Source organism: Saccharothrix isguenensis, assembly GCF_052936305.1.
On the sequence record NZ_CP193626.1, the window covers coordinates 6,804,631 to 6,861,083 of the forward strand.

The window sequence follows — 56,453 nt, forward strand, 5'->3', positions numbered from 1 at the left end:
GCGCCACCGAAGATGGACTGCGTGGCGACGCCCTCGCCGTCCAGGTCGACGGCGTCGTAGAGGAGACCGGAGCCGAGGCGCACGGCCAACCGGCCGGCGACCTCCTTGCCCTCCAGCGTCGCCGCCACCAGCACGGCCGCAGGCGACGCGGTGGCCGCGACCGCGGCGAGCGCGTCGACCTTCGGCGTGACCAGGTGGTTGGCCGCGTCCTCGGACTCCACCGCGTACACCTTCGCCGCGCCGTAACGGCCCAGCGACTCCCTCACCTTGCCCGCGGTGCCGGGCGACCCCACGACCACCGCGGCCGGCTCGCCGAGACGGCGCGCGGCGGATAGAAGCTCAAAGGTGACCTTCTTGACCTCGCCGTCGACGTGGTCGACGAGGACCAGGACTTCAGACATTCGATTCCTCGCCTTCAGATGAGCTTCTGGTCGACCAGGTAGGCGGCGATCTTCGAACCGCCGTCACCCGAGTCCTCGACACGCTGACCGGCGCTGCGCGGCGGCTTCGGGGCCGCCTCCAGCACCTGCGACCAGGCGGCGCCGAGACCGACCTCGCCCGCGTCCAGCCCCAGGTCGGCGACCGTGAGCGTGGTGACCGGCTTCTTCTTGGCCGCCATGATGCCCTTGAACGACGGGTACCGGGGCTCGTTGATCTTCTCGGTCACGCTGACCACGACGGGCAGGCTCGCTTCGAGGTGCGAGACGCCTTCGTCGGTCTCCCGCTCGGCCTTGATGGTGGAGCCCTCGACGGTGACCTTGCGGACCTGCGTCACCTGCGGCACGCCCAGCAGCTCGGCCAGGATCGCCGGGATCGCGCCCGCGCGGCCGTCGGTGGCCTCGTTGCCCGCGATGACGAGGTCGAAGCCGTCGAGCGTGCCGATGGCCTTGGCGAGCACCTTGGCGGTGCTGAGCACGTCGGAGCCGTGAAGGGCCTCGTCGGAGACGTGGACCGCCTTGTTCGCCCCCATCGAGAGCGCCTTGCGGATCGCGTCGGTCGCGCGATCGGGACCCATCGCGACGACGGTCACCTCGCCGCCGTGCGCCTCCTGGAGCAGCAGCGCCTCTTCCACGGCGCGCTCGTTGATCTCGTCGAGCACGGCGTCCGCGGAGTCGCGGTCGAGGGTGTGGTCGGCGTCGGCGAGCTTGCGCTCGGACCAGGTGTCGGGCACCTGCTTGACCAGGACGACAATGTTCATGGGTCCTCTTCGACCTCCTGCGGACGGGCGGCGACGCGGGTTGGCGACGGTAGTTGCCTGCGGTCGCCGGATTGTTCGTGACCCTGCCATGTCATCACCGCGTTGGCATGGTGGTGTCGGCCACCCCGATGTTACCCACGAGTAGCAGGGGTGCAAACAGATGCAAGCACCCACGGCGCGTGATGATGCTCACTGAGGCGCAAGAGGCAATTCGGACGACGTCGCCCATCTCGACGGCGGCGTCATCGGCCCTCCTCCTGCTCGGCTAGGTTCGAACGCATGTTCCGGCGAGTAGCGATTGTCACGGACTCCTCCGCGTGCCTGCCGCAGCAGTTGGCGGAGGAACTCGCGGTGACGGTCGCGCAACTCCAGGTGCGCATCGGGGACCTCTTCGACGACGAGGTCCGCGTGCCCGTGCCCAAGCTCGTGGAAGCCCTGCGCGGGCAGGTGGACGTCGCCACCGCGCCGCCCGACCCGGGCGCGTTCTTCTGGGCGTACTCCGACGCCGCCGCTTCGGGCGTGGACGCGATCGTGTCCCTGCACATCTCGACCGGCCTGTCCCAGACCGTCGAGGCCGCGCGCCAGGCCACCGCGCAGGTGCGCGTGCCGGTGCACGTGGTGGACACCCAGACGTGCGGCATGAGCCTCGGGTACGCCGTGGTCGCCGCCGCCACCGCGGCCGCCGCGGGCGCCGACGTGAACCGGGTGCTGACCGCCGCCCAGCACACCCTCCGCACCAGCAGCGAGCTGCTCTACGTGGAGACGCTCGACTACCTGCGGCGCAGCGGGCGGATCGGCCGGGCGTCCTCCGTGCTCGGCTCGGCGCTGTCGATGAAGCCGCTGCTGACCGTGGTCGACGGGCAGATCACGCCGCTGGACAAGGTGGTCGGCGGCGAACGGGCGATGCGCAAGCTGATCGAGATCGCGGTCGAGCGCGCGGGCCGGGAGGCGGTGGACATCGCGGTCGAGCACTTCGACGCGGCCGAACGCGCCGGGAAGGTGCTCGACCAGCTGCGCGCGAAGCTGCCCAACGTGCGGCGGTTCCTGCTCACGCAAGTCAGCTCGGCGATCGGCGCGCACGTCGGCCCGGGGGCGCTCGGCGTCACCGTGTCACCCGTTTAGCCAGCTCAGGAACTCCGAAACGGGTTTGGGCGTTGCCCTGGCGGGGAAGGAGGTGCACATGGCTTCTCTGTTCAGCAAGATCGCCGCGTTCGCCCGCAGTCCGAAGGGCCGCCGCATCACCGACCAGGTGAGGCACGCGGCCAGCGACCCGCGCAACAGGGCCAAGGCCCAGCAGCTGCTGCGCAAGTTCCGCAAGCGCTGAGGCCCGACTGACACCCCCGGGTCCGGGCGCTGGAGGGTGCAGCGCCGGAGGCTCCGGGCGCTAGAGGTTCGACTCGCGGCGGGCGGGTTCGTCGCCTCCCGCGGGCTCCGGCACGTCCGCCGCCGGTCGCGGCAGGTCCCGGACCACGTGCATGTGGCGCACCTCGCCCTGCCGCACGGGTTCCTCCGGCTCCGGGTCGGGTTCCGGGTCCGGCACGAGGGACAGCGTCGGGCGTGCCGGCTCCGAGGGCGGCAGCGCCGTCGGGATGCCCATCACCGGGTTGCGGTGGATCGGCTTGGTCGCGTAGTCCTCCGGCAGCCGCCGCACGTCCACCATCGGCCGGTACGGGTCGGCCGGCGGCGGTGCGGGCGCGGGTCGGGGCGGCTGCCCACGGCCGCGGTCGCGCTTGAGCGCGACCGCCGTCAGCAGGCAGCCCACCACGAACGCCAAGGCGCACAACCCGATCACGAACACCACGCCGGCCATCACCGCACTCCCATCAAGCACCGACGCGTCAGGCACCGACGCGCTGCCCGTCGTTGCCCGTCTGCTCCGAATCCGGACCCACCCGCACAGAACCCGCCTGCTCAAGACCCGCCTGCTCCGGACCCGCTGGGGCCGCGCTCACCCGCGCGGCGTCCGCCTGCGCCGAACTCGTCCGGACCGGACCCCGCGGCGCCGCGCTCACCTGGGCCGCGTCCGCTCGCGCCCCACTCACCTGAGCCGGAGCCACCTGCCCCGCACCCCTCTCCCCGGCACTCACCTCTGCCACGGTCGTCTGCTCGGGGATCAGGTTCGGCACCCGGTCCGCCGCCTCGTCCAGCGCGATCCGGGCCGCGGCGACCTGCGCGGCCACCGCCTGGCGCAGCTCGCGGAGCTCGTCCTCCTGCCGCTGGATCTCGGCCGTGCGCCGCGCCGCCTCACGCGCGGCCAGCTTGATCAGGAACGCGGCCCGCGCCTTGGCCAGCTGCTCCTGCTCCGCGAAGTGCCGCTCCGCCTCGTGCCGCCGCCTGGCCATGGTCAGCTCGAAGAAGTTCTGCGCCTTGGTCCGCTTGTCGTTGGACGCGGCCTCCAGCTCGGCGCACCGCTCGGCGGCCTCACGCGCCAGTCGCTCGCCGTCCTCCTCGGCCTTCGCCACGACGGCGGCGCACTCGGCTTCCACCTGCTCGGCGCGGGCTTTCAGGTGCGCCTCGACCTCCGACTGACGGCGTTCCAGGTCGACCTCGCGCTGATCCAGCTCGGCGGCCCGGTGGTTGGCGGCTTCGCGCTGCTCGCGGGCGTGGGCGTCGGCCTCGGCGCACCGCTCGGCCAGCTCGTCCTCCACGCCGCGCCGGTACTCGGCCATCTCCGCCTCGGTGCGCTCGCGCAGGGCCGCGACGTCGCGTTCGGCGCGCAGGCGCAGCTCGTTCGACTCCTCCTCGGCCATCACGAGCATCCGGTGCATGCGCTCGCCGGCGCCCGTGGTCGTGCTGGGCGACATCTCCAGCCGCTCGATCCGGACCCGGGCCTCCTCCAGGTCGCGCCTGGTCATCTCCAGCAGCTTGCGCAGGTCCGCCGCCTGGGCCAGCGCCTCGGCGCGGTCGAGGCCGGTGTACTTGAGCTGTTCTTCCAGGTGCTCCAGGTGTTCGATCACCTGACCCCGGTGGAAACCTCGGTAGACCACGTCGAAACCCGTGTGCAGCGGAACAATCTCCGGCTCTTTCGCACCCATGGCGGCCCCACTCGTCTGAAGATTGGCCGAGGTGCCGAGCGTAAGGCACCCGAGCGGCCCATGACCACCCTCGACTACCCACGCACAATGCCGTCCACGCGTGCCGTTGGCAGGGAAAACACGTATGGGGAAGATCGACTCACGACCGCCCGACGTCACCCGATAGTGTTATTTCCGACAATGCGACCAGCCGAAAAAGAATGCGTACCGCGATAACTTCCCGTGATCAGGAATCGATAAGTTCACACGAAACAGTGACGCCTCAGGTGGCGGGCGATGCCTACCCGCGAGTAACGGGGAACTAGGCTGGACGGGTGACCGTCGAGCCGCTGCCCCTCACCGGTGAGCGCACCGTCCCCGGTATCGCCGCCGAGAACTACTGGTTCCGCCGGCACGAAGCGGCGTACCTGGACCTGGTCCGGCACTGCACCGGCGCGGTCGTGCTGGAGGCCGGCTGCGGTGAGGGCTACGGCGCCGCGTTGATCGCGCAGCACGCCGAGCGGGTCATCGCCCTCGACTACGACGAGACCACCGCCGCGCACGTCGGCCGCGCGTACCCGGAGCTGACCGTGCTGCGCGGGAACCTGGCGTCGCTGCCGCTGCGGGACGCGAGCGTGGACGTGGTGGCGAACCTCCAGGTCATCGAGCACCTGTGGGACCAGGAGGGCTTCCTGGCCGAGTGCGCGCGGGTGCTGCGGCCCGGCGGGCGGCTGCTGGTCACCACGCCGAACCGGATCACGTTCTCCCCCGGCCGCGACACCCCGCTCAACCCGTTCCACACCCGTGAGCTGGCGCCCGCCGAGCTGGCCGGGCTGCTGGTCGACGCCGGGCTGCGGGTGGAGGTGCTGGCAGGGCTGCGGCACGGCCCGGCCCTGCGCCGGCTGGACGAGCGGTTCGGCGGGTCGATCATCGACGCGCAGGTGGCCGTGGTGGTGGGCGGCGGCGAGTGGCCCGCCGACCTGCTGGGCGCGGTGGCGTCGGTGCGCAGCGACGACTTCGAGATCGTCACCGACGACTTGGACGCCAGCCTTGACCTGGTCGCCGTGGCGGTGCGCCCGTGACGCACGAGGGGACGCACGAGGGGACGTTCTGCCTGGTGCTGCACAGCCACCTGCCGTGGCTGGCGCACCACGGCGCCTGGCCGGTCGGCGAGGAGTGGCTCTACCAGGCGTGGGCGCACTCGTACCTGCCGGTGGTGGACCTGCTGGAGCGGTTCGCCGCCGAGGGCCGCGAGGACGTGCTCACGCTGGGCGTCACGCCGATCCTCGCCGCGCAGCTGGACGACCCGTACACGTTGCGGGGCGTGCACGACTGGCTCGGGAACTGGCAGCTGCGGGCGCACAGCGCGTCGTCCCGGCTGCCGGACCTCGCCGCGCGCGAGCACCGTTCGTCGGCGTGGGCCCTGGAGCGGTTCGAGACGCGGTGGCGGCACGGCTTCTCGCCGCTGCTGCGCCGCCTGGTGGACTCGCGGGTGGTCGAGCTGCTGGGCGGACCGGCCGCGCACCCGTTCCAGCCGCTGCTCGACCCCCGGCTGCGGGAGTTCTCGTTGCGGACCGGGCTCGCGGACACGGCGCACCGGATCGGGTCGACGCCCGAGGGCATCTGGGCGCCGGAATGCGCTTACGCGCCAGGTCTCGAGGACGACTACGCGGGGGCCGGTGTGCGGCGGTTCCTCGTGGACGGCCCGGCGCTGCACGGGGACACGGCCGCCGGACGGCCGGTCGGCACGTCGGACGTGGTGTGCTTCGGCCGTGACCTGGAGGTGTCGTACCGGGTGTGGTCGCCGAAGGTCGGCTACCCAGGCGACCCGTCGTACCGGGACTTCCACACCTACGACCACCCCAGCGGGCTCAAGCCCTCCCGGGTGACGGGGAAGAACGTGGCGCCGGAGGACAAGCGGCCGTACGACCCGGACCTGGCGGCGGACGCCGTCCAGCGGCACGCGGCGGACTTCGTGGACACGGTGGTGCGGCGGCTGCGGGCGTTGAAGGAGCGGCACGGCAAGCCGTCCCTGGTCGTCGCCGCCTACGACACCGAGCTGTACGGGCACTGGTGGCACGAAGGGCCGGCGTGGCTGGAAGCGGTGCTGCGGCTGCTGCCCTCGGCCGGTGTCCGGGTGACGACGCTGCGCGGCGCGGTCGAGGCCGGGCACGTGGGCGCGCCGGTCGAGCTGCCGCCGTCGTCCTGGGGCACGGGCAAGGACTGGCACGTGTGGAACGGGCCGCAGGTCGGCGACATCGTGGACGGCAACGCTGCCGTGCAGCGGGACCTGCTCGGGCTGGACCTCTCGGGTGTGGTCCGCGACCCGGTCGCCGACCAGGCGGTGCGCGAGGCGCTGCTGGCGCTGTCGAGCGACTGGGCGTTCATGGTCACCAAGGACTCGGCCGCCGACTACGCCCGGTACCGGGCCAAGCTGCACGCGGACCGGTTCGGCGAACTGGTCGCCCTGCGCCGCGTCGGGCGCGGGCACCGCCGGGCGGCCGAACTGCGCCGGGTCGACGGCCCGTTCGGGCACCTCGACGCGCGGGGGTTGGCTTAGTTGACGCCGCCGGGACTGTCACCGTGCATCCGGTGCGTGACGCCGGTCGCACCCGGGTTGTCGACCCGGGCCCGCACCAGCGGGTCCGCCCGCGACCGACCCGTGGTGTCGGCCGGCCGTTCGAGGCCGGCGCGCTTCCCGCGGGCCCTCCGGTCCACCACCAACCCGGTCGTCAGCAACGCGGCGCAGAACAGGACCGCCCAGAGCCAAGGATGCACGGCCGCACCTCCGTTCCTGTCGGTCGTTCCCAGCCTGGTGGTTCGGAGATGCGAGGATGGCCCATGCGCGTGTTGATGTTGTCCTGGGAGTACCCGCCGGTCGTCGTGGGCGGGTTGGGCCGGCACGTGCACGCGCTGGCCGTGCACCTGGCCGCGCAGGGCCACGACGTGGTCGTGCTGTGCCGGCAGCCGACGGGGACGGACGCGGTCACGCACCCGACGTCGGACTCCGCGGTCGACGGGGTGCGGCTGATCCGGGTCGCCGAGGACCCGACGCACCTGGTGTTCGAGCGGGACCTGGTGGCGTGGACGCTGGCCATGGGCCACGCGATGACGCGTGCCGGGCTCGCGTTGCTGCGCGGCTGGCGGCCGGACGTGGTGCACGCGCACGACTGGCTCGTCACGCATCCCGCCATCGCGCTGGCCGACGCGTGCGGCGCGCCGCTGGTGGCGACCGTGCACGCGACCGAGGCCGGCCGGCACAGCGGGTGGCTGTCGCAGACGTTGAACCAGCAGGTGCACTCGGTCGAGTGGTGGCTGGCGAACCGGGCGGACGCGCTGATCACGTGCTCGTCGGCGATGCGGGCCGAGGTGGCGCACCTGTTCGAGGTGGAGCAGTCGTCGGTCACGGTGCTGCACAACGGCATCGAGCCCCGGCGGTGGCGGGTGCGGTCGTCCGACGTGGCCGCCGCCCGTGCCGCGCACAGCCCGGGTGGCGCGCCGCTGCTGCTGTTCTTCGGGCGGCTGGAGTGGGAGAAGGGCCTGCAGGACCTGCTCGCCGCGCTGCCCAGGATCCGGCGGGCGTGGCCGGGCACCAGGTTGGTCGTGGCCGGGTCGGGGACGAACCGGGACTGGCTGGTGGACCAGGCGCGCAAGCACAAGGTGCGGCGGGCGGTGGACTTCGTCGGCCACCTGTCGGACCGCGCGCTGGCGGCCACGCTGGCAGCGGCGGATTCCGTCGTGCTGCCGAGCAAGTACGAGCCGTTCGGCATCGTGGCGCTGGAAGCCGCCGCCGCCGGCACACCCCTCGTCGCCTCCACCGCCGGAGGTCTGGGCGAGGTCGTCCTGGACGGCGTCACCGGTCTGTCGTTCACCCCCGGTGACGTCGACGGCCTGGCGACGGCGGTCCGCTCCGTCCTGGACGACCGCCCGGCGGCCCAACGCCGGGCCCGCGCCGCGAAAGCCCGCCTGGCGACCGACTTCGACTGGTCGAAGATCGCCGCCGACACCGCCGCCGTCTACCGGGCCGCCCGGGTCCGCGACCACCCGCCGTTCGGCCGGCCCAAGATCCCCACCGGCAACGTGTTCCTCTGAGCGGACCCGCCCAGGTCTCAGAGCGTGAGCACGATCTTGCCGGTGGTCCGGTTGGCTTCGCCGACCTCGTGCGCCTTCACGACGTCCGAGAGCGGGAACGTCTCGGCGACGAGGACCTTCACCTCACCGCGCTCCACCAACCCGGCCACGTGCTCCAGCACGGCGTGGTCCGGGGCGACGAAGGTCGTCGTGGCGCGGACGCCCAGCTCCTCCGCCGCCGCCCGGAGCTCGGGCAGCAGACCGGGGTTCGTCAGCCCGACGTACACGCCGCCCGGCTTGAGCACCCGCATCGACCGGCCCACGTAGTCGTCACCGCCGACCAGGTCGATCACCACGTCGACGTCCGCCAGCTCGCCGAAGTCCCGCGCCGTGTAGTCGACCGACTCGTCCGCGCCCAAGTCGCGCAGCAGGTCGTGCTTCGCGGCACGCGCGGTGCCGATCACGTGGGCGCCGAGGGTCTTGGCGAACTGCACGGCGAGGTGCCCGACACCACCGGCGGCGGCGTGCACGAGCACGCGGTCACCCGGCTCGACCTTCGCGGCCTCGGTGAGGGCCTGCCACGCGGTCAGCGCGGCCAGCGGCAGGGCCGCCGCGTGGACGTGGTCGACGGTGGCGGGCTTGCGGGCGAAGTGCCTCGCGGGCGCGGCGACGTACTCGGCGTACGCGCCGGCCGGGCGCGGGAAGTGTGGCATCCCGAACACCTCGTCGCCCACCGCGAACCGGTTCTCCCCCGGCGGCACCGACACCACCACGCCGGAGACGTCCCAGCCCGGCACCCACGGCGCGGTCAGCCAGTAGCCGTCCCGCCGCACCTTCCAGTCGACCGCGTTCACGCCCGCCGCGCGCACCTCGACCAGGATCTCGTCCGGTCCCGGCACCGGCCGCGCGACGTCCCCGACCCTCATGACCTCGGGCTCGCCGAAGGCCTCGACCGTCACCGCTCGCATCTCGTTCGTCATGGTCAAGAGCTTCACAGCAGTGGTACCCATTGTGAAGAAGGCACCAAAATGGTATTTAGGTACCTTGTGTATACCGTCCCTGACCTGCGCGCCCACGGCGGCGCGGACGCGTTCCTCCGCAACTGCGCGTCACGAGCAGTCCTCGACCTGCTGACCAACAAGTGGGTGTGCCTGGTGATCGGCGCCCTGCGGCCCGGAACTCTGCGCTTCGGCGAACTCCGCCGCCGCCTCGACGGCATCACGCAGAAGATGCTCACCCAGACCCTGCGGGATCTGGAGCGGGCGGGGCTCGTGCACCGCGCCGTCTACCCGAGCGTCCCGCCGCGGGTCGAGTACAGCCTCACCCCGTTGGGCGCCGACGTGGGCGGTCTGATGGACGCGGTCCGGCTGTGGTCGGAGACCCATATCCACGACATCCGCCGGGCGCAGGAGGAGTACGACCGGAAGGCGGGCGAGGAGCTGCGGCCGGTCTAGGTAATTGATTCCAGGGGCTGGTGGTCGTAGCGGGACCGGGCTCGAAGTCGCTGGTCAGGCCGCGATGGGCAGGGGTGGTCGGTGGAGCAGGTTCTGTCGAGGCCTCTGGGCCGGGTCGACGTGTCGCGGCGGAATGAACGTCGGAATACCGCCGGTCATGGTGATCCGCCATCGTGAGTGGTGCACCAGCGTGTGATGCGTACGGCACAGCAGAACGAGGTTCCCGAGGTCGGTGTCCCCACCGTCCGACCAATGCCGCACATGGTGCGCGTCGCACCACTTCGGTGGCCGTGAACACCCCGGAAAAGCGCATCCCCGGTCGCGGGCGTGCAGTGCTTTGCGCTGCGCGACACTCACCGTCCGCTTCGTCCGCCCCAGGTCCAGCACTTCCGAATCGCCGCCCAGCACCACAGGGATGACTTTCGCGTCGCACGCGATCCGCCGCGCCTGAGCGGCACTGAGGTAGTGGTCGCCGTCGAGCACCGCGTGCCCCACCCGACGCCGCAACACCTCGACATCCACCGTCACGCTGATGTGCGGACGCTCCCCGGCCTCCGACGGCAGGTCACCCGACCGCGACGCCAACGAGACCACATCCGCGAACGCCTCACCCAGCCGGTGCGCCCGATCCTTCGGCCCCTCCGGACGCGGCGTGGCCAGTGGCTCCAGCATCGCGGTGAACCGCGCCCCGGACTCCGCCGACAGCTCACCCCAGAACTCCACCCGCCCACCCGGCAGACCCCGCACGTACAGCACATCCGCCGGCTCCGCCGCCGGTTCGTCCAGCTCGTCCACGGCGTCCTGCTCGACGCGGTCGCGGATGCGGTCGGCGAGCTGCCGGACCACCTTCGGCTCCACCGATCGCGCCGCCTCGACCAGGACCTCCTCCGACCAGTCGGGCAGCTTCAGCGTCCCGACCGCCCGCGCCAACTCCCGCAGATGCCCCTCCGACAACACACCTTCCGCCAACGCCGCACCCGCCACCCGGCACGGCGGCGGCAACGACTGCCCGGTCGGCGCGACCGACGACAGGAACAACCCCACCTGCGCCACCCACTGCTTCACCTCCGCCGGATTCGCCCGCACCAAGGCCCGGTACGAATCCAGGTCATAGCCGCAGCGCACCACCTCGGCGAGCAATTCCAACCGCCGCCGGTGCAATGCCCGAATGGACGCTTCAACCTCCGCGATGGCGGCGAACACGTCGTCCTCGGTCAACAACACCGGCGAAAAAACCATACCCGGAACAATAGTCGAACAGGCATTCGCATAACATCACCCGACCAGGTACCTGATATCGCCGATAATGCCACGATCCGTTACCGTCCCGCACGGACGCGTGAATTCGACCGCACCAACACTCGACTGGATTGTTGAAGGTCTGGTTGATCGAATCGATGGTCTGGCGCAGTGGCTCGAACAGTCGGCGATCAGGATCCGGCCGGGACGCTCGGCCGCCAACGCGGGGTCGGTGTCGAGGATGTCGAGCAGGGTGGTGCGTTCGTCGGCTTTGGCGCCGGTCAACCCGACGTTGCGCAGGCGGTTGTTGTAGCCGGGTCGACGGGGCATGTAGCGGAACACGTGGCCCGGGTCGCGTGGGCGTGCCACGACCAGCGGGCGGCCTCGGAGGTGAAGCCGAGCAGGGCGTCGACACCTCGCTCCACGTCCCCAGACGTCCACCCCTTGGATCAACCATCTAGAAACGCCCCCGACGCCTCCACGAGCGTCACCCCGGCCGCCGTCCGCACGTACAGCACCGACCGGCCGGCCCGCCGCCGCTCCACCAGCCCCGCGTCCAGCAGCACCCGCAGGTGCCGCCCCACCGACCCCAGCCGCTGCCCGGTCACGGCGACCAGCTGCGTCGTGCTCAGGGGAGTCCCGAGCAGCATCAGCAACGCCGCCCGCGCGGTCCCGATGAGCGCGCCGAGGCCGGCGGGGACGGGCCGTCGTCCGTGTCCCTCGGCGAGCACCCCGCGACACGGGTAGACGACGGCATACCGCTCCCGCCCCTCCCACGACACCCAGCTGGTCCTCGGCGTCACCGGCATGAACAGCAGATCGGCCCCGGCGGCGACCTCGCGCGGCGGGTAGGCCGTCCGGTTCACCTGGAACCGGCTCTCCCCGAGCCACCGCGTCCCCGGCTTCAGCGAGTTCAGCACGGCCACCCAGCCACCCTGGCTCATGTGGGCCGTCCGCGCGACCACGTCGGCCTGCAGCACGCGCTGCCGGCGTTCCCAGTACGGCCGCACGGTCGCCTGCCAGACGTACGTCAGCAGCGCGGTCGCCCGCTCGGACAGGTCGTCCCGCTCCAAGGCGGCGGGGAGCGGGCCGCGGAGGGACACGCGGAGGTTGTCCCGCGCCTGCTCCGCCCCGGTCGCACGCACCCTGTCCACGGTCTGCTCGAAGCTCTCGCCCTCGCACGAGGTCGGGCAGAAGAAGTCGGCGATCCAGGACGGGCCGATCGCCGCCTCCACGAGCGGCCCGGCCACCGGGTCGGCCGCGAGGTGCGCGCGGTAGCCGGGCAGGTGCGCGCGCAGCCAGGCCTCCTCGCCCGGATGGGCGCCGGTCCCGGCGTGGAGCAGTCTCAGGCTCGCGAAGGTCTCGGCGAACGGCGAGAGCACGAACCGGCTGCGGGCGAGGGTGTCGGTGCCGATCTGCCATGAGCCCATGCGCACGACCTTTCGCGTGTCGGCGAAACAATAAACAGGGGGCCGGGCCGCTCGGAGAATCCCGCGGATGCGCAGTTACCGCTCCCTGTTCCGCGCCCCGGAGTTCACCCCGTTCCTGCTCTCCTTCGCCGCTTTCGCCGCGGCCCAGACGATCGGCGCCCTGGCCCTCGCCACGCTGGTCTTCCGGGCCACCGGCTCCCCGCTCCTGGCGGCGGTGAGCATGGTCGGCCCGCAGCTGGCGCAGGTGCTCGGCGGCGCGTTGCTGCTGTCGGGCGCCGACCGGCTGCCACCGCGCGCGATCCTGTCCGGCCTCGCCCTCGTCTTCGCGGTCGGCACGGCGGTGCTCGCGCTGCCCGGCCTGCCGGTGTGGGCCGTCTTCGTCGTCCTGCTCCTGCAGGGCCTGGTCGCCTCGCTGGGCGGAGGAGTGCGCGCGGGACTGCTGACCGAGATCCTGACCAGGGACGGCTACGTCCTGGGCCGATCGGTCTACAACATGCTCTGGGGCCTGACTCAGATGGTCGGCTTCGCCACGGGCGGCGCGATGCTGGCGCTGCTGTCCCCGCGAACCTGCCTGCTCCTCGCGGCGGCGCTGTACGTGGTGTCGGCCCTGCTCACCCGCCTGGGTCTCACAGCCCGCCCGCCGCGTTCGGCCGGCCGCCCGTCCGTCTCGGCGACCTGGCGCACCAACGCCACGCTGTGGTCCTCACGCCCGCGCCGCCTGACGTACCTGGCCCTGTGGGTTCCCAACGGCCTCGTGATCGGCGGCGATTCGCTCTACGTCTCCTACGCCCCCGAAGCCGCCGGCACGCTGTACGCGTGCGGGGCGCTGGGCATGTTCCTGGGAGACATGGCGGTGGGCCGCCTGGTGCCACCCGCGGTGCGCCCCCGGCTGGCGACCCCGCTCCGCCTGGTGCTGGCGGTGCCCTACCTGTTCTTCGTCCTGCAACCGGGGGTGGCGCTGTCGGCCGTGGCCGTCACCGTCGCCTCCGTCGGCTTCGCCGCGAGCCTGGTCCTGCAGGAACGCCTGATGTCGCTCACCCCCGACGCCCTCACGGGCCAGGCGCTCGGCCTGCACGTCACCGGCACGACCGCCGTGCAGGGCGTCTGCGTCGCCATCGCCGGCACACTGGCCCAGCTCACGTCCCCGGCCACGGCGATGACGCTGATGGCGGCCGGATCGGTCACCGCGACCCTGACCCTCTCGGCGCTGGGCAGGCGACAGGCCGCCCGACCCGTCCGGAGCAGCGCCTAGGAGCCGTTGCGGGACTGCTCCAAGGCCTCCTGGGCCTTGCGGGCCATGTCGGCCACGGCGGCGCGGCGCGCGGCGTCGGCCTCGTAGTCCGCGCGGCGGTCCTTGACGACCTTCGCCGGGAGGCCCACGGCGATCTTGTAGTCGGGCACGTCGCCCCGCACCACGGCGTGCGCGCCGATCACGCACCCACGCCCGATCCGCGTGCCGCGCGTGACGGTGACCTTCGTGCCCAGCCAGCAGTCCGGCCCGATGCGCACCGGCGACTTCACGATGCCCTGGTCCTTGATCGGCAGGGTGATGTCGGCCGTCACGTGGTCGAAGTCGCAGATGTACACCCAGTCGGCGATCAGGGTGGCCGCGCCGATCTCCACGTCGAGGTAGCAGTTCACCGTGTTGTCCTTGCCGAACACGGCCTTGTCGCCGATCCGCAACGACCCCTCGTGGCAGCGGATGGCGTTGCCGTCGCCGATGTGCACCCACCGGCCGATCTCCAGCCGCCCGTAACCGGGACGGCAGTGCAGGTCGATGTTCTTGCCCAGGAACACCATGCCGCGCAGCACCACGTGCGGGTTCGCGATCCGGAACCGCAGCAGCCGCCAGTACCGCACCAGGTACCACGGCGTGTACGCGCGGTGCCTCAGCACCCAGCGCAGGGAGGCCAGGGTGAGGAACCTGGCCTGCGCCGGGTCACGGCGCGACCTGCGCCACCTCGTCCACACCGGGGCACCCCACATGCTCGTCACGCGGGCACTCTAACCAGCGTCCCCGGCGCCCTCTCGACGAACCCGTGCCGCAGGTAGAGCGCCCGCGCGCGCTCGGTGCCCACCTCCACGCCCAGCGCCACCGGACGTGGCCCGGCCCACCTGACCGCGCCTTCCACCCGCGCGTACCCGACCTCGCCGGCCCGCACCGACACCACCCCACCAGGATGGGCACGTGACAACTCCTCTGATCATCGACACCGACCCCGGCGTGGACGACGCCCTCGCCATCGCGCTCGCCGCCGCCAGCCCCGAGGTCGAGCTGATCGGGGTGACCACGGTGTTCGGCAACGTCTCCCTGGACGACACCACCCGCAACGCCCTGCGGCTGCTGGCGCTCCTGGGCCGTGACGACGTGCCGGTCGGCGTCGGCGCGTCCCGGCCGCTGATCCACCCGCACCCCCACCTGTCCAGCGCGCACGGCTCCGACGGCCTCTCCGGCTACGCCCACACGCTCCCCGAGCCGACCCGTGGCCCGGACCACCGCGACGCCGTCACCCTGATGCGAGAACTGCTGGAACAGGCCGACCGTCCCGTCACGATCGTCCCCATCGGCCCGCTGACCAACATCGCGCTGCTGCTCGCCGCACACCCCCACCTGAAGCCGAAGATCGGTCGACTCGTCGTCATGGGCGGCGGGGTGCAGGGCGGGAACGTCACGGCGACCGCCGAGTTCAACGTCTGGAGCGACCCCGAAGCCGCGCGCCGGGTGCTGGTCGAGGAGGACGTACCGACCACGCTCGTCCCGATGGACCTGACCCGCCGGTGCGCGGTGAGCGCCCAGTGGTTGACCGACCTGGCGCGGACCTCCGACGCCGCCGCCACGCTCGTCGGCCTCACCCCCGACTACCTGGAGACGTACCGGCGGTTCCTCGGCTGGGACGGGATGGCGGTGCACGACGCGATCGCGGTGGCGGAGGCGGTCCAGCCGGGGATCCTCGGGAGCACCGCGTTCCCGGTGGACGTCGACTGCTCGTTCGGCCCGAGCCGGGGCGCGCTCGTGGTGGACCAGCGGCTGGAGGTGGACAAGCCGAAGACGCTCTACATCGCCACGGACGCCGACCTCGACGGCCTGCGCGCGTTCCTCTTCGAGCGGCTGGGCAGCCTGGGCGGGTCCGGTGGTCCGGGCAGCGCAGGCGGTCCGGGAGGGCTGGACGGTTCGGGAGGGCTGGGCTAGCGAGGGCTGGGCGGTCCGGGTGCGCTAGGTGCGCTCGGCGTGCGCGAGCAGGTAGGTCGGGCGGCGGCCGATCCTGGTCAGCACCACGGTCGCCTCGGCGGACCCGGACAGCTTCAGCCTCGGCCGCAGCGCGTTCGGGTCCACGTCGAGGCCGCGCACCAGGACCTCCAGCCGCCCCACGTCGTGCGCCCGCAGCACCGACCGCAACGCCTTCTCGCTGTAGTGCCCGTGCTCCACCACCCGGAACGCCCGCACGCCCGGCGGCGGCGTCGGCCCGGTCAGGTAGGCGATCCGCTCGTCCAGCTGCGCCAACCCGTGCCGGGCCGCGTAGTGCCGCACCAGCCCGGCCCGCACCACCGCGCCGTCCGGGTCGACCAGCCACTCGTCGGGGTCGCGCACCGGGCAGTCGTCCGGGTCGGCGGAGGTGATCGTCCACTCCGGACCGTCGGACCGCAGCACGGTCGCACGCCGCGACACACCGGGAGTGGCCAGGCCGCGCGTCCACAGGCACGCCTCGCGCACCTGCCCGTCCAACGACACCAGCTCGACCTCGTCGGCCCACGGCGCGACCGCGAAGTCGACGCCCGGCGCGCACTTCACCGCCAGGTCGCGCCCCGCGTAGACCGACGCCAGCTCGTCCAGCGGCGGCGCGAAGTCCGCCGGGTGCCACGTCCGCCGCCCGGTCGCGTCCCGCCGCGCCGGGTCCGCGATCACCGGCGTGCCCCGGGACACCGGCCGCAGCGCGTCCGCCCGCACCAGCGGTACCGCGTCACCGAGGTTGTGCCGCGCCATCGCCAGCCGCACCGGGTCCAGGTCCGACCCGATCGACCCCTCCGGCAACGCCGCCAGGTCCGCGCCGATCGAGCACGTCACGTCGTGCGCCGGACCGCTGAACCGACACGCCCGGTGCGCCGCCACCTGGTGCGGCGTGGCCTGCTGGAGGGCTTCGGAGGTGAACAGCCCGGCCGTGGACGGGACCTCGGCGGAGAACCGGACCTTCGAAGCCTTGCGGCGCAACAACAACGTCTCCAGCACCGCCGCGAAGCGGGTCGGCGCGACCTGCTTCGTGAGCGTGACGTCGTCCAGCCGGGACGCGGGCGTCAGCGGCAGGTCGGCCAGCGTCGACAACGCGGCGCGCCCGGCGTCGGAACGCAGGTACGCCACGTCGTCGAGGCTGAACGCGTACCCCACTAGACCGGCTTGCGCCCGGTCACGGAGACGTTGTAGAAGACCTCTCGCGGCAGGACCTTGGACAGCACGTTCTCGTCCACCCAGGCCAGCCGCTGCCACGTCTTGTAGGCGAACATCGCCCAGCCGTAGCTCAGCTTCTCGCGCGGCACGGCGGCCTCGAACGTGCGCACCGGCCAGCCGAACAGCGCCGCCGACAGCTCCTCCGTCACCGCCCGCACGCCGACCGCACCGGCCGAACGCGCCGTCCGCTCCAGGTCCGACGGGTCGAACGTGTGCAGGTCCACCACCGCTTCGAGCGCCGCCGCGCGGGACGACTCGTCCAGCTCCTCCTGCGGCCGACGCCAGTCGTTCAGCGGACCGAGCTTGGTGACGTTCGTGGTCAGCCACCACGTCAGCTGCCCGAGCTTGCGGGCGTAGAAGTTGCCCACGTTCGTCGGGTCGCCCGCGAACACGAACTTCCCGCCCGGCTTGAGCACCCGCAGCACCTCGCGCATCGCGGCGGCCACGTCCGGGATGTGGTGCAGCACCGCGTGCCCCACCACCAGGTCGAACGTGTCGTCGTCGTACGGGATGCGCTCCGCGTCGGCCACCCGGCCGTCGACCGGCAGCTCCAGCTGCTCGGCGTTGCGCAGCGCCACCTGCACCATGCCCGGCGACAGGTCCGTCACCGAGCCGCGCCGGATCACGTCGCCCTGCATCAGGTTGAGCAGGAAGAACCCCGTGCCGCAGCCCAGCTCCAACGCGTGCTCGTACGGCCCGACGTCGCCCGCCACCGCGCGGAACCGCTCGGTGGCGTAGGTGATGCAGCGCTCGTCGTACGAGATGGACCACTTCTCGTCGTACGTGTCGGCTTCCCAGTCGTGGTAGAGCACGTTCGCGAGCTTGGGGTCCTTGTACGCCGCCTGCACCTCCTCGGCGGTGGCGTGCGGGTGGGGCTTGGGATCAACGGCCACTGAACTTCGCCTTCCCCGGGCCGTTCTCGATGAACGACGCCATACCTGTCTTCTGGTCCTCGGTGGCGAACATCGCCGCGAACAACTGGCTCTCCAGCTTGAGGCCGTTGCCCAGGTCGGTGTCCAGCCCGCCGTCGATCGCGGCCTTGGCGGCGGCGTACGCGCGCACCGGGCCGTTGACGAACTGCCCGGCCCACCGGCGCGCGGCGGCGTACACGTCGTCCGGCGCCACGACCTCGTCCACCATCCCGATCCGCAACGCCTCCTCGGCGCCCACGAACCGGCCGGTGTAGATCAGGTCCTTCGCGCGGGACGGGCCGATCAGCCGGGGCAGGCGCTGCGTGCCGCCCATGCCCGGGATCACGCCCAGCAGGATCTCCGGCTGACCGACCTTGGCGTTGTCGCCCGCGATCCGCCGGTCCGCGCACAGCGCCAGCTCGAACCCGCCGCCCAGCGCGTACCCGGTGATGGCGGCCACGGTCGGCTTCGGGATCTCCTCGACCGCGCGCAACGCCGACGTGAACGAGCCCGCGCGGGACGCCATCTCGGCGTACGACAGGTCGGCCATCTCCTTGATGTCCGCGCCCGCCGCGAACACCTTCTGCCCGCCGTACACGATCACGGACCACACGTCGGCGCGGTCGGCCGCCTCGTGCGCGGCGGACCGGATCTCCTCCTGGACCTGCCTGTTCAGGGCGTTCATCGGCGGGCGGTCCAGCCGGATGGTGCCGATGCCGTCCTCGACTTCGAGCCTCACGAACTCAGCCACAGGTCCTCCTCGACCTCCGTCGGTGCGCCTCGCAGGTTACCCCTCGGTAGCCTTGCGGCGGGCGAAGTACCGGTCACCCGACCGTTGGAGCTCCAACGGCTGGTCGAACGTCTTCGTCAGGTTCTCCTCGGTGAGCACGTCGTCCAGCAGGCCCTGCGCCACGATGCCGCCGTCACGCAGCAGCAGCACGTGCGTGAAGCCGGGCGGGATCTCCTCCACGTGGTGCGTGACCAGCACCGTCGCCGGCGCGTCGGGGTCGAGCGCCAGCTCCGAGAGCCGGGCCACCAGGTCCTCGCGGCCACCCAGGTCCAGGCCGGCGGCGGGCTCGTCCAGCAGCAGCATCTCGGGGTCCGTCATCAACGCGCGGGCGATCAGCGTGCGCTTGCGCTCGCCCTCGGACAGCGTCCCGTACGTCCGGTCGGACAGGTGCTCGATGCCCATCGTGGCCAGCAGCTCCTTGGCCCGGCCGATGTCGAGCTTGCCGTACTCCTCACGCCACCGGCCCAGCACCGCGTACCCGGCGCTGACGACCACGTCGACGACCTTCTCCTCGGCCGGGACGCGCCCGTTCAGCGCCGCCGACGACAGGCCGATGCGGGTCTTCAGCTCGGACATGTCGGTCCGGCCGATCCGCTCGCCGAGCAGGTGCACCTTGCCCTTGGTCGGGTGCAGCTCGGCGCCGGCCAGCCGGAGCAGCGTGGTCTTGCCCGCCCCGTTGGGCCCGAGCACGACCCAGCGCTCGTCCAGCTCCACGCTCCAGTCGACGTCCCCGACCAGCGTGGTCTTGCCACGTCGAACCGAAACACCCTGCATGTGGATGACCAGATCTTCGTTTTCCACGCCTGCCCTCGCCCCGGTCGATGCCTCGCGAGGACAGTGTTCCATTGCCTCGGCTTCGCGCCGGCGGCGACCTCGTCGCGTGCTGATACCCAAACCACCCCTCCGGGCTGGAAAGATCCGGGGGTATGGCTGCCGACTCGATCCTGCTCGCGGGCCGACCGTTCCCCCTCGGGGCGTACCCCGAAGCCGGAGGTGTGCGTTTCGCGGTCTCGGCGCCGCCCGCCGACGCCGTGGAAGTGTGCTTGATCAGCGAAGACGGCACGGAGGAGCGGGTCGAGCTGACCGAGCGCACCTTCGGCGTGTGGCACGGTCTCATCTCCGGCGTGACGCCCGGCCAGCGCTACGGCTACCGCGTGCACGGCCCGTACGACCCGGGCCGAGGCCTCCGGTGCAACCCCTCGAAGCTGCTGATCGACCCTTATGCGACGCGAATCACGGGCGCGCTGACCGACCTGGACGCGGCGCTGGGCTACGTGGACGACCCGATGCTCGGCGGCCCGTCGCCGGTCGACTCGCTGGGCAGCGTGCCGCTGTCCGTCGTCACGTCGCCCGGCGGGCCGGACACGGGCGTGAAGCCGGACGTGCCGTTCGAGGAAGCGGTGATCTACGAGCTGCACGTGCGCGGGTTCACCAAGCTGCACCCGGCCGTGCCCGAGCACCAGCGCGGCACGTACCTGGGGCTGGCGCACCCGGCCGTGGTGGAGCACCTGGTGCGGCTGGGCGTGACGTCGGTGGAGCTGCTGCCGGTGCACGCGTTCGTGGACGAGCCGTCGCTGATGGAGGCGGGCAGGCACAACTACTGGGGCTACTCGCCGCTGAGCTACTTCGCGCCGCACCCCGGGTACGCCAGCGAGCCGGGCCGGGAGGTGGAGGAGTTCCGCACGATGGTGTCCGCGATGCACGCCGTGGGCATCGAGGTGATCATCGACGTGGTCTTCAACCACACCTGCGAGGGCGGGCCGGACGGTCCGACGCTGTGCTACCGGGGCTTCGACGCGCCCGGCTACTACCTGCACATCGAGGGCGGCGGCACGCTCGACATCACCGGGTGCGGCAACACGACCGAGGCCGGGTCGCCGCAGTTCGTGCGGCTGGTGACGGACTCGCTGCGGTACTGGGCCACCGAGATGGGCGTGGACGGGTTCCGGTTCGACCTCGCGTCGACGCTGGGCAGGCCCGGTGGCGGCCGGTTCGACCGGGCGTCGGCGATGCTGACCGCGATCACCGCCGACCCGGTCCTGTCCCGGTGCAAGCTGATCGCCGAGCCGTGGGACGCGACCGGCGACGGGTACCGGGTGGGCGACTTCGGCGTGCAGTGGGCGGAGTGGAACGGCCGGTACCGCGACACGGTCCGCGACTTCTGGCGCGGCATGACGAACGTGCGCGACCTGGCGTACCGGCTGTCCGGGTCGTCCGACCTGTACGCCGACGACCTGCGCCGACCGTGGCAGTCGATCAACTTCATCACCGCGCACGACGGGTTCACGCTGCGGGACCTGGTGTCCTACAACGAGAAGCACAACCTCGCCAACGGCGAGGACAACCGCGACGGCACGAACGACAACCGGTCGTGGAACTGCGGTGTGGAGGGCGAGACGGACGACGCGGCGGTGCTGGCGCTGCGGGCCAGGCAGGCGCGGAACCTGTTCGCCACGCTGATGCTGTCCACCGGCACGCCGATGCTGGCCGCGGGTGACGAGCAGTGGCGCACGCAGGGCGGCAACAACAACGCGTACTGCCTGGACGACGAGACGTCGTGGGTGGACTGGGAGCTCGCCGGCGAGGGCGAGTCGATGCTGGCGTTCGCCCGCCGGGTGATCAACCTGCGGGCCGCGTCGCCTGCGTTGCGGCAGCCGCAGTTCTTCGACGGCCGGACCACGTCGTCCGGCGCGCCCGACCTGGTGTGGTTCCGGCCGGACGGCGAGGAGATGGCCGAGACCGACTGGTTCGACGAGGGCCGCCGGTTCCTCGGCATGTGGATCGACGGCTCGAACAGCCTGTCCCGTTCGCGTGACGGCGAGCTGGTGTCGGACGACTCGTGGCTGCTGCTCCTGCACGCCGGGGCGGACCCGATCGAGGTCACCCTGCCGGGACCCGAGTACGGCGGGCGGTACGAGCCGACCCTCGACTCCACCACGGCGGACGGCTCGCCGTCGGTGGCGGGCTCCCTGGGGGCGGGCGAGACCGTCGCGCTGGGTGGCCGCTCCCTGCTCCTGCTCCGAGTGCCGAACTGACCCCGCCCGACTCGTAGCCGTCAGGCAGCGACGACCTAGTGCCCGCGACCCTCGCGGGCGCAGAGCCTGCCTTCGCGTGAGTCCTCCGTTCAGGTCGCGTGAGTCCTCCGTTCGGAACGGGTGAGTTCAACGTTCGGAACGGGAACCGCGGGTGGTGCGGTCGCGTCTCCTGGTCCGTGTGGAAAGCGCTGACCGGGCTGGCCCTGGTCGTCCTGGTGGTCTGGCGGCCGAGCGTGGCGACGTTCGGCGGGGCCGCGTGCGGCACGGTGGCCGTGCTCGCCCTGCTGCAACTCGGGTTGCTGGTGGGCGCCGTGCTGTCCGGCGTGCGGGTGACGCTGGTCGAGATCGGGGTCGGCGGTGAGGTCCGCACGTGGACGCGGCCACACCTCCGGGTCGTGTGGCGGACGATCCCGCTGCTCTTCGCGGTCGGCCTCACGTCGATCAAGGCGCCGGCCCGCCGCAGGCTGTGGCTGACCGGGCTCACGTCGGCGCTGCTGTCCACCGCGGCCGTCGTCGTGGTCTGGCTCGGCGCACTGGCCTGGTCGGACGTCGACCAGCCGTTCCTGCGCGGGTTCGCGGTCGCGGGCACGGCGGTCCTGCTCAACGGCCTGTGGCCACGACGCGGCGCGGGCACCACCTCACCCGGCTGGTTCCTGTTCGCCCTGCCGCGCGCGTCGGGCCGCACGGCCGCCGAGTTCGACGCGACACCGCTGGTCAACCAGGTGTCCGACGCACTGGAGGCCGGTGACCTGGACCGGGCCGAGGTGATCGCGAAGGACCTGGTCGAACGCCACCCGACGCTGCTGGTCGCGATCGGCGCGCACGTCGCCGTGCTGACCCTCCGCACGCAGCACGGCGAGGCGCTCCGGGTGGTCAGCGGACTGATCGGACGCACCCACCTGGGTCAGCGGGACATGGCGTTCGTGCTGGCGGAGATGGCCAGTTCCACCGCCAACGCGATCGAGGCCGGCCAACTGCCCGCCGGCGTGGGCCTGCCGGCGGCGAAACGAGCCGTGGACGGCGCGGTGCGGTTCGGCTACCCGCGCCACCGGTGCGCCGCGACGCTGGCGCAGCTCGCCCTGATCGAGAACGACCACGCCGCCGCGCTGTCCCTCGCCACCCAGGCCCGGAACACCAGCGAAACCGGCTTGGCGCGAGCCGACGCCCTGGCCACGATCGCCCGCGCGCAGATGGCGGCGGGCGACAACGCCGCAGCCCGCGCGACGCTGGTCGAAGCCCGGGAACTGGCCGGCTGGATGCCCCGCGTCGCGGACACCACCGCCCGGCTCGACGTCACCTGATCCCCGCTCGACGTCACCCGAGCCCGGCACGCGAGCGGCGCCCGCCCCACGACCCGGGGCGAGCGCCGCTTCCACCGCCGATCAGTTCGCCAGCACGACCCGGCCCAGCTCGGCCGGTGACGCCAGCAGGTCGTGCCTGGGCAGCACCCGCACCGTGTAGCCCACCGCGCCCGCGTGCGGCAACGGCACCTCGATCTCGTAGTTGCCGTTGCCCGCGTAACGCATCCCGTGCGTGATCACGTCGTACAGCTCGTCCGAGTCGCCCACGCGACCCAGCGCGACCTGCACGTCCACCTCGGACGGCTCCAGCCCGGCCAGCTCGATCCGGGCCCGCACGGCCACCGGCGAGCCGAGGTTCGGCGTGGCCGACCCGTTCAGCGACATCTCCGAGTCCAGCACCCGCACCCGCGTCCACGACGCCCGCAGCCGCTGCCGGTACGCGGCCAGCTCCTTCGCGCCCCGGAACCCCTCGCCGACCACCGAGGCGGCCGACGACGCGGCGGGCGCGTACAGCCTCTCCACGTACTCGCGCACCATCCGCGACGCCTGCACCGCCGGACCGAGCGACGCCAGCGTGTGCCGCACCATGGCCATCCAGCGGGTCGGCACGCCGTCCTCACCCCGGTCGTAGAACAGCGGCGCGACCTGGTTGCCGAGCAGGTCGTACAGCGCGGCGGCCTCCAGGTCGTCCCGCCGGGTCGGGTCGGTGATGCCGTCGGCGGTCGGGATGGCCCAGCCGTTGCTGCCGTCGTACAGCTCGTCCCACCAGCCGTCGCGGATCGACAGGTTCAGCCCGCCGTTCAGCGCCGACTTCATGCCGGACGTGCCGCACGCCTCCAGGGGGCGCATCGGGTTGTTCAGCCACACGTCGCAGCCCCAGTACAGGTACCGGGCCATCGACATGTCGTAGTCGGGCAGGAACACGATGCGGTGCCGCACGCCGGCGTCGTCGGCGTACCGCACGATCTGCTGGATCAACGCCTTGCCGCCGTCGTCCGCCGGGTGCGACTTGCCGGCCACGACCAGCTGCACCGGCCGTTCCGGGTGCAGCAACATCGCGCGCAGCCGCTCCGGGTCGCGCAGCATCAGCGTCAACCGCTTGTACGTCGGCACGCGGCGGGCGAAGCCGACGGTCAGCACGTCCGGATCGAACACCGAGTCGGTCCAACCCAGTTCCAACGCGGACGCGCCGCGCTGCAGCCAGGAGGCGCGGGTGCGGCGGCGGACCTCGCCGACGAGCTTGGCGCGCAGCTCGTTGCGCAGCTCCCACAGCCGCTGGTCGGTGACCGGCTCGAACCCGTGCAGGCCGACGCCCGAGTCCTCCGAGTCGCCGAGCAGCCTGCTCATCTCGGTGGCCGCCCAGGTCGGACCGTGCACGCCGTTGGTGACCGATCCGATCGGCACCTCGGACCCGTCGAAGCCGGGCCACAGGGCGCGGAACATGTCCCGGCTCACCCGGCCGTGCAGCTTGGACACGCCGTTGGCGCGCTGGGCCAGCCGCAGGCCCATGTGCGCCATGTTGAACAGGCCGGGGTTCTCCTCGGCGCCCAGGGCGAGGACGCGCTGGGTGTTCACGCCCGGGAGCAGCGTCTCGGGGCCGAAGTAGTGCTGGACCAGGTCCACCGGGAACCGGTCGATGCCCGCCGGGACGGGCGTGTGCGTGGTGAACACCGTGCCGGCGCGGACCGCGGCCAACGCCTGGTCGAAGTCCAGGCCCTCGACGGTGACCAGCTCGCGGATGCGTTCGAGGCCGAGGAACCCGGCGTGGCCCTCGTTGGTGTGGAACACCTCGGGCGGGGCGTGGCCGGTCAGCTCGCAGAACGTGCGGACGGCCCGCACGCCGCCGATGCCGGCCAGGATCTCCTGCCGGATGCGGTGGTCCTGGTCGCCGCCGTAGAGGCGGTCGGTGACGCCGCGCAGGTCGTCGTCGTTCTCCTCCACGTCGGAGTCGAGGAGCAGCAGCGGGACGCGGCCGACCTTCGCCTTCCAGATCTTGGCCCGCAGCACCCGGTCGCCAGGCATGGCGACGTGCACCAGGATCGGCGCGCCGGACGGCTCGGTCAGCAGCTCCAGCGGCAGGCCGCGCGGGTCGAGGACGGGGTAGTGCTCCAGCTGCCAGCCGTCCAGGCTCAGGCCCTGGCGGAAGTAGCCGGACCGGTAGAGCAGGCCGACGGCGATCAGCGGAACGCCCAGGTCGGAGGCCGCCTTCAGGTGGTCGCCCGCCAGCACGCCGAGGCCGCCGGAGTAGTTCGGCAGTGCCTCGGTGACGCCGAACTCCATGGAGAAGTAGGCGATCGCCCTGGGCAGGGGTTCGAGGTCGTAGTTGCCGTGCTCGCGACGCTGCTGGACCTCGTCCTGGCGACGCTGGAACCAGCGCGGCCCGGTGGTGTAGCGGTGCAGGTCGTCGGCCAGCGCGCGGGCGTGGGCGAGGAACTGCTCGTCGGTGGACAGCGCGTCGAGGCGTTCGGGCGCGACCACGGAGAGCAGCCGCAGCGGATCACCGCTGTCAACCCACAGCTCGGGGTCTACCGACGCGAACAGGTCCTGGGTTGGCTGGTGCCACGTCCAGCGCAGGTTCGTGGCGAGGGTGCCCAGGGCCGTCAACGGCTCGGGCAGGCTGGCTCGGACGGTGAACCGGCGAAGTGCTCGCATGGCGTCGGACCTTATCCCCCATCCAGCGGTGCGGGACAACGGTCACCCGAACCGATGCAGGGACCGATACAGCCCCACCTGCGGTTACGGGCTCCCGCGTGTTCTTTCGTACACATCCCGTCACTGTTGACGCAACCAGCGTCATCCGGTCAGGGTCGCGCACCGCTCGCTCAGCTCCCGGACCCGGGCCGTGAGCGCGTCCAGGTCGCCGTCGTGCGCGTCGGCGTCGGCCACCGCCACCAGCAACCGCGAGTAGTCGGCCATCAGGGCCCGGAACCGCCGGTCGAACTTCCGGCTCTGCCCCGCGGTGTGCCGCCGGTCCAGGTCGATGACCTGCTGCGCGAGGACCGCCGTCTCGGCGCTCAGCACGCTGCGGGCGTCGGCCGACTCGTCCCGCCGCGCCGCACGGGTCACGGCGAGCCTGCCGGCGCGGCGCGCGCCCGCGTAGAGGGCGAGCGAACCGGCCACCACGGCCCCGAGCGCCGCCGCCGCGACGAGGTACCGGGGCAGGGACGGGTTGATGGTGCGGGCGCCGTCGGGCAGGGTGCCGGCCCTCACCAGGAGGTCGTAGTTGACCACCGCGACCTTCAGCGCCTCCAGCGGCCGGTCGGGGAACTGGTCGACACCGCGGCCGATGACCGTCTCGGCGACCGCCGCCCGGCCGAGGTTCCCGTCGTCCCGGTCCGGGATGAGGGCGCAGCCGTAGCGCTCGTACTCGTCGTCCTCGCGGCTGAGCACCAGCACGAGCGTGCCTTCGGCCGCGCGTTCGACGTCGTCGCAGACCGCCCGCCGGTCGGCGCCGGACGGGAGCAGCACGACGACGAGCCGCCGGTTGCCGATGATCCGCTCGGCCGCCGCCTGGTCGATCCCGATGCCGGGCGCGGCGTAGACGGAGGACGACCGCACCTGCCGCGCGATCGGCCCGTCGAGCACGCCGCCCGACCACAGCGCCCACCCGGCCAGGACCAGGCAGCCGAGGACCGCGACGCCGAACGGCGTGCGGAGGAAGCGCTTCACACGAGCCTCCCCGCGAGGTAGACGTCCGGTCGGTAGTCGGCGCGGCCCAGCGCGCGGGCGGCGGCGTCCAGCTCGGCCTCGGCGCCGTCCAGCAGGGTCCGCACGTGCCGGTCCGGCAGGTCGTTCGCCAACGCCTCCCCCGCCGCGCCGAGCTTGCCGATGCCCCGGGTGAGGTGCGGGTCGCGGCTCAGGCCGGACACCTCGACGGCCAGCGCCGTGAGCCCGGCGAGGCGCGCGTTCGTGCTGTTCACCGGCGCGCGACCCGTCCTCCGGAGCACGGTCCGGGCGGACAGCGCCAGGAACACCACGACGCAGCCGGTGAACAGCCAGGGCAGCGCGGGCAGCGCCACCCGCAGCGGGTCGGGCGGCTGGTAGGGCAGCGGGCGGTCGAACAGGCCCGCGTAGCGGACGTCGGCGACCCGGGCGAGGTAGGCGGCGAGCACGTTGCGCTGCGGGTAGTCGTAGCGGCTGAGCCGATCGCCGAACTGCCCGTAGAAGCTCGCGGCGACCAGCTCGTCGAAGTCGGCGGCGTGCGGGCCGTGGTACTCGATCCACCACCCGTAGAGCACCACGATCGGGGTGTCGGGGAACAGCCCGGCCAGCGCGGGGCCGTACTGGGGCACGGGTTCACCGAACGGCTGCCGCGGCAGCGCCACGTACAGCGCGGGGCGGTCCGGGAAGGCGGCCGACGCGGACTGCTCGGGCACCCGGTCGAGCGTCGCGCCCGCGGCGGTGTGCACGCCCGTGCGACGCAGGTCGTCGGCGACGGCGGCCAGTTCCGCTTCGGTCGGGTCACGCCACGTGTGCTGGTCGACCGACTCCGGCTCCGGCCGGTCGCCCAGCGCCGCGATCAGGGTCACGAGCTGGTCGGTCACGTCACCGGTGGCGAACTCGGCCCGCCAGCCCGCGACCCGGTCGGCGGACGACTGGTACAGCCCGCCGCTCACCTGGGTGCCGATCACCCGGACGGTCACGTCGTCCACCTCGCGGACGCGCTTGCGCTCGTCCTCGTCCAGTCCGGGCGGCGCGACCAGGATGCGCACGTCGGCGTCACCGATGACGTCCCGCACGCGCTCCTCGTCCCACGACGCGATGGCGCCCGGCAGCCGGACCACGTCGTCGGCGCGCACCAGGGCCGCCATCTCGTCCACCGACGGCACGGTCACGTCGCCCAGCTCGCCCGCCTGCCCTTCCCCGATGGCTGCGGACGACGAGGGCGACCGGCCGTAGCTGACGTCGACGTCCTGCCCCTGGGAGAGCAGGAAGACCACCAGGACGGCCACCGCGGCGGCCAGCGAGCCCCAGCGCACCCACTCGGTCCGCTTACTCATCGGCGGCCCGCCACAGCGCGTCGGCCCGTTCCGCGCAGTCGGCGGCGGTCCGGGCCGCAGCCGTGCCGCCGCGGTCGGCGACGAGGGCTTCGGCACGGGCCAGCAGCCGCTCGGCCTCGGCCACCTCGCCGCGAGCCGCGTCCCGGCTGATCGCCGCGCTCCCGATCGCGGCCCGAGCCGCCGACCAGGCGACCAGCCGCTCCCGCTCCCGTGCCCGCCACCGGGGAACCACCACCACGGCGAACCCCGCCGCCACGATCAGTGCGCCGCCGATCGGCCACACCAGCCAGGTCAACGACATGCGCAAGTACTCCACGTGGTCGGACGAGCGGAAAGGGGATCGGCCGATTCTCCACAATCAGGTCCCGCTGTCCATCCCCGGCACGACGCGCAGCCCCGGCAGCGGCCGTCGACGCCACGAGGGCACAGCGCACGAGGCACAGTGGACGGGTGCCGGACTCCGATGCCGAACTCGCCGTCCGATCCGCCGTCGCCGGGGCCGACGTCGTCCGGTCGTTCCGGTGAGGGCATCGTCGCGGCGGCGGTGGCCGACCCGTTCTCGGGCGAGGTGTTCTGGACCGACGGCGAGGTCGCCCGGGTCCGTGCCGCCGGCCAGGACGTGCCACTGGCACCGGACGCGACAAGTCGCCTGGTCGACGTCAACGTCGACCCGCCGTTCCCGAACCGCGACCGGTTCCTGGCCGCGCGACTGCTGCACGACCGGGCGTTCGGCGACGCGTTCGGCGCACGGGTGCTGTCGACATCGTTGGCCCTGGCGTGGGTGGCCGCCGGGCGGCGAGTGGCGTACGTCACCGATGGGGACGTGCGCGGCAGCGTGCACTTCACCGCCGGGATCGCGCTGTGCCGGGCTGCGGGGTGCGTCGTGACCGGTCTGACCGGACGGCCTCTTCACCACGGCGCCCAGGGGCTGGTGGCCGCGTCCACATCGCCACCCACAGGACGCTCATCCGGGTGATCACCGGCCAGGCCGACCCGCACGGGTGGCCGGCAGATGTCGATCAGTGAACGGCTCGGCGGACCATCGCCCGAACGGTGGCGGCGTGGCAACGGAGCGGTAACGATCAAGAGGTGGGATTCTGTCTTCCATGGCGAGACGGATGCCGCCACCGCGTTAGTGATCCACCCAAAAGGGGTAGGGAACAAAACAGGAGTCCGGTGATGGTCCATCCGATCGCTGCGGGCAGACTTGCACGTGCACGCGTCACACCAGGTGAGAGGGGCGCTGCCGATGAGCGGACGACTCGGAATCGATGATGTCTCCCCGACCGTGAGCAACGGTCGCTACCCGGCGAAGGCCGTGGTCGGCGAGCACGTTCCGGTCGAGGCGACGGTGTGGCGCGAAGGCCACGACGCCGTCGCCGCCACCGTCGCGTGGCGGGGACCGAACGACCGGGTCGCCAGACAGACACGCATGGTGCCCCACGGCGTCGGCTTGGACCGCTGGGTCGCCACGATGGTCCCGGACGCCGAAGGCGCCTGGACGTTCCGCGTGGATGCCTGGAGCGACCCCTGGGCCACCTGGTTGCACGCCGTCGAGGTCAAGATCGCCGCGGGCCAGAGCGCCGACGAGCTGGAGAACGACCTGGAGACCGGCGCGCGCCTGCTCGACCGCGTCAGCCGCCGGCCGGACCGGCGCAAGGACAAGCCCCTCCTGGTCAACGCCGCGAAGGCGTTGCGCGACGAGCACCGGCCCCTCCCCGAGCGGGTGGCGCCCGCCCTCGCCGGCGACGTGCGCCAGGTCATGTACGACCACCCGGTGCGCGAGCTGGTCACCAAGGGCAGGCCGCAGAAGGTGTGGGTCGACCGGAAGCGGGCGGCCTTCGGGTCCTGGTACGAGTTCTTCCCGCGCAGCACCGGCGGCGTGGACGAGTCGGGCGTCGCGGTGCACGGCACGTTCGTCACCGCCGCCAAGGAGCTCGACCGCATCGCGGCGATGGGCTTCGACGTGGCCTACCTGCCCCCGATCCACCCGATCGGGCGGGTCAACCGCAAGGGCCCGAACAACACGCTCACCGCGACCGAGGACGACCCGGGCTCGACCTGGGCCATCGGCGCGGACGAGGGCGGGCACGACGCGATCCACCCGGAGCTCGGCACGATCGAGGACTTCGACGCGTTCGTGGCCCGCGCCCGGGAGCTCGACCTGGAGGTGGCGCTCGACCTGGCCCTCCAGTGCGCCCCCGACCACCCGTGGGTGCTGAAGAACCCGGAGTGGTTCACCACCCGCCCGGACGGGTCGATCGCCTACGCGGAGAACCCCCCGAAGAAGTACCAGGACATCTACCCGGTCAACTTCGACAACGACCCCCAGGGCATCTACAACGAGGTGCTGCGCGTCGTGCTGCACTGGGTGGACCACGGGGTGCGGATCTTCCGGGTCGACAACCCGCACACCAAGCCGCCGGACTTCTGGGCGTGGCTGATCTGGGCGGTCAAGGACCGCCACCCGGACGTGTTGTTCCTCAGCGAGGCGTTCACCCGCCCGGCGCGCCTGTACGGGCTGGCGAAGCTCGGCTTCACGCAGAGCTACACGTACTTCACCTGGCGCACGACCAAGGAGGAGCTGACCGAGTTCGGCGCCGAACTGGTCGAGCACTGGGACGAGGCGCGGCCCAACCTGTTCGTCAACACCCCGGACATCCTGCACGAATCGCTCCAGCACGGCGGTCCGGGGATGTTCGCGCTGCGGGCGGCGCTGGCGGCGACGATGGCGCCGAGCTGGGGCGTGTACGCGGGCTACGAGCTGTTCGAGCACGAGGCCGTCCGGCCGGGCAGCGAGGAGTACCTGAATTCCGAGAAGTACCAGCTCAGGCCCCGCGACTTCGCTGCCGCGCTGGCCGAGGGCCGGTCCCTCGAGCCGTGGTTGCGCAAGCTGAACGCGATCCGCCGGGCGCACCCGGCGCTGCAGCAGATGCGAACACTGCGGTTCCACCACGTCGACAACCCGGCGTTGATCGCCTACTCGAAGCAGGACCCCGGCACGAACGACACCGTCGTCGTCGTGGTCAACCTCGATCCGCACAACGCGCAGGACGGCACCGTCTGGCTGGACCTGCCCGCGCTCGGCGTCGACTGGCACGAGCGGCTGATCGCGCACGACGAGGTGTCCGGGGAGACCTGGGACTGGGGTCAGGCCAACTACGTGCGCCTGGAACCCTGGCGCTCCCCGGCGCACATCGTGGGCGTCCAGCGCCGGTTCAGCGGCGCCGGCTGACAGAAAACCAACCCGGTCCCCTTTACCGAGTCCCCGTGCCCGCCGAAGAGCACGAGGGACGATCGAACGCACCCCCAATGAGGTGGGACGAGGTGGAGCACACATGCATGAAGAGGCCCGACCCGACGCGGCGCTGGTAGGTCTGGAGAACGTGCCGCACACCGGTGAGGCCATCGGCGCCGACGGTCTGCTGGTGGAGCCGCAGGCAGAGGACTTCCGGTCGGCCAAGCTCGTGCCGCGCGAACGCGACTGGTTCAAGGGCGCGGTGTTCTACGAGGTGCTCGTGCGCGCGTTCAGCGACTCGAACGGCGACGGCACCGGTGACCTGCGCGGTCTCGCGTCCCGACTGGACTACCTGGAGTGGCTCGGCGTCGACTGCCTGTGGCTGCCGCCCTTCTACGCGTCGCCGCTGCGCGACGGCGGGTACGACATCTCCGACTTCCGCGCGGTGCTGCCGGAGTTCGGCTCGGTCGAGGACTTCGTCTACCTGCTGGACGAGGCGCACCGCCGGGGCATCCGGGTGATCACCGACCTGGTCCTCAACCACACGAGTGACGCCCACCCGTGGTTCCAGCAGTCGCGCACCGACCCGGACGGCCCGTACGGCGACTACTACGTGTGGAGCGACGACGACCAGCGCTACGCGGACGCGCGGATCATCTTCGTCGACACCGAGTCGTCGAACTGGACCTACGACCCGGTGCGCGGCCAGTTCTACTGGCACCGGTTCTTCTCCCACCAGCCCGACCTGAACTTCGAGAACCCGCACGTGCAGGAAGCCATGCTGGACACCCTCCGGTTCTGGCTGGACCTGGGCATCGACGGGTTCCGGCTGGACGCCGTGCCGTACCTGTTCGAGCAGGAGGGCACGAACTGCGAGAACCTGCCGCGCACGCACGACTTCCTGAAGCGCTGCCGCAAGGTCGTGGACGACGAGTACCCCGGGCGGGTGCTCCTCGCCGAGGCGAACCAGTGGCCGTCGGACGTGGTGGAGTACTTCGGCAACCCCGAGGTCGGCGGCGACGAGTGCCACATGGCGTTCCACTTCCCGCTGATGCCGCGCATCTTCATGGCGGTGCGGCGCGAGTCGCGGTTCCCGATCTCGGAGATCCTGGCGCAGACGCCGCAGATCCCGGACGGCTGCCAGTGGGGCATCTTCCTGCGCAACCACGACGAGCTGACGCTCGAGATGGTGACCGACGAAGAGCGCGACTACATGTACACCGAGTACGCCAAGGACCCGCGGATGAAGGCCAACATCGGCATCAGACGCCGATTGGCCCCGTTGCTGGAGAACGACCGCAACCAGCAGGAGCTGTTCACCGCGATGCTGCTGTCGCTGCCCGGTTCTCCCGTCCTCTACTACGGTGACGAGATCGGCATGGGCGACAACATCTGGCTGGGCGACCGCGACGCGGTGCGGACGCCCATGCAGTGGACCCCGGACCGCAACGCGGGCTTCTCCAGCTGCGACCCCGGCCGGATCTACCTGCCGGTGATCATGGACCCGGTGTACGGCTACCAGGCGCTCAACGTCGAAGCGCAGCTGAACAACCAGTCGTCGCTGCTGCACTGGACGCGGCGGATGATCGAGGTGCGCAAGCAGCACCACGCGTTCGCCGACGGCGACTTCACCGACCTCGGCGGATCCAACCCGAGCGTGCTGGCCTACCGGCGGCGGTGGCGGCGGCCCGACGACCGCGAGGACGTCGTGCTGTGCGTCAACAACCTGTCGCGGTTCCCGCAGCCGGTCGAGCTGGACCTGTCGGAGCACCGCGGCAGCAGGCCCGTCGAGCTGACCGGCGGGGTGGTCTTCCCCACCGTGGGCGACCTGCCCTACCTGCTGACCCTGCCCGGTCACGGCTTCTACTGGTTCCAGCTCGTGGAAGCCGACGACGACAGCGAGGCGAGGTGAGGGACGTGACCGAACCGCACGAACTGGTCGACAAGGTGATGACCGAACTTCCCGAGTGGCTGCCGGCGCAACGGTGGTTCGGCGGGAAGGACCGCCCGGTCACCTCGATCCGTCCACTCCGGACGTCGGTGCTGCGGGCCGAGGAGCCGGTGCTGGTGCACCTGGTGGTCGAGGTGGAGCAGCCGGACCGCAAGGAGCCGTACCAGCTGCTGGTCACCGACCACGTGGAGAACTACGACGCGACGGCCGTGCCCGAGCTGACCGGCGCGCTGCTCGACCTGATCGCCGAGGGCGCCGAGGTCGAGGGCCTGAAGTTCGAGCACGAGCCGGACGTGGAGATCACGACGGGGCTGCGCGGCCGGCCGATCACGTCCGAGCAGTCGAACACGTCGATCGTCTTCGGCAGCCAGTACATCCTCAAGCTGTTCCGCAAGCTGACGTACGGCGACAACCCGGACCTGGTGCTGCACCGCGCGCTGCGCCAGGTCGGCTGCGAGCACATCGCCCAGCCGCTCGGGTCGATCACCGGCCGGCTGGACGGCCACACCACCACCGTCGGCATGCTCCAGCAGTTCATGCCCGACGCGGTGGACGGCTGGGCGATGGCCACCACGAGCGTCCGCGACCTGATGGCCGAGGGCGACCTGCACGCGGACGAGGTGGGCGGCGACTTCGCCGGTGAGGCGCACCGGCTCGGGCAGGCCGTGGCGACCGTGCACGCCGACCTGGAGCGCGCGCTCGGCATCGAGCGCGCGGACGCGGAGGCCATCGACCAGACCGTGCGGGCGATGACGGCGCGGCTGGACGAGGTGGTCGCCGCGGTGCCGGAGCTGCGGCCGTACGTGCCAGCGCTGCGGGACGCGTTCGAGCAGGCCAGGGACACCTCGGACGCGGTCGTCACCCAGCACATCCACGGCGACCTGCACCTCGGCCAGGTGCTGCGCACCGTGCAGGGGTGGATGCTGATCGACTTCGAGGGCGAGCCCGGCTCGCCCATCGCCGAGCGGACCGCGCTGCGCTCGCCGTTGCGCGACGTGGCGGGGATGCTGCGATCCTTCGACTACGCGGCGCACCAGCTGCTCGTGGGCCAGCCGGACGGCCACCAGCTGACCGTGCGGGCGCTGGAGTGGTCGCGGCGCAACCGCGCGGCCTTCACCGAGGGCTACGCGGAGGCGGCGGCCTCGTCCGTCGGCGACCCCCGCGAGCAGGGCTACCTGCTGCGCGCGTTCGAACTGGACAAGGCCGTGTACGAGGTCGCCTACGAGCACGCGAACCGGCCGGAGTGGTTGATGGTGCCGTTGACGTCGATCGCACGGATCACTGGAGAGGGAGCGGTGCAGTCATGATCTCGCCCGAGGACGTCGACCGGCTGCTGGCCGGGGCGCACCACGACCCGCACTCCGTGCTCGGCGTGCACCACGTCCCCGAGGGCGTGGTCGCGCGGGCACTGCGCCCGGGCGCGTCCGCGGTGGCCGTGATGGCCGGAGACAAGCGCTTCGAGCTGGACCGGGTCACCGACGGGCTGTTCGCGGGCGAGCTGCCCGAGCACCCCGGCGACTACCGCCTGGAGGTCGAGTACGGCGGCACGGCCGTGGAGCTGGACGACCCGTACCGGTGGCTGCCCACCGTCGGCGAGCTGGACCTGCACCTCATCGGCGAGGGGCGGCACGAGCGGCTGTGGGACGTGCTGGGCGCGCGGGTGCGCACCTACGACACGCCGAACGGCACCGTCTCGGGCGTCTCGTTCGCCGTCTGGGCCCCGACCGCGCGCGGTGTGCGGGTCTGCGGCGACTTCGACGGCTGGGACGGGCGGGCCAACCCGATGAGGTCGCTCGGCTCGTCGGGCGTGTGGGAGATCTTCATCCCCGGCATCCCGGCGGGCTGCCGGTACAAGTACCGGATCCTCGGCCGCGACGGCGTGTGGCACGAGAAGGCCGACCCGATGGCGTTCGCCACCGAGAGGCCGCCCGCCACGGCTTCCGTCGTCACGCGGTCGGCCTACGAGTGGGGCGACGCGGAGTGGCAGGCCAAGCGCGACGCCACGCAGTGGATCGACGCGCCGGTCTCCGTGTACGAGGTGCACCTGGGCTCGTGGCGGCATGGCGCCGACGGGCACGCACTCGGGTACCGCGAGCTGGCCACCGAGCTGGTGGACTACGTGGTGAACGCCGGTTTCACGCACATCGAGCTGATGCCGGTGGCCGAGCACCCGTTCGGCGGGTCGTGGGGCTACCAGGTGACGTCGTACTACGCGCCGACGTCCCGGTTCGGGTCGCCGGACGACTTCCGGTTCTTCGTCGACACCCTGCACCAGCGGGGCATCGGCGTGATCATGGACTGGGTCCCGGCCCACTTCCCGCGCGACGCGTGGGCGCTGGCCAAGTTCGACGGCTCCGCCCTGTACGAGCACGAGGACCCGCGCCGGGGCGAGCACCCCGACTGGGGCACGCTGGTGTTCGACTTCGGGCGCAACGAGGTGCGGAACTTCCTGGTCGCCAACGCCCTGTACTGGATCGAGGAGTTCCACATCGACGGCCTGCGGGTCGACGCGGTGGCCTCGATGCTGTACCTGGACTACTCGCGGCAGGAAGGCCAGTGGCTGCCCAACCAGTACGGCGGCCGGGAGAACCTGGACGCGGTGCGGTTCCTGCAGGAGCTGAACGCCACCGTGTACAAGCGCCACCCCGGCGTGATGATGGTGGCGGAGGAGTCGACGGCGTGGCCGGGCGTGTCGCGGCCGACGCACCTCGGCGGCCTCGGGTTCGGTTTCAAGTGGAACATGGGGTGGATGCACGACTCGCTGCACTACCTGTCGCGCGAGCCCATCCACCGGTCGTTCCACCACAACGAGATCACGTTCTCGCTGGTGTACGCGTGGAGCGAGAACTTCGTGCTGCCGCTGTCGCACGACGAGGTGGTGCACGGCAAGGGGTCGCTGTGGCAGCGGATGCCGGGTGACGACTGGAACAAGGCGGCCGGGCTGCGGTCGCTGCTGGCGTTCATGTGGGCGCACCCGGGCAAGCAGCTGCTGTTCATGGGCGGCGAGTTCGGGCAGCGGGAGGAGTGGTCCGAGGGCCGGTCGCTGGACTGGCACCTGCTGGAGTCGCCGCTGCACCGAGGGCTGCTCGGGCTGATCTCGGACCTGAACCGGGTCTACAAGGCGTCACCCGCGCTGTACAGCGCGGACAACAAGCCGGAGGGGTTTTCGTGGATCGACGCGAACGACTCGGCCGGGAACGTGCTGAGCTTCCTGCGGATCGGCGAGGACGGGTCGCTGCTCGCGTGCGTGGCGAACTTCGCCGGCATGCCGCACCACGACTACCGGGTCGGCCTGCCGCTGGCCGGGCGGTGGCGTGAGGTGGTGAACACGGACTCGGAGGTCTACGGCGGGTCCGGGGTCGGGAACCTCGGCGGGGTCGTGGCGGAGGAGCACCCGTGGCACGGTCGACCGGCTTCGGCGGTGCTCCAACTGCCGCCGGCGGGCGTGGTCTACCTGACTCCCGAGGTGGATGGGTCCGCCTGATCGATTCGGTGGCGGGGTCCGCCGTGCGATCCTTGATCGGTGACAGGCGATGTGTGGGCGGTCGGCGAGGCTTACGAGGCGTACGTCGGGCGCTGGAGCCGTCCCGTGGCGGGGCTGTTCCTCGACTGGCTGGACGTGCCGGCGGGCCGGCGCTGGCTGGACGTGGGGTGCGGCACCGGTGCGTTGACGGCGGCCGTGCTGCGGGTCGAGGAACCGGCCGAAGTGGTCGGCGTCGACCCGTCCGGGGGGTTCCTGGGCACGGCCCGTGATCGGGTGACGGACCGGCGGGCGAGCTTCCGGACCGGTGACGCGCGGTCGCTGCCGTTCGCCGACGACGAGTTCGACGCGGTGGTCGGCGGCCTGTCTCTCAACTTCGTGCCGGACGCGGGCCGGGCCGTGGCCGAGTTCGCCCGGGTCGCCGCGCCCGGCGGTGTCGTCGCGGCCTACGTGTGGGACTACGCGGAGGGCATGGCGATCACGCGGCACTTCTGGGACGCCGCCACCTACCTCGACCCCAACGCGAACGACCTGGACGAGGGTCGGCGGTTCCCGCTGTGCAGGCCGGAGCCGCTGCAGGCGCTGTGGACCGGTGCGGGTCTGGGATCGGTGGAGGTGCGGGCGCTGGAGGTGCCGACCGTGTTCGCCGACTTCGACGACTACTGGCGCCCGTTCCTCGGCGGCCAGGGCCCCGCCCCCGCCTACACCGCGTCCCTGCCCGAGGACCGCCGCCGAGCCCTCCGGGAGTTGCTCCGCACCCGCCTGCCCACCGCCCCGAACGGCTCCATCCCCCTGACCGCCCGAGCCTGGGCCGTGAGGGGCACCGCGGCGGGGTGACGTCTGGCTTGAGGTCCCGGTGCGCTCTCCCGATCGCGGCCTCAGGCTCGGCCCTGACCTCGGGCTCGGCCGAGCGGCGGGTTGGGGCTTCCGGGGCGCGGGCCTCCGGGGCGCGGACCAGCCGGAACAACCCGCGGCACCGGGCAGGGCCACCCGGCCGCTCGACACGCTTCGCAGGGGTCCTCGCCAAGGGGACCCCTGCTTTGATCTTACCGGCGGGGTCCGACAATTCGGATCTCCCGCTGCCAAGCAGGCCGCAGCAGGGGGTCCGGGCGGGCACAATGGACGGATGCGGCTCGTATCGGCTCGGCTGGTCCTGCTGGTCACAACCCTGCTGGTGACCACCGCGTGCGCCCAACCGATCCCGGGCACGCCGAGGGCGGGCGAGTCGGTCACCAGGGGCACGGTCGACCCCGGCTTCATCCGGGGCACCGACGGCGGCCCCATCGACCAGCTCGCGGCGACCGCCATCACCGACATCGAGACGTTCTGGGAGGAAGCCTTCCCGCAGACGTTCGAGAAGAAGTGGCAACCGCTGGAAGGCGGCATCTACTCGGTCGACACCGCGGACCCGTCCGCCAAGCCGCCGCCGTGCACCGAGAAGGCCGCCGACGTCGAGGGCAACGCCTTCTACTGCCCCAGCGCCGACGCCATCGCCTGGGACCGCGCCGCGCTCCTGCCCGTCCTCAAGGACGGCTACGGCGACGCCGCCGTGGTGATCGTGCTGGCCCACGAGATGGGCCACGCCGTGCAGAACCGGATGGGCATCACCCCGGACGCCGAACGCCGTGAGCCGCAGCGGTTCCCCACGATCCTCACCGAGGCGATGGCCGACTGCTTCGCGGGCGCGTTCGTGAAGTGGGTGAACGACGGCAAGTCCGAGCACCTGGACATCGGCTCCGACACGCTGGACTCGGCGCTCGGCGCGCTGATCACGTTCCGCGACCCGGTCGGCACGTCGGCCGAAGACCAGTCCGCGCACGGCAACGCGTTCGACCGGGTGTCCGCGTTCCAGGACGGCTACCAGCAGGGCGTCGGGTTCTGCGCGGCCATGTCGGTGGAGAACCGGGCGTTCACCCAGCAGGCGTTCACCACCGCCGACGACCGCGACCGGGGTGGCAACCTGCCGTTCGACGAGATGCTGGAGTTCGTCACCCCCGACCTGAACGCCTACTACGAGGGCTTGACCACGCAGGCGGGCAAGACGTGGGCCGACCCGAAGGCGACGCCCACCGAGGAGGAGCCGGACTGCTCCGGTGACCAGGGGCCGGTGGCGTACTGCCCGGCGGACAAGTCGGTGGAGTTCGAGGTCGGGTCGGACCTCCCGGAGCTGCACGCCGAGATCGGCGACTACGCGACGGGCGTGCTGCTGGCCAGCCGGTACGCGATGGCCGCGATGGCGGCGATGGGCGTCGAGGTCGAGGGCGAGGAGGCGGCGACCACGGCGTTGTGCCTGGCCGGCGCGTACACGCGGGAGGTGTTCGTCCGGCAGAAGGGGTTCGGGCTGTCGCCCGGCGACCTGGACGAGGCGGTCCGGGTGCTGCTCGCGTACGACTACGCGGCGCGCGACGCGACGGGCTCCGCGGCGCTCGACCCCGGGTTCAAGCGGGTCGAGGTGTTCCGCGGCGGTGTCCTGGAGGGCACGAAAGCCTGCGGTTTGGCGTAACCCGCGCGGGTCGGCCAAGTAGGGTTCGCACTCGGATCGGCACGGACCTGGGATGGGGCTTGGGCATGGCTCGACGGGCTTGGGTAGCTGCGACGCTCGTCGCCGCGTTGGTGTTGACCGGGTGCACGCAGGTCGTGAGCGGACTGGGCCGGTCCGAGCGGCCGGACGTCACCAAGGTGGCCGGGCTGGACATCACCACCGGTGACAGCGGCCCGAAGCCCGGCGTGGCGGACGCCGACCTCCAGGTGGAGGGTGGCGACGGTGGCGAGATGGACCGGCTCGCGATCAACACGCTGGCCGACGTCGAGGAGTACTGGGCCGAGCAGCTGCCCGCCCGGTTCGGCAAGGAGTTCCAGCCGGTGAAGCGGCTGGTGTCGTACGACTCCAACGGCAAGGGCGTGGACATCTGCCGCACCAACACGGCGGGTGTGGCGAACGCGTTCTACTGCTCGCTGGACGACTCGATCGCGTGGGACCGCGGTGAGCTGCTGCCGATGCTGGACGACGCGTTCGGGCCGATGTCGGTGGTGACCGTGCTGGCGCACGAGATGGGTCACGCGATCCAGTACAAGCTCGGTGACATCGGCGGGATCAACCAGGCGACGCCGTCGATCATCAAGGAGCAGCAGGCCGACTGCTACGCGGGCAACTTCTTCCGGTGGGTGGCCGAGGGCAGGTCCAAGCACTTCCGGATCTCGACCGGGCCCGGGTTGAACCAGGTGCTGGCGACGATGTTCTTCATCCGGGACGCGGCGGGGACGTCGGCCGAGAAGCAGGGCGCGCACGGCAGCGCGTTCGACCGGGTGGCGGCGTTCCAGTTCGGGTTCGCCGGTGATCCGACGCGGTGCGCGCAGATCGACGAGGCCGAGATCAAGGCCCGGATCACGCAGCAGAAGTTCGACTCGAAGGACCAGGACACCGGGCTGGGCAAGGGCAACCTGAAGGTGGACGACCAGAAGTCGCTGGACCTGCTGGAGGAGTCCTTGCAGGAGGCGTACAAGCAGTCCGGCGCCACGCCGCCGTCGTTGTCCTCGTCCGGGCCGGACTGCCCGGACGCCTCCCGGACGTCGCCCGCGTCGTACTGCCCGGCGACCAACTCGATCTCGATCGACCTGCCGGACCTGGTGAAGATCGGCACGCCGCCGAAGCGCGGGCAGAAGGGCGGCATCGGCGACTTCGCCGCGTTCGCCGAGGTGGCGTCGCGGTACGCGTTGTCGATCCAGAAGGCGACCGGGTACGGGTTGGAGGGGCCGGCGGCGGGGTTGCGCACGGCTTGCCTGACCGGGTCCTGGGCCGGGACGACGACTCAGGCCACGGCGCGGCTGCGGTTGTCGTCCGGTGACCTGGACGAGGCGGTGGCGGAGCTGCTGGCCGACAAGAGCTTGATCGCGGCCGATGTGAACGGGACCGTCGTGCCGTCCGGCTTCGCCCGCGTGGAGGCGTTCCGCGACGGCTTCTACCAGGGCTCGGGCCTCTGCACCCGCAAGTACTCCGGCTGACCCCACCCAGACACCGCGAGTCGCGCAGTCAGACACCGCGAACCGCGCACTCGGACACCGGGAGTCGCGCAGTCAGACACGCCGAGGGGCAGTCCGGCGGGCATCGGGAAGGCCCTGGCCAACCTGCTCAGCGGGGGCAGCGGGGGCAGCGGGAGTTGTCCACAGGTCGAGCCGACCGCGCGGATTTGTTCGATCCCTGCCGGCAGTATGAAGAACAGGGGTCCCCCTGCGCGGGGGACCCCTGTGATCAGTGGTGGACCAGGTCAGTAGAGGGCGCTGGCCAGGTTGCGGCGGGCCTTGGCCACGCGTTCGTCGTCCGGCGGGAACAGTTCGAACAGGGTCACCAGGTGTTCGCGGACCTTGTCGCGGTCGTCGCCGTAGACCCGGCGGACGGTGTCGACCAGGCGCTTGAACGCCTTCTCCACGTCGTTGGTCGCCAGTTCCAGGTCAGCGGCGGCCAGTTGGGCGTCCAGGTCGTCCGGGTTCCCGTCGGCCTTCGCGATGGCATCCGCCGGCACGGCCTCGGCCCGCGCCGTGAACCGGACCTGGGCCAGAGCGGCCTTCGCCTCGGCGTTCGCCGGTTCGGCCGCCAGGATGGCCTCGTACGCGGCCTCGGCGGCGGCGAAGTCACCCTGCTCGAACGCATCCTCGGCGGCCGTGAAGCGCGGGTCCTCCGGCTCGCCCATCGGCTCCTGGTCGGCGCCGACGGGCGCGGTGCGGTTGGCTTCCGCCGCCTTGATGCCGGGCAGGCGGTCACGCAGGGCGTCCAGCAGGCGGTCGATCCACTGGCCGAACTCGGCATCCGGCAGCGGTCCGGCGAACGCGTCGATGGGCTGGCCACCGGCGATCGCCACCACGGTCGGCACCGACTGCACGCCGAACACCTGGCCGATCCGCGGACTCGCGTCCAGGTCGACCCGTGCCAGCAGCCACGTGCCGCCACCCGCCCTGGCGGCGCGTTCGAGCACAGGTGAGAGCTGGCCCGCCTCGGGGCTCCAGGTCGCGGTCAACTCGACCACGACCGGCACTTCCAGGGAGCGCTCGACGACCGACTGGAACGTCGCCTCGGTGACGTCCAGCACCCACGGGCTCGGACCGGCGTCCGAACCTCCGGCCCCGCCCGGCGGCGGAGGAGGTGGGGTGGTGGCGCGCTGCCTCGCGGCGTCGGCCCGGGCCTTCAGCGCGCCGAGGTCGACCGCCCCGGACAACGCGGCGGACATTGCGGCGGTCTTTCGGGGGTCTGGCCTTGTCACGCCTTCCATCCTGGCACGAGACCGACCGAGGGACGCGCGCGGCTAGCCGGGGAGTTGCGCGACCGGGTCGATCGCCATCGGGTTCGTCCGCATGGCCTCGTTCAGGTGCCCCAAGCGGCGGGCGACCGGGGTCATCAGGTCGACGAACCGGGCGGTGCCGGCCTCACCCAGGACGTCCCACGGACGGGCGGCGGCGTCGTCGGTCCGGCGCTCGACGTCCTCGCGCAGCGCCCGACCGGCCGACGTGAGGCCGCCGTCGAACAGGCCACGCCCGGTGAGCGACGCTTCGGCTTCCCGCCACTCCTCCTCCGACCAGCCCCGCGCGACCCGCATGTACGCCGGGTCGAGACCCTTGTCGGCGCTGAACAGCACCAACGTCTCGCACGGGCTCAGGTCGGCGGCCACCAGAGCGGCGATGTGACCGTCACCCCGCGACTCGCGCAACGTGGTGCACGCCTGCCACAACGCGAGGTGCGGCTCGTCGGGCACGGGCAAGGCGAGGTTCGCCGCGGCCAGCACCCGGCCCGCGATGGGCGCCGCCTCGGCGGCCTGCCCGGCCAGTTCGGCGGCCTCGGCGACGTCCAGGCTCTCCAGCATCCGGCGCAGCGCCCGGTCGACGCCCTCCAGCCGCGCCTCGACGAACCGGGCCGGCTCGGCGACCCCCCACGCGTCGGGCAGCGCGCGGGCCACCATCCGCGGGTGGAAGCTGTAGAACGCGGCGGTGACGACCTCCGGCGGCACGGCGCCGAGCGGTGCCGCGCGCTGACCGAAGTAGCCCATCCAGCCGCCCTTGCAGCCCAGCTCGTCGGTGACCGCCCGCGACTCCGGCGAGAAGTACGTCACGTCGTGGTAGGTCTCGAAGCGCAACCACAGGTCTCTCGGCGTCATGCCCCGGAACTTACCGACGCCTCACCCCTCGCCGGCGAGGTGACGTTCGACCCGCTCCACCTTGGCCGTCAGCTGGCCCGTGTGGCCGGGCCGGATGTCGGCCTTGAGCACGAGGCTCACCCTCGGCGCACTGGCCTGCACGGCCTCCGTCGCCTTCTTGACCACCGCCATCACCTCGTCCCACTCGCCCTCGACCAGCGTGAACATGGCGTTGGTCTCGTTGGGCAGGCCGGACTCGCGGACCACCCGGACGGCCTCGGCGACGGCCGCCGCCACCCCGTCGGACTCCCCGCCTAGCGGGCTGACGCTGAACGCGACGAGCACTGCTGCCTCCTGCGTGTAGGTACCCACTGGTAGCTTCGCCGCATGACGTCGCAGCCGTTGCCGTTCGACCCCATCGCGCGCGCCGCCGAGCTGTGGGAGAAGCGGATCGGCCCGTCGACGGCGATGGCCGCGGTCACCAGCGTCATGCGAGTACAGCAGATCATCCAGTCCGCTGTGGACGCCGCCCTCAAGCCGCACGGGCTGACGTTCGCGCGGTTCGAGGCGCTCGTGCTGCTGACGTTCGCCCGCACGGGCAGCCTCCCGATGCGGGTCATGGGCGAGCGCCTCCAGCTGCACCCGACGAGCGTCACGAACATCGTGGACCGGTTGGAGGCGGACGGGTTGGTGCGCCGCAACCCGCACCCGACCGATCGCCGCACCACGCTGGTGGAGATCACCGAGGCCGGGCACAGCAGGCGTGAGGCCGCCACCGAGGCCGTGACGAGCGTCGACTTCGGGTTGCGCGGGCTGACCGAACGGCAGACCGAGCAGCTGACCGAGCTGCTGGCGAAGGTCCGCCGCGCGGTCGGCGACTTCGAGGATTGAGGGTCGCCTGTGATCCGTTCGACACCCGCCGGCGGTGCGGTCACCCTGCACTCGTGCGGAGATCGGGGCTCTGGTGACCGAGCACTTGGACCGGGTGCTGGGCGTGACGACGAGCGTGCTGAGGCTGGTCGGCACGATGTCCGCTGCGATGCGTGACGGAGCGGTGACGTACCAGGTGGAGGCCGACCGCGTGCCGGACGGCTTGTCCCGGGGCGGCTGCCGACCGCGGCGGGGGCGGTGTGGGCGAAGGCGACGCCACCGTCTGCTGGCCGAGGCGTCCGGGGTGGACTGCCGGCAGCCGGACGCCGAGGGACTCCGCCTCCGGGTCGCCGCGGTGGCGTCGACCCACGCCCGTCGCCGGGTGCCCCCAGTGCGCGTACGCGCGCCCGGTCGTTGGCGGTCTGAGCCCCGGTCGCGGGCGGTCTCAGTCGTTGGTGCTCCGGGCTTCGTCCAGCCGCCCGGTCCGGTTGGCCCAGCGCTCGAACACCACCGTGCCGAACGGCGGGATGCTCGCGACCAGGCCGAGGACGAGCGTCCGGCGGTCCCAGCGCTGCGCCAGCATCAGCGTCACCAGGACGTAGCCGACGAAGATCGCGCCGTGCACCGGGCCGAAGATCTTCACGCCGATCTCGTTGCCGACCACGACGTACTTGAAGAACATGCCGATCAGCAGACCGGCCCACGACACCGCCTCGGCGAGCGCGAGGAGCCGGAAACGACCAACAGCGCTGCTAAACATGGCTTCCATTGTGCGTGGTGACGGCCCTCACCAGCCCTCCACCCCCCGTGAGTCGCACGTTCACGTCGCGCGAGTCCTGCGTTCGGCACAGGTGAGGTCCCGAACGCAGGACGCACGCGTTCTGAACGCAGGACTCGCGCGGGTCAGTCCTCCCAGCGGAAGACGCGCGCGGCCAGGGTTCCGATCACCAGGGTGAAGCCGATCAGGACGGCCGAGGGGACGAGGAGTGCTTCGACGCCCTTGCCCCGGACCAGGACGTCCAGCATCCCGTCGTTCATGTGCCGCAACGGGAACGCGTTCGACACCGTCTGCAGCCAGGACGGCGCGTTCTCCAGCGGGAAGAACGAGCCCGACAGGAATGCCATCGGCATGATGATGATGTTCGCCGCGCCGGACGCCGCTTCCTCGGTCTTGCAGAACGCGCCGACCAGCATGCCGATCGCGAAGAACGCCAACGTGCCCAGGATCAGCAGCGGCAGCGCCAGGTACCACTGACCGGTCAGCTGGAGCCCGAAGAACGGCAGCAGCGCGACCCCCACGAACACGATGCCCTGCGCCACCGCGGTGCCGATGCTCACCAGGAGCCGCGACGAGAGCACGGTCATCGCGCTCACCGGCGCCAGCCGGATGCGCCGCAGCACCTGCTTCTTCCGCCACGACACCATCGTCAGCGACGCGCCGAACACACCCGAGATCGAGATCGCCCACGACAGGATGCCGGGCGTCATGTACTGGATCGGCTTGAGCGACGCGTCCTCGACCGGCTTGGCCTCCAACGTGAACCGGGGCGGCGTGTTCGACGCCTGGAGGTTCATCTTGTCGACCACGCCGGACACGATCCCGATCACGGTGCCCGCCGCGACCTGGTCGCTGGCCGCGAACGTCACGTCGACCCGGTCGCCGTTCAGCACCACGGCGGCGGGCAGGTCGCCGTCGTTCACCTTCTGCCGCGCGGTCGCCTCGTCCTCGTACTTCTCCAGCTCCAGCACGCCGGTCTGCTCCAACGCCGACAGCACCGGCCCGTCACCGACGGTCGCGATCTTCGTCTTGTCGCTGCCCGAGTCGCTCAGCAGCAACCCGAACACGACCAGGAACATCAGCGGGAACAGGAAGACGAAGAACAACGTCATCTTGTCCCGCAGGAAACCCTTGACCATGGCGGCCGACAGGCTCTTGAAGGCGGTCATGCGCGGTACTCCCGTCCGGTCAGGTCGAGGAACACGTCCTCCAACGTGGCCGTGCGCACCTGGAGCCCGTCCAAGGTGCCGCGTTCGGCGAGCGCCGACAGGACCGGCGCGGGCTTGCGGGTGGAGATGGTCAACGAGACGTCGTCCTCCTGCGCGTCGTCGACGCCGGTCATGCCCCGGGCCGCTTCGCGCGTGAGCACGCCCTTCTGCAGCACGACGTGCGTCGGCGCGTCCAGGCCCCGGACCAGCGTGGCGGGCGCGTCCATGGCGAGGATCCTCCCCCGGTCCATGATCGCCACGCGGTCGCACAGGATCTCGGCCTCGTCGAGGTAGTGCGTGGTGTAGACGATGGTCTTGCCCCTGGCCTGGATCGCGCGCAGGACGTCCCACAGGTTGCGCCTGGCCTGCGGGTCCAGCGCCGCGGTCGGCTCGTCGAGGAAGACGATGTCCGGGTCGTGCACCAGCGCGCACGCGATCGACAGCCGCTGCCGCTGGCCCCCGGACAGCTTGTTCTCCTGCACGTCCGCCTTGTCGGTCAGGCCGACCAGTTCCAGCATGTCGTCGGCCGTCTGCCGGCTGACCCCGTACAGCGAGCCGAACGTCTGCAGCTGCTCCCGCGCGGTCAGCTTCTCGAAGAAGCTCGACGCCTGGAGCTGCACGCCGATCCTCGGCAGCAGCTTCGGGTTGCGCGGCCACGGCTTCTCGCCGAGCAGCGTCACCTGCCCGGCGTCCGGCTTGCGCAGGCCTTCGACGATCTCCAGCGTGGTGGTCTTGCCCGCCCCGTTCGGCCCCAGGATGCCGAAGAACTCCCCCTCGGCGACGGTGAACGACACCCCGTCGACCGCCTTCAGCTCGCCGTAGTTCTTCCTGATGTCCGCAACCACGACGGCCGGTATGCGTGCCCCTGTCATGCCTGGACGGTAAGCGTCACCTCCGGCCGGGTGGACCGGTTTCCGCAGTCCACGACATAAGTGAACGCCGATCGAGACTTTCGAACGACACCGTGGTAGCTGTGCGCGCGGACGCGGTCACGACGGGTGCTCACCTGCGCAGGGTGAGGGTGGTGCGGAGTCCGGACCTGTGGCCCACGTCGCTTCGGCCGGGTCCGAGGTCAGGCCGAAGTCGAGGCGCGCCCCCTGGTGGATCCGGGCGTGGTCCACGTGGACCTTGTCCCTCGGCACGCCGTCCACCCGCAAGGACCGCACGTACTGGAGCTGGGACGAGTCGGCGTCGGCAGCCGTGATGGTGATGTCACGGCCGTTCTCCAGGTGGACCACCGCCTCGCTGAACCTCGGCGCGTTCAGCACGAACTCCCCCGTGCCCGGCATCACCGGGTACAGGCCGAGCGCGCTGAACACGTACCACGCCGACATCTGCCCCAGGTCGTCGTTGCCGGTCACGCCGTTCGGCGCGTCCACGAACAACGTCTGCGCCGCCCGCACCACCGCCGACGTCTTCCACGGTTGGCCGACCAGCGCGTACATCCACGGCACGTGCAGGTCCGGCTCGTTGTTCGGGTTGTACCGGAACTGGTTGTAGTAGTCGTACGGCCCGACCACCCACTTCTCCCGGACCGCCTTCGCCGGGTCCGCCACCAGGTCCGGGTAGGCGAAGAAGTCGTCCAGCCGGGCCAGGGACGCGTCCTTGCCGCCCTGCCGTTCCACCAGGCCGGCCACGTCCTGCTGCGCCAGCCACTGGTACTGCCACGCCGTGCCCTCGTGGAACCCGTCCGAGCCCTGCGGGCTGAACGGGTCCAGCCACTCGCCGTTCGCGAGCTTCGGCCGGGGGAAGCCGGTGAAGCCCCGGTCGGACACCGTGCCGTCCCACAGCACCCGGTGGTTCAGCCCACGTCCGCGCAGGGCCGCCGCGTCGTCGGCGTGACCCAGCTCACCGGCCATGATGGACAGCGAGCAGTCCGCCAGCGCGTACTCCAACGTCGCCGACGCGCCGTGGTGCGGGTCGACGTCCTGCCCCTTCTTCGGGAAGTTCCGGTCGTACTGCACGAATCCGTTCGCCAGGTACGAGGGGTTGCCCACGCGCCCCTCGAACGGGGACGACGCCGGCGGCACGGACGTCGCGTTCTGCCACAACGCGCGGTAAGCCTGCTCCGCCAAGCCTTCCAGCGCGCCGAACCGCCACAGGTCGACCAGGAACGGGGTGACCGGGTCGCCGGTCATGGTGCTTGTCTCCTGGTTGGCGTACGCCCAGCGGGGCAGCCAACCGCCCTGCTCGTGGATCGCCAGCAAGGACCGGGCGATGTCCTTCGCCCGCGCGGGCCGCAGCAGCGCCAGCAACTGGTTCTGCGCGCGGTAGGTGTCCCAGAGGGAGAAGTACTCGTAGTACGTCCAGCCGTCCGCGCGGTGCACCTGGTTGTCGAACCCGCGGTACCGGCCGTCCACGTCGTTGCCCGTCAACGGCTGCAACAGCACGTGGTACAGCGCGGTGTAGAAGACCGTGCGGTCCGTCCCCTCGGCGGAGACTTCGACGCTCGACAACTCCTGCCGCCACGCGTCCCGCGCCGCCGCGCGCAAGGCGTCGAACGACTTGCCCCTGGACTCCGCGAGGTTCTTCGTCGCGCCTTCCGCGTCCACGTGCGAGATCGCGGTGGCCGCGGTGACCGGGCCGCCGTCGAACGCGACCCACTGGCCGCGCAGCCCCGACCCGCCCTCCGCGCCACCCCAGTTGCCGGTCCGCTCGAACGGCCGGTCGAACGTCGTGGTGAAGTACGTCGTGTACGGCTTGCCGCCGCAGAACGCCTGGGACACCACGGTTCCCGCCAGCGTCCGGTCGTCCACCACCCGGATCGAGCTCGCGAACACCGGCTCCCTGTCGTTCGCCTGGCCCACGTTCACCAGCACGTGCGGCGTCACACCGGCCGGGAACGCGAACCGCTCCACCCCCGAACGGGTCGTCGCCGTCGTCTCCACCGTGATGCCGGACGCCAGCCGGACGCGGTAGTAGCCGGGCTTGCCGACCTCGCCGTCGTGCGTGTACGCGGTGCCGTAGGAGCGGTGGTCGAAGCTGCGCGGCAGCCGGGTGGCCGGCAGGATCGACACCAGCCCGCCCTGCTCGTGGCACCCCGCGCCGGACAGGAAGAAGTGCCCGAACCCGCGGATCACCGGGTCGTCGTAGCGGTACCCGGCGTAGTGCGAGCCGATCGGGCTGGAGTGCGCCATGCCGAACGGCATCGACGCGCCCGGGAACGTGTTCCCGTCGTCCTTGGTGCCGATGAACGTGTTCACCGACTCGACGGGGTCGGGACTGGCCGCCGTTGCCGTCACGGGACTCACCCTAACCGCGAACACCAGGGCCGACAGGTCCGCGCGGACCACGTCTCCACCCTTCAGTCGAACGGATCAACCGGTCAGGCTGATCAACCGACCCGCGCTGGTTCCGAGGCCGACTTTTGTCCTGTTCGAGACAGGACGGGTCGTTGACATCCGTGAACGCGGGGTGTGTGATTCGGCGACTATGACAACGTTGTCCCCGAACGGCGTGGCTGGCGCGCGCAAGGTGCGGCGGGCCACGATGAACGACGTGGCGCGGCTGGCGGGCGTCAGCATCAAGACGGTCTCGCGCGTGGTGAACGACGAGGCGGGCGTGCACCCGGCCACCGCCGAGCGGGTGCTCGCGGCGATCGAGCAGCTGGGCTTCCGGCGCAACCTGAGCGCCCGCAACCTGCGGCGCGGCTCGTCCACCGGCACGATCGGCCTCGTGCTGGAAGACGTCGGCAACCCGTTCTACTCCGGTGTCACGCGCGCCGTCGAGGAGATCGCGCGGCTGCGCGGGCGCCAGGTCATCACCGGGTCGTCCGACGAGGACCCGGCGCGGGAACGCGAGCTGTCGCTGGAGTTCTGCTCGCGGCGGGTGGACGGACTGCTGATCGTGCCCGCCGGCGTGCAGCACGGGTACCTGGTGCCGGAGATGCGGACGGGCACGCCCGTGGTGTTCCTGGACCGGCCGGCCGGTGACGTGGTGGCGGACACCGTGCTGGTGGACAACATCGGCGGCACCGTGGAGGCGGTGGCGCACCTGGCGTCGTTCGGGCACCGGCGGATCGCGTTCCTCGGTGACGCGCCGGACATCTTCACCGCCAACGAACGCCTGCGCGGCTACCGCGAGGGTTGCGCGCGGGCCGGTCTCGGCCACCACGAGTCGCTGGTGGTCATGGGGCCGCACGACGAGCAGTCGGTGCGGGCGGCGTTGCACGGCCTCCGGCACGCCGCCGAGCCGGCGACGGCGGTGGTGACGGGCAACAACCGGATCACCGTGCACGCCGTGCGGGCGCTGGCCGGGTGCCCGACGCGGCCCGCGCTGGTGGGCTTCGACGACTTCGAGCTGGCCGACCTGCTGTCACCGCCGGTGACCGTGATCGCGCACGACGCGAGCGCGCTCGGCAAGGCAGCGGCGGACCTGCTCTTCGCCCGGCTGGACGGCGACGCGTCACCACCGCGCCGCGTCGTCCTGCCGGTCCGCTTGGTGGCCCGTGGATCAGGAGAGGTTCAAGCATGAATGCCCGCGAGTCCTCCGCTCAGACACCGCGAGTCGCGCGGTCCGGCACGGCGAACCCACCGTCCGAGCCGGGCCGGCCAGCCGAGCCGAACCCGCCGTTCGAGCCCATCGCGCTGGAAGCCAACCAGCCCCGGCAGTTCTACCGGGGCGGTGCAGCGATCGCGGCGTTCCGGCAGCGTGCCGACGCCGATCGCGGGCCGGAGGACTGGGTCGCGTCCACCACCACGCAGTTCGGCAAGGACGAGGCCGGGCTGACCAGGCTCCAGGACGGCCGGTGGCTGCGGGACGCGGTGGCGGCGGACCCGGTGTCGTGGCTCGGCGAGGAGCACGCGGCGGAGTTCGGCGCGGACACGGCGCTGCTGGTGAAGCTGCTCGACGCCGGCCAGCGGCTGCCGGTGCACTGCCACCCGTCGAACGCCTTCGCGTCCACCCACCTGGGGTGCCGGCACGGCAAGACCGAGGCGTGGATCGTGATGGGCACGCTCGGCCCGGACCCGGCGGTCTACATCGGGTTCCGCGAGGACGTGCCGGCCGCCACCGTCGCCGAGTGGGTGTCCACACAGGACTCCTCCGCGATGCTGCACGCGCTGAACCGGGTCAAGGTGTCCCCCGGTGACACGGTGTTCGTGCCCGCCGGTGTGCCGCACGCGATCGGCGAGGGCGTGTTCATCGTCGAACTCCAGCAGCCGACGGACTTCTCCGTCACGTTGGAGTGGCGGGGTTTCCTGGCCGACGCCGAAGCCGGGCACCTCGGTCTCGGCTACGACCGCGCGTTGGACTGCGTGGAGCGGCGGGCCCAGGCCCCGGACCGGCTGGTCCGGCACACGCGGGCGTCGACCGGCGAGTCGGTGAACCTGTTCGACGCGCAGGCCGACCCGTTCTTCCGCGCCGACCGGCTGCACGTGTCCGGCACGGCGGCGTTGGAGCCCTCGTTCGGCGTGTTCGTGGTGCTGGAAGGCGCGGGCACGCTCGGTCCCATCGCGGTGCACCGGGGCACCACGGTGGTCGTGCCGCACGCGGCGGGTGAGGTCGTGGTGACCGGCGACGTCGTCGCCATCCGGTGCCGGCCGCCCTCGGTGTCGAGCATCGAGGGCTGACAGCAGGCCCTGGCGGGCGCACGGGCTCCCTACCGGTCCGTCCGCACCGGCGATGTCGTTGTCGAGCGCGGCGAGCACCTGGCGGCTCGCCGTGCGCGCCGCTCGCCGTGCGCGCCGCTCGGCACAAGCCCCTAGAGGTACTTGTTCGCCAGGTCCGAGTACTCCTTCTCCAGGTCGTCCGCCAGGTAGGCGACGTACGCCCACGGCACCTCGTGCACGTGGTCGCGCATGCCGAGCAGGTGGCGCTTCGCCCGGTGCGAGTCCTCGGCCAGGGCGAACGCCGCCGCGAACAGGTTGTGCGCCTGCAACGCCCGGGGGTGGGGCTTGGTCGGGGTCGAGTCCCACTTGTCGGCCGCGGTGGCGATCTCGTCCCGGTGCCGGCTGAAGTACCGCATCTTCAACGTGGCGATCTTCAACGCCGACCGCGCCTGCACGGCGTCCTCGAACTGCTCCAGGAAGATCTCGAAGTGGGCCAGCGGCAGCATCGCGACCACCGGGTCGCCGGGCGGCGCGGCGTCCACGCTGCCCTGGGCGAACGCCATCATCTCCTCGGCCGACCCGCCCCACTTGGCCGCCAGGATCTGCAACCGGGTCCAGTGCGCCGGGTAGAGCGACGCGCACCGCGCCACGATCTCCCGCCAGACCTCGTCCTTCTGGTCCCGGTCCACCTGCAGCCCGAGCCCGGTGGTCTGGAGCTGCGCCCACGGCACCGCGTCCCTCGGCAGGAGCTTCGCGGCCTCGTGCAGCGGGCCGACGGCCTTGCGCAGCGTGCCGAAGAAGACCTTGAACCGGTCCTTGCCGACGCTGTCCGCCCGTCCCGAGCCGCGGATCGCCCACGCCTCCCGGATGAACGCCGTGCCGGCCAGCAGCCACAGGTCCGGGTCGGTGTTGTTCTTCGCCAGCTCCAGCAGCTCGTCGGCGTGGCCGATGGCGTGCTCGCCGAGCACCTCCACCCGCAGCGCCCGCACCTCGGGCTCGTCCCGGCACTCGGCGAGCACCGTGGTGGCCGCCCGCAGGTGCCCCGCGTCCATCTCCTCGGCCGCGATGTCCAGGATCGCGTCGTCGTAGGTGTGGTCCCGCACCACTTCGCGGGCAACCGCGGCAGGCCGCTTCCTCCGGAAAATCCCCACTCCAGCGACCTTACTTTCCTCCGAGCCCGAGTGGCTTAAGTCTTTCGTAGAGCCGAACAGGGCCTTTCTGCGGTTGTCCGCCAGCCTACGTGCGCGGTGGAGTGGTGCCCTCGACGGAGGGGGAATCCATGCGAGGAAGACTCGTTGTCGCCGTGTCCGCCGCCCTGCTGGCCGCCGCGCTGCCGACGTATGCGCAGGCCGAGCAGGAGCAGCGGCCGGACCAGGCCATCACGTGGTCGGCGTGCGCCGACATCGAAGGGCTGGAGTGCGGGACGTTCCAGGCGCCGTTCGACTGGCGCACGCCCGACGACGGCCGGAAGATCACCATCGCGGTGAGCCGGCTCAAGCCGAGCGGGGGCGAGGCGAAAGGTTCGGTGCTGACCAACCCGGGCGGTCCGGGCGGGCCGGGCCGGACGTTGCCGCTGCTCTTCGCCGGTCGCGCCAAGCTCGTGGACGCCATGGAGGTCATCGGCATCGACCCGCGCGGCACGGGGGCGAGCACGAACATCACGTGCGGCGGGTTCGACTGGATGAGCGTCACCGACCCGCGTGACCGCAGCCGCGCCAACACCGACTTGCTCTACGACGCCGCCGAGCTCCAGGCCACCGCGTGCCAGACCCGGTCGGGCGAGTTCGGCAAGGTGGTCAACACCGAGCAGACGGTCCACGACCTCGACCTGCTGCGCCGGCTGCTGGGCCGGGAGAAGGTCAGCTGGATCGGCTACTCGGGAGGCAGCTGGATGGGCGCGTACTACGCCACCTACTTCCCGGACCGGGTGGACAAGTTCGTGCTCGACTCGAACACCGACTTCACCACCACGTTCCAGGACGTCTTCGACGACTTCGGCTACGGCTTCGAACGCCGGTTCCGCACCGACTTCCTGCCTTGGGTGGCGAAGTACGACAGCCTCTACCACCTGGGCACGACCGGTGAGCAGGTCCGGCAGGTCTACGAGACGACCCGCGCGAAGCTGGCCGCGGACCCGCTGCCGCTGGGCGACGGCACCGTGGTCGACGGCGTCCGGCTGGACCTCGTGCTGTTCCGCGCGCAGTACAGCAAGCACTCGTTCCCGCCCGCCGCCGAGGCGCTGGCGTGGATCAACCAGGTCACGGCGTCCGGTGTCACGGCCCTCGCCGCGCCGCCGGCGGCGCTGGCCCAGTACCCGGACGCGGCCAACGCCACGCTGCACGCCATCACGTGCAACGACACGAAGTTCCGGCACAACCGCGCCGGCCTGGCGGCCGAGGGCGAGCGGCTGGGCAGGAAGTACCCGCTGTTCGGCTACTACCAGGTCCTCGCGCCGTGCGCGTTCTGGGACCGGCCGGAGCTGGACCTGAAGAAGCCGACCGGCAAGGGCGTGCCGCCGATCCTCATGGTGCAGTCGGTGCGCGACCCGGCGACGCCGCTGGAAGGCGCCCAGCGCGCCCACCGCAAGTTCCAGGGCTCGCGGCTGCTCACCGTGACCGACGAGGGCGACCACGGCGTCTACGGCTTCGGCAACGCGTGCGTGGACGACGTCGTGGAGTCGTTCATCGTGGACGGGAAGGTGCCGACGGCCGACCTGACGTGCCCCGGCATGCCGTTGCCCGACCCGACCGCGCCCACCGCCGCGGCCACGCGTCCGCTGGTGGGCCGGCCGTTGTAGCGGCTAGATCGCCCCGGTCTGCCGCCTCCGGGCGGCGTAGACACCGGCCTCGGTCCGCCGGTCGAAGCCGAGCTTGTGCAGCAGCGAGGAGACGTAGTTCTTGACCGTCTTCTCGGCCAGGTACAGCCGGTTCGCGATCTGCCGGTTGGTCAGGCCCTCGGCGATCAGGTCGAGGATCCGCCGCTCCTGCGGGCTCAACGCCGCGTAGCGCGGGTCCTCGACCGGTCCGCCGCGCAGCCGTTGCAGCACGGTCGCGGTGACGCCGGAGTGCAGCAGCGAGCCGCCGGCGGCCAGCGTGCGGATCGCGGACACCAGGTCGTTGCCCGAGACCTGCTTGAGCAGGTACCCGGCCGCTCCCGCCATGATCGCCCCGAACAGCGCCTCGTCGTCGGAGTACGACGTCAGCATCAGGCACGCGGGCGGCGGCTGGACCGTGGAGCGGATCTCCCGGCACACGGTGACGCCGTCGCCGTCGGGCAGCCGCACGTCGATCACCGCCACGTCGGGCAGGTGGAACGCGGCGGCGGACACGGCCGCGGCGGCGCTCTCCGCCTCACCGACGACCTCGATGTCGGGCTCCACCGCCAACAGCTGCTGCAGACCACGCCGCACGATCTCGTGGTCGTCCACTAATAGCACCGAGATGGACATGGCCCTCTTCCCCTAGACCGACACCAAAGGCACGCACCACGTCACGCTCACGCCACGGCCGCCGGTCGACTCGACCTCGCACGAACCGTCCCACCTGGCCGCCCGCGCCGCCATGTTGACCAGGCCGCCGGTGTGCCTGCCGCGCCGGGGCGGCAGGCCGTCGCCGTCGTCCCGCACGACCAGCCGCAACCACGTCGCCGCGCGGTCCACCACCACCGCCACCTCGACCTTCGTCGCCGACGCGTGCCGGGCGGTGTTGGCCAGCGCCTCGCGCAGGGTGGCCAGCAGGTCCGGCCGCACCTGGTCGGGCACCACCGAGTCGATCGGCCCGTCCATGGTCAGCGACGGCTCGAAGCCGAGCAGCCGGGCCGACTCCTGCACCACCTTCAGCAGCTGCGCGCGGAGGTCGGCCGCGCCGGCGGGCGGTTCCTGCAAAGAGAAGATGGTGCGCCGGATCTCCCGGATGGTCTGGTCGACCTCGGTGACGAAGTCCGCCAGCCGCTGGGCCACCATCGGCTGCTCCACCAGCCCGTTCATGCTCTGCAACCCGAGGCCGAGTCCGAACAGCCGCTGCACCACCAGGTCGTGTAGGTCGCGGGCGATCCGGTCGCGGTCCTCCAGCACGGCCAGCCGCCGTCCCGCGCCGGTGGCCCGGGTGAACTCCAGGATCAGCGCGGCCTGCCGGGCGAACGACTCCACCAGCGCCACGTCGGAGGCGTCGAACGCCCGCTGGTCCCGGGCGCGCGCCACCACCAGCACGCCCAGCACCCGGTCGCCCGCGGCCAGCGGCACGAACACCACCGGGCCGATCCGGTCCTGGTCGGGCAGCCCGTCGAGCACCTTGGCCCGGCCGCTGTCGAACACCTCCCGGACCACCTCGCGCTCGCTCGACACGTCCTCGCCGTCCAGCACCCTGACCGACAGCTCGCCCTGCACGTCGGGCAACGCCAGCAGGGCGTTCACGCCGTCCGCCGCCAGCCGTGCGCGCACCGCGACCAGGCGCAGCGCGTCCCGGTCCGGGGTGCCGGCGAGCAGCGCGTTCGTCACCTCGTTGGACGCGCGCAGCCACACCTCGCGCTGCCGTGACTGCTCGTAGAGCCGGGCGTTCTCGATCGCGATGCCCGCCGCCGCGGCCACCGCCACCACGATCTCCTGGTCGGCGCGGGTGAAGTCGGCGCCGCCCTCCTTGTCGGTCAGGTAGAGGTTGCCGAACACCTCGCCGCGCACGTGCACCGGCACGCCGAGGAAGCCGGGCGAGGCCGGGTCGAACGCCGCCGTCACCGATCCGGGCTCGTCGGACTCGGTGTGGTGGGCGTCGCCGTAGGTGAACTCCAGCAGTTGCCGGTTCGGCCCGACCACGGCCAGCGCGCCGTACCGGGCGCCGACCAGGCTGCACGAGGACTCCACGATCCGGCGCAGGACGTCCGGCAGCGACAGGTCGCTGGCCAGGGACACGACCGCGGCCAGGAGCCGGTGCAGCCGTTCCTGCGAGACGATCACCTCGGCGGTCCGGTCGGTCAGTTCGCGCACCAGGCCGTCCAACCGCACCGCGGCGTTCGCGTCCGGGGATCCAGGCACCCGAGACCACCCTCCGGTTCGGAGGGTTCCGAGGTTAACGCGTCCTACTGGGGGATGCGACGGCCCGTGAGGACTTCCAGGTCGAGCACGAGGTAGCGGTCGTGGTCGCCGAAGCCGCGCGAGGCCAGCGGCAACTGCCGCAGCCGGACCAGCCCCGGCTCGTCGACGACCTCGGTGATGTGGCCTACCGCCATCACGGACCAGCCGTGGGACAGGTCGGACGCCACGTCGTCTATCTGGAACGCCACGATCGTGTCCCGGGCGACGAGGGTCGCGCTGCGGTCCGGCACGCGGAGCACGACGCACTCCCCGTCGAGCACGAACACGACGGGGTGCACCACCGGCA

At 71.8% G+C, this 56,453-nt stretch carries 51 protein-coding genes and 1 pseudogene (2 of these 52 only partly in view); 22 read left to right on the forward strand and 30 right to left on the reverse strand.

Annotated features, from left to right (window positions below; translation table 11 throughout):
* Together ACRAKI_RS30540 and ACRAKI_RS30545 are read right to left on the reverse strand one after the other, a co-directional pair.
* Positions 1–401: the start of an electron transfer flavoprotein subunit alpha/FixB family protein gene (locus ACRAKI_RS30540; RefSeq protein WP_447003941.1), read on the reverse strand. 559 nt of this gene lie to the left of the window's left edge; the window shows 401 of its 960 coding nt (coding positions 1–401); it begins with the start codon at positions 399–401; its stop codon lies off the left edge, out of view.
* Between the two features lie 14 nt (positions 402–415).
* Positions 416–1,198 (reverse strand): electron transfer flavoprotein subunit beta/FixA family protein, encoded by a 783-nt coding sequence (locus tag ACRAKI_RS30545; RefSeq protein ID WP_447003942.1) that lies wholly within the window; start codon positions 1,196–1,198, stop codon positions 416–418.
* Between the two features lie 279 nt (positions 1,199–1,477).
* Between ACRAKI_RS30545 and ACRAKI_RS30550 the strand changes: the two genes are divergently transcribed.
* The gene (locus tag ACRAKI_RS30550) at positions 1,478–2,320 is read left to right on the forward strand and encodes a DegV family protein (protein ID WP_447003943.1); all 843 of its coding nucleotides are present in this window, start codon (positions 1,478–1,480) and stop codon (positions 2,318–2,320) included.
* A 58-nt stretch (positions 2,321–2,378) separates the two neighbouring features.
* Positions 2,379–2,522 carry a hypothetical protein gene (locus ACRAKI_RS30555; RefSeq protein ID WP_447003944.1) on the forward strand — a complete coding sequence of 48 codons (144 nt, stop codon included), beginning with the start codon at positions 2,379–2,381 and terminating at the stop codon, positions 2,520–2,522.
* 60 nt (positions 2,523–2,582) lie between these two features.
* Here ACRAKI_RS30555 and ACRAKI_RS30560 read toward each other — a convergent pair whose 3' ends face one another.
* Together ACRAKI_RS30560 and ACRAKI_RS30565 are read right to left on the reverse strand one after the other, a co-directional pair.
* Positions 2,583–3,008: a hypothetical protein gene (locus tag ACRAKI_RS30560; protein ID WP_447003945.1), complete on the reverse strand. Its 426-nt coding sequence runs from the start codon at positions 3,006–3,008 to the stop codon at positions 2,583–2,585.
* 28 nt (positions 3,009–3,036) lie between these two features.
* Positions 3,037–4,233: a hypothetical protein gene (locus ACRAKI_RS30565; protein ID WP_447003946.1), complete on the reverse strand. Its 1,197-nt coding sequence runs from the start codon at positions 4,231–4,233 to the stop codon at positions 3,037–3,039.
* Positions 4,234–4,547: 314 nt separating this feature from the next.
* Here ACRAKI_RS30565 and ACRAKI_RS30570 point away from each other — a divergent pair, with 314 nt between their 5' ends.
* Together ACRAKI_RS30570 and ACRAKI_RS30575 are read left to right on the forward strand one after the other, a co-directional pair.
* Positions 4,548–5,294 carry a class I SAM-dependent methyltransferase gene (locus tag ACRAKI_RS30570; RefSeq protein WP_447003947.1) on the forward strand — a complete coding sequence of 249 codons (747 nt, stop codon included), beginning with the start codon at positions 4,548–4,550 and terminating at the stop codon, positions 5,292–5,294.
* Positions 5,291–6,772, forward strand: coding sequence for a 1,4-alpha-glucan branching protein domain-containing protein (locus tag ACRAKI_RS30575; RefSeq protein ID WP_447003948.1), 1,482 nt, complete (start codon positions 5,291–5,293; stop codon positions 6,770–6,772). Before ACRAKI_RS30570 ends, ACRAKI_RS30575 begins: the two co-directional genes overlap by 4 nt.
* Here the strand turns inward: ACRAKI_RS30575 and ACRAKI_RS30580 are convergent.
* Positions 6,769–6,990 (reverse strand): hypothetical protein, encoded by a 222-nt coding sequence (locus ACRAKI_RS30580; RefSeq protein WP_447003949.1) that lies wholly within the window; start codon positions 6,988–6,990, stop codon positions 6,769–6,771. The two genes, ACRAKI_RS30575 and ACRAKI_RS30580, sit on opposite strands and share 4 nt — an antisense overlap.
* Before the next feature lie 63 nt (positions 6,991–7,053).
* Here ACRAKI_RS30580 and ACRAKI_RS30585 point away from each other — a divergent pair, with 63 nt between their 5' ends.
* A complete protein-coding gene (locus ACRAKI_RS30585) occupies positions 7,054–8,304 on the forward strand; it encodes a glycosyltransferase family 4 protein (protein WP_447003950.1) in 1,251 nt (416 codons plus the stop codon).
* A gap of 17 nt (positions 8,305–8,321) precedes the next feature.
* Here ACRAKI_RS30585 and ACRAKI_RS30590 read toward each other — a convergent pair whose 3' ends face one another.
* Entirely contained in the window at positions 8,322–9,263 is a 942-nt protein-coding gene (locus tag ACRAKI_RS30590; RefSeq protein ID WP_447003951.1) for an NADP-dependent oxidoreductase, read from the reverse strand.
* Positions 9,264–9,329: 66 nt separating this feature from the next.
* Between ACRAKI_RS30590 and ACRAKI_RS30595 the strand changes: the two genes are divergently transcribed.
* Positions 9,330–9,737, forward strand: a complete 408-nt coding sequence (locus ACRAKI_RS30595; RefSeq protein WP_447003952.1) for a winged helix-turn-helix transcriptional regulator — start codon at positions 9,330–9,332, stop codon at positions 9,735–9,737.
* Positions 9,738–9,791: 54 nt separating this feature from the next.
* Here ACRAKI_RS30595 and ACRAKI_RS30600 read toward each other — a convergent pair whose 3' ends face one another.
* The 3 genes and pseudogenes from ACRAKI_RS30600 to ACRAKI_RS30610 all read right to left on the reverse strand — a co-directional run bounded on the left by ACRAKI_RS30600 (position 9,792) and on the right by ACRAKI_RS30610 (position 12,406).
* Positions 9,792–10,976, reverse strand: a complete 1,185-nt coding sequence (locus ACRAKI_RS30600) for a DUF222 domain-containing protein (protein WP_447003953.1) — start codon at positions 10,974–10,976, stop codon at positions 9,792–9,794.
* 136 nt (positions 10,977–11,112) lie between these two features.
* Positions 11,113–11,389: pseudogene (locus ACRAKI_RS30605) on the reverse strand (hypothetical protein); the annotation flags it as partial.
* Between the two features lie 36 nt (positions 11,390–11,425).
* Positions 11,426–12,406, reverse strand: a complete 981-nt coding sequence (locus ACRAKI_RS30610) for an ArsR/SmtB family transcription factor (protein WP_447003954.1) — start codon at positions 12,404–12,406, stop codon at positions 11,426–11,428.
* Between the two features lie 67 nt (positions 12,407–12,473).
* On the opposite strand from ACRAKI_RS30610, the gene ACRAKI_RS30615 reads away from it, so the two are divergent.
* Positions 12,474–13,658 (forward strand): MFS transporter, encoded by a 1,185-nt coding sequence (locus ACRAKI_RS30615; RefSeq protein WP_447003955.1) that lies wholly within the window; start codon positions 12,474–12,476, stop codon positions 13,656–13,658.
* Here ACRAKI_RS30615 and ACRAKI_RS30620 read toward each other — a convergent pair.
* Both ACRAKI_RS30620 and ACRAKI_RS30625 read right to left on the reverse strand, forming a co-directional pair.
* Positions 13,655–14,401 (reverse strand): acyltransferase, encoded by a 747-nt coding sequence (locus ACRAKI_RS30620; RefSeq protein ID WP_447003956.1) that lies wholly within the window; start codon positions 14,399–14,401, stop codon positions 13,655–13,657. The two genes, ACRAKI_RS30615 and ACRAKI_RS30620, sit on opposite strands and share 4 nt — an antisense overlap.
* Positions 14,398–14,577, reverse strand: coding sequence for a hypothetical protein (locus ACRAKI_RS30625; RefSeq protein ID WP_447003957.1), 180 nt, complete (start codon positions 14,575–14,577; stop codon positions 14,398–14,400). The genes ACRAKI_RS30620 and ACRAKI_RS30625 overlap by 4 nt, the downstream gene beginning before the upstream one ends.
* Positions 14,578–14,594: 17 nt before the next feature.
* Between ACRAKI_RS30625 and ACRAKI_RS30630 the strand changes: the two genes are divergently transcribed.
* Positions 14,595–15,596, forward strand: a complete 1,002-nt coding sequence (locus ACRAKI_RS30630) for a nucleoside hydrolase (RefSeq protein WP_447003958.1) — start codon at positions 14,595–14,597, stop codon at positions 15,594–15,596.
* Between the two features lie 24 nt (positions 15,597–15,620).
* Here the strand turns inward: ACRAKI_RS30630 and ACRAKI_RS30635 are convergent, their stop codons facing one another.
* From ACRAKI_RS30635 to ACRAKI_RS30650, 4 genes are read right to left on the reverse strand one after another with little or no spacing between them, the layout of a single operon-like run.
* Positions 15,621–16,787, reverse strand: a complete 1,167-nt coding sequence (locus ACRAKI_RS30635; protein WP_447003959.1) for a THUMP-like domain-containing protein — start codon at positions 16,785–16,787, stop codon at positions 15,621–15,623.
* Positions 16,787–17,740, reverse strand: a complete 954-nt coding sequence (locus tag ACRAKI_RS30640; RefSeq protein ID WP_447003960.1) for a class I SAM-dependent methyltransferase — start codon at positions 17,738–17,740, stop codon at positions 16,787–16,789. Before ACRAKI_RS30640 ends, ACRAKI_RS30635 begins: the two co-directional genes overlap by 1 nt.
* The gene (locus ACRAKI_RS30645) at positions 17,730–18,509 is read right to left on the reverse strand and encodes an enoyl-CoA hydratase/isomerase family protein (RefSeq protein WP_447003961.1); all 780 of its coding nucleotides are present in this window, start codon (positions 18,507–18,509) and stop codon (positions 17,730–17,732) included. The genes ACRAKI_RS30640 and ACRAKI_RS30645 overlap by 11 nt, the downstream gene beginning before the upstream one ends.
* A 36-nt stretch (positions 18,510–18,545) precedes the next feature.
* Positions 18,546–19,322 (reverse strand): ABC transporter ATP-binding protein, encoded by a 777-nt coding sequence (locus ACRAKI_RS30650; RefSeq protein ID WP_447008563.1) that lies wholly within the window; start codon positions 19,320–19,322, stop codon positions 18,546–18,548.
* A 152-nt stretch (positions 19,323–19,474) separates the two neighbouring features.
* Here ACRAKI_RS30650 and glgX point away from each other — a divergent pair, with 152 nt between their 5' ends.
* Both glgX and ACRAKI_RS30660 read left to right on the forward strand, forming a co-directional pair.
* Entirely contained in the window at positions 19,475–21,583 is a 2,109-nt protein-coding gene (gene glgX / locus ACRAKI_RS30655) for a glycogen debranching protein GlgX (protein WP_447003962.1), read from the forward strand.
* Between the two features lie 176 nt (positions 21,584–21,759).
* Entirely contained in the window at positions 21,760–22,884 is a 1,125-nt protein-coding gene (locus ACRAKI_RS30660; protein ID WP_447003963.1) for a hypothetical protein, read from the forward strand.
* 81 nt (positions 22,885–22,965) lie between these two features.
* Here the strand turns inward: ACRAKI_RS30660 and glgP are convergent, their stop codons facing one another.
* The 4 genes from glgP to ACRAKI_RS30680 form a co-directional block, all read right to left on the reverse strand.
* Positions 22,966–25,536, reverse strand: coding sequence for an alpha-glucan family phosphorylase (gene glgP / locus ACRAKI_RS30665; RefSeq protein WP_447003964.1), 2,571 nt, complete (start codon positions 25,534–25,536; stop codon positions 22,966–22,968).
* Positions 25,537–25,677: 141 nt separating this feature from the next.
* Positions 25,678–26,553, reverse strand: coding sequence for a hypothetical protein (locus ACRAKI_RS30670; protein ID WP_447003965.1), 876 nt, complete (start codon positions 26,551–26,553; stop codon positions 25,678–25,680).
* On the reverse strand, positions 26,550–27,884 hold the full coding sequence (locus ACRAKI_RS30675) for a hypothetical protein (RefSeq protein ID WP_447003966.1): 1,335 nt from the start codon (positions 27,882–27,884) through the stop codon (positions 26,550–26,552). The genes ACRAKI_RS30670 and ACRAKI_RS30675 overlap by 4 nt, the downstream gene beginning before the upstream one ends.
* Positions 27,877–28,185: a DUF6403 family protein gene (locus ACRAKI_RS30680; protein ID WP_447003967.1), complete on the reverse strand. Its 309-nt coding sequence runs from the start codon at positions 28,183–28,185 to the stop codon at positions 27,877–27,879. Before ACRAKI_RS30680 ends, ACRAKI_RS30675 begins: the two co-directional genes overlap by 8 nt.
* 162 nt (positions 28,186–28,347) lie before the next feature.
* On the opposite strand from ACRAKI_RS30680, the gene ACRAKI_RS30685 reads away from it, so the two are divergent.
* The 8 genes from ACRAKI_RS30685 to ACRAKI_RS30720 all read left to right on the forward strand — a co-directional run bounded on the left by ACRAKI_RS30685 (position 28,348) and on the right by ACRAKI_RS30720 (position 40,556).
* Complete coding sequence (locus tag ACRAKI_RS30685; protein ID WP_447003968.1) at positions 28,348–28,860, forward strand: inositol monophosphatase family protein; 513 nt, start codon at positions 28,348–28,350, stop codon at positions 28,858–28,860.
* Between the two features lie 273 nt (positions 28,861–29,133).
* Complete coding sequence (locus ACRAKI_RS30690; protein WP_447003969.1) at positions 29,134–31,119, forward strand: alpha-1,4-glucan--maltose-1-phosphate maltosyltransferase; 1,986 nt, start codon at positions 29,134–29,136, stop codon at positions 31,117–31,119.
* A gap of 103 nt (positions 31,120–31,222) precedes the next feature.
* Positions 31,223–33,034, forward strand: a complete 1,812-nt coding sequence (gene treS, locus ACRAKI_RS30695) for a maltose alpha-D-glucosyltransferase (RefSeq protein WP_447003970.1) — start codon at positions 31,223–31,225, stop codon at positions 33,032–33,034.
* A gap of 5 nt (positions 33,035–33,039) precedes the next feature.
* On the forward strand, positions 33,040–34,380 hold the full coding sequence (locus tag ACRAKI_RS30700; protein WP_447003971.1) for a maltokinase N-terminal cap-like domain-containing protein: 1,341 nt from the start codon (positions 33,040–33,042) through the stop codon (positions 34,378–34,380).
* Positions 34,377–36,557, forward strand: coding sequence for a 1,4-alpha-glucan branching protein GlgB (gene glgB, locus ACRAKI_RS30705; protein ID WP_447003972.1), 2,181 nt, complete (start codon positions 34,377–34,379; stop codon positions 36,555–36,557). Before ACRAKI_RS30700 ends, glgB begins: the two co-directional genes overlap by 4 nt.
* 39 nt (positions 36,558–36,596) lie before the next feature.
* The gene (locus tag ACRAKI_RS30710) at positions 36,597–37,391 is read left to right on the forward strand and encodes a class I SAM-dependent methyltransferase (RefSeq protein WP_447003973.1); all 795 of its coding nucleotides are present in this window, start codon (positions 36,597–36,599) and stop codon (positions 37,389–37,391) included.
* A 289-nt stretch (positions 37,392–37,680) separates the two neighbouring features.
* Entirely contained in the window at positions 37,681–39,057 is a 1,377-nt protein-coding gene (locus ACRAKI_RS30715; protein ID WP_447003974.1) for a neutral zinc metallopeptidase, read from the forward strand.
* Between the two features lie 65 nt (positions 39,058–39,122).
* Complete coding sequence (locus ACRAKI_RS30720; protein WP_447003975.1) at positions 39,123–40,556, forward strand: neutral zinc metallopeptidase; 1,434 nt, start codon at positions 39,123–39,125, stop codon at positions 40,554–40,556.
* A gap of 263 nt (positions 40,557–40,819) precedes the next feature.
* Here the strand turns inward: ACRAKI_RS30720 and ACRAKI_RS30725 are convergent, their stop codons facing one another.
* The 3 genes from ACRAKI_RS30725 to ACRAKI_RS30735 are packed head-to-tail and all read right to left on the reverse strand — an operon-like array spanning position 40,820 to position 43,021.
* Positions 40,820–41,809 carry a co-chaperone YbbN gene (locus ACRAKI_RS30725; RefSeq protein ID WP_447003976.1) on the reverse strand — a complete coding sequence of 330 codons (990 nt, stop codon included), beginning with the start codon at positions 41,807–41,809 and terminating at the stop codon, positions 40,820–40,822.
* Positions 41,810–41,851: 42 nt separating this feature from the next.
* A complete protein-coding gene (locus ACRAKI_RS30730; protein ID WP_447003977.1) occupies positions 41,852–42,697 on the reverse strand; it encodes an SCO6745 family protein in 846 nt (281 codons plus the stop codon).
* Positions 42,698–42,718: 21 nt separating this feature from the next.
* Positions 42,719–43,021 (reverse strand): MTH1187 family thiamine-binding protein, encoded by a 303-nt coding sequence (locus ACRAKI_RS30735; RefSeq protein WP_447003978.1) that lies wholly within the window; start codon positions 43,019–43,021, stop codon positions 42,719–42,721.
* 42 nt (positions 43,022–43,063) lie between these two features.
* Between ACRAKI_RS30735 and ACRAKI_RS30740 the strand changes: the two genes are divergently transcribed.
* Positions 43,064–43,567 (forward strand): MarR family winged helix-turn-helix transcriptional regulator, encoded by a 504-nt coding sequence (locus ACRAKI_RS30740; protein ID WP_447003979.1) that lies wholly within the window; start codon positions 43,064–43,066, stop codon positions 43,565–43,567.
* Between the two features lie 424 nt (positions 43,568–43,991).
* On the opposite strand, the gene ACRAKI_RS30745 is transcribed toward ACRAKI_RS30740, so the two are convergent.
* The 4 genes from ACRAKI_RS30745 to ACRAKI_RS30760 form a co-directional block, all read right to left on the reverse strand.
* Positions 43,992–44,306, reverse strand: a complete 315-nt coding sequence (locus ACRAKI_RS30745) for a DUF3817 domain-containing protein (protein ID WP_447003980.1) — start codon at positions 44,304–44,306, stop codon at positions 43,992–43,994.
* A gap of 143 nt (positions 44,307–44,449) precedes the next feature.
* The gene (locus tag ACRAKI_RS30750) at positions 44,450–45,493 is read right to left on the reverse strand and encodes an ABC transporter permease (protein WP_447003981.1); all 1,044 of its coding nucleotides are present in this window, start codon (positions 45,491–45,493) and stop codon (positions 44,450–44,452) included.
* Entirely contained in the window at positions 45,490–46,404 is a 915-nt protein-coding gene (locus ACRAKI_RS30755; RefSeq protein ID WP_447003982.1) for an ABC transporter ATP-binding protein, read from the reverse strand. Before ACRAKI_RS30755 ends, ACRAKI_RS30750 begins: the two co-directional genes overlap by 4 nt.
* A 117-nt stretch (positions 46,405–46,521) precedes the next feature.
* The gene (locus tag ACRAKI_RS30760) at positions 46,522–48,774 is read right to left on the reverse strand and encodes a GH92 family glycosyl hydrolase (RefSeq protein WP_447003983.1); all 2,253 of its coding nucleotides are present in this window, start codon (positions 48,772–48,774) and stop codon (positions 46,522–46,524) included.
* Positions 48,775–49,021: 247 nt separating this feature from the next.
* Between ACRAKI_RS30760 and ACRAKI_RS30765 the strand changes: the two genes are divergently transcribed.
* On the forward strand, positions 49,022–50,005 hold the full coding sequence (locus ACRAKI_RS30765) for a LacI family DNA-binding transcriptional regulator (protein WP_447003984.1): 984 nt from the start codon (positions 49,022–49,024) through the stop codon (positions 50,003–50,005).
* Positions 50,002–51,102 (forward strand): class I mannose-6-phosphate isomerase, encoded by a 1,101-nt coding sequence (locus ACRAKI_RS30770; RefSeq protein WP_447003985.1) that lies wholly within the window; start codon positions 50,002–50,004, stop codon positions 51,100–51,102. Before ACRAKI_RS30765 ends, ACRAKI_RS30770 begins: the two co-directional genes overlap by 4 nt.
* Positions 51,103–51,233: 131 nt before the next feature.
* Here ACRAKI_RS30770 and ACRAKI_RS30775 read toward each other — a convergent pair whose 3' ends face one another.
* Positions 51,234–52,232 carry a hypothetical protein gene (locus ACRAKI_RS30775; protein ID WP_447003986.1) on the reverse strand — a complete coding sequence of 333 codons (999 nt, stop codon included), beginning with the start codon at positions 52,230–52,232 and terminating at the stop codon, positions 51,234–51,236.
* A gap of 128 nt (positions 52,233–52,360) precedes the next feature.
* Here ACRAKI_RS30775 and ACRAKI_RS30780 point away from each other — a divergent pair, with 128 nt between their 5' ends.
* Positions 52,361–53,878: an alpha/beta hydrolase gene (locus ACRAKI_RS30780; protein ID WP_447003987.1), complete on the forward strand. Its 1,518-nt coding sequence runs from the start codon at positions 52,361–52,363 to the stop codon at positions 53,876–53,878.
* Positions 53,879–53,881: 3 nt separating this feature from the next.
* Here ACRAKI_RS30780 and ACRAKI_RS30785 read toward each other — a convergent pair whose 3' ends face one another.
* The 3 genes in view from ACRAKI_RS30785 to ACRAKI_RS30795 are tightly spaced (at most 44 nt apart) and all read right to left on the reverse strand, a layout consistent with a single transcriptional unit that may run on beyond the window.
* Positions 53,882–54,529, reverse strand: coding sequence for a response regulator (locus ACRAKI_RS30785; RefSeq protein ID WP_447003988.1), 648 nt, complete (start codon positions 54,527–54,529; stop codon positions 53,882–53,884).
* A 12-nt stretch (positions 54,530–54,541) separates the two neighbouring features.
* Positions 54,542–56,107, reverse strand: coding sequence for a sensor histidine kinase (locus tag ACRAKI_RS30790; protein ID WP_447003989.1), 1,566 nt, complete (start codon positions 56,105–56,107; stop codon positions 54,542–54,544).
* 44 nt (positions 56,108–56,151) lie between these two features.
* Positions 56,152–56,453, reverse strand: the 3' portion of a protein-coding gene (locus ACRAKI_RS30795) for a pyridoxamine 5'-phosphate oxidase family protein (protein WP_447003990.1). It continues 100 nt past the right edge of the window; the window shows 302 of its 402 coding nt (coding positions 101–402); the start codon falls outside the window, past its right edge; the stop codon is at positions 56,152–56,154.

What these genes read in the sequence shown, in the direction of transcription:
- ACRAKI_RS30545 (WP_447003942.1), bottom strand. Translation starts at nt 1,198, where the DNA reads ATGAACATTGTCGTCCTGGTCAAGCAGGTGCCCGACACCTGGTCCGAG.
- ACRAKI_RS30550 (WP_447003943.1), top strand. Translation starts at nt 1,478, where the DNA reads ATGTTCCGGCGAGTAGCGATTGTCACGGACTCCTCCGCGTGCCTGCCG.
- ACRAKI_RS30555 (WP_447003944.1), top strand. Translation starts at nt 2,379, where the DNA reads ATGGCTTCTCTGTTCAGCAAGATCGCCGCGTTCGCCCGCAGTCCGAAG.
- ACRAKI_RS30560 (WP_447003945.1), bottom strand. Translation starts at nt 3,008, where the DNA reads ATGGCCGGCGTGGTGTTCGTGATCGGGTTGTGCGCCTTGGCGTTCGTG.
- ACRAKI_RS30565 (WP_447003946.1), bottom strand. Translation starts at nt 4,233, where the DNA reads ATGGGTGCGAAAGAGCCGGAGATTGTTCCGCTGCACACGGGTTTCGAC.
- ACRAKI_RS30585 (WP_447003950.1), top strand. Translation starts at nt 7,054, where the DNA reads ATGCGCGTGTTGATGTTGTCCTGGGAGTACCCGCCGGTCGTCGTGGGC.
- ACRAKI_RS30590 (WP_447003951.1), bottom strand. Translation starts at nt 9,263, where the DNA reads ATGACGAACGAGATGCGAGCGGTGACGGTCGAGGCCTTCGGCGAGCCC.
- ACRAKI_RS30600 (WP_447003953.1), bottom strand. Translation starts at nt 10,976, where the DNA reads ATGGTTTTTTCGCCGGTGTTGTTGACCGAGGACGACGTGTTCGCCGCC.
- ACRAKI_RS30610 (WP_447003954.1), bottom strand. Translation starts at nt 12,406, where the DNA reads ATGGGCTCATGGCAGATCGGCACCGACACCCTCGCCCGCAGCCGGTTC.
- ACRAKI_RS30615 (WP_447003955.1), top strand. Translation starts at nt 12,474, where the DNA reads ATGCGCAGTTACCGCTCCCTGTTCCGCGCCCCGGAGTTCACCCCGTTC.
- ACRAKI_RS30650 (WP_447008563.1), bottom strand. Translation starts at nt 19,322, where the DNA reads ATGCAGGGTGTTTCGGTTCGACGTGGCAAGACCACGCTGGTCGGGGAC.
- glgX (WP_447003962.1), top strand. Translation starts at nt 19,475, where the DNA reads ATGGCTGCCGACTCGATCCTGCTCGCGGGCCGACCGTTCCCCCTCGGG.
- glgP (WP_447003964.1), bottom strand. Translation starts at nt 25,536, where the DNA reads ATGCGAGCACTTCGCCGGTTCACCGTCCGAGCCAGCCTGCCCGAGCCG.
- ACRAKI_RS30675 (WP_447003966.1), bottom strand. Translation starts at nt 27,884, where the DNA reads ATGAGTAAGCGGACCGAGTGGGTGCGCTGGGGCTCGCTGGCCGCCGCG.
- ACRAKI_RS30680 (WP_447003967.1), bottom strand. Translation starts at nt 28,185, where the DNA reads ATGTCGTTGACCTGGCTGGTGTGGCCGATCGGCGGCGCACTGATCGTG.
- ACRAKI_RS30685 (WP_447003968.1), top strand. Translation starts at nt 28,348, where the DNA reads ATGCCGAACTCGCCGTCCGATCCGCCGTCGCCGGGGCCGACGTCGTCC.
- ACRAKI_RS30690 (WP_447003969.1), top strand. Translation starts at nt 29,134, where the DNA reads ATGAGCGGACGACTCGGAATCGATGATGTCTCCCCGACCGTGAGCAAC.
- treS (WP_447003970.1), top strand. Translation starts at nt 31,223, where the DNA reads ATGCATGAAGAGGCCCGACCCGACGCGGCGCTGGTAGGTCTGGAGAAC.
- glgB (WP_447003972.1), top strand. Translation starts at nt 34,377, where the DNA reads ATGATCTCGCCCGAGGACGTCGACCGGCTGCTGGCCGGGGCGCACCAC.
- ACRAKI_RS30715 (WP_447003974.1), top strand. Translation starts at nt 37,681, where the DNA reads ATGCGGCTCGTATCGGCTCGGCTGGTCCTGCTGGTCACAACCCTGCTG.
- ACRAKI_RS30720 (WP_447003975.1), top strand. Translation starts at nt 39,123, where the DNA reads ATGGCTCGACGGGCTTGGGTAGCTGCGACGCTCGTCGCCGCGTTGGTG.
- ACRAKI_RS30730 (WP_447003977.1), bottom strand. Translation starts at nt 42,697, where the DNA reads ATGACGCCGAGAGACCTGTGGTTGCGCTTCGAGACCTACCACGACGTG.
- ACRAKI_RS30740 (WP_447003979.1), top strand. Translation starts at nt 43,064, where the DNA reads ATGACGTCGCAGCCGTTGCCGTTCGACCCCATCGCGCGCGCCGCCGAG.
- ACRAKI_RS30745 (WP_447003980.1), bottom strand. Translation starts at nt 44,306, where the DNA reads ATGTTTAGCAGCGCTGTTGGTCGTTTCCGGCTCCTCGCGCTCGCCGAG.
- ACRAKI_RS30750 (WP_447003981.1), bottom strand. Translation starts at nt 45,493, where the DNA reads ATGACCGCCTTCAAGAGCCTGTCGGCCGCCATGGTCAAGGGTTTCCTG.
- ACRAKI_RS30755 (WP_447003982.1), bottom strand. Translation starts at nt 46,404, where the DNA reads ATGACAGGGGCACGCATACCGGCCGTCGTGGTTGCGGACATCAGGAAG.
- ACRAKI_RS30765 (WP_447003984.1), top strand. Translation starts at nt 49,022, where the DNA reads ATGAACGACGTGGCGCGGCTGGCGGGCGTCAGCATCAAGACGGTCTCG.
- ACRAKI_RS30770 (WP_447003985.1), top strand. Translation starts at nt 50,002, where the DNA reads ATGAATGCCCGCGAGTCCTCCGCTCAGACACCGCGAGTCGCGCGGTCC.
- ACRAKI_RS30780 (WP_447003987.1), top strand. Translation starts at nt 52,361, where the DNA reads ATGCGAGGAAGACTCGTTGTCGCCGTGTCCGCCGCCCTGCTGGCCGCC.
- ACRAKI_RS30785 (WP_447003988.1), bottom strand. Translation starts at nt 54,529, where the DNA reads ATGTCCATCTCGGTGCTATTAGTGGACGACCACGAGATCGTGCGGCGT.